The following is a 41,753-nucleotide window of genomic DNA, read 5'->3' as shown; positions in this document are numbered from 1 at the left end:
GTGTCAGCCAACATTGCAGTTGCCTGACACACCGCAATCGCGAGCAGGCTCGCTCCCACAGGAAACTCCTGATGAGGTGGCAGTTGCATGTATCAATACGATGATTACGACCGGGCGCTGGTGTTCGAGCGCGTTGCGCAGTTTCGCGATCAGGTCGAGCGCTTCATGGCCGGGGAGTTGAGCGAAGAGGAATTCCTGCCGCTGCGCCTGCAGAACGGCCTGTACATGCAAAAACACGCTTACATGCTGCGGGTGGCCATTCCTTACGGCACGCTGAGTGCCGAACAGATGCGCACCCTGGCGAGCATCGCCCGGGATTACGACCGTGGCTACGGCCACTTCACCACCCGGCAGAACATGCAGTTCAACTGGATCGAATTGCAAGAAGTGCCGGACATTCTCGAACGTCTGGCGCAGGTCAACATGCATGCGATCCAGACCTCGGGCAATTGCGTGCGCAACATCACCACCGAAGCCTTCGCCGGGGTCGCGGCGGACGAGCTGATCGACCCGCGTCCGCTGGCGGAAATCCTGCGGCAATGGTCGACGATCAACCCGGAATTCCTGTTCCTTCCGCGCAAGTTCAAGATCGCCATCTGCTCGGCGAAGCAGGATCGCGCGGCAATCATGATGCACGACATCGGCCTCTACCTTTACCCCGGCCGTGACGGCCAGATGCTGCTGCGAGTGATCGTCGGCGGTGGTCTGGGGCGCACGCCGATCCTTGGATTGCAGATCCGCGACGGCCTGCCGTGGCAGCACCTGCTGTCCTACGTCGAAGCCGTGCTGCGGGTCTACAATCGCCACGGCCGGCGCGACAACAAGTACAAGGCGCGGATCAAGATTCTGGTCAAGGCGCTGGGCATCGAGGCGTTCGCCAAGGAAGTCGAAGAGGAATGGCAACACCTCAAGGACGGCCCGGCGCAACTGACCGAGGATGAATACCAGCGGGTCGCCAGTGCCTTTGTGCCGCCGAGCTACCGCACGCTGGCGGGCACCGATCTGGATTTCGGCACGCACCTGGCCGACAACCCGGCGTTCGCCCGTTGGGTCGCGCGCAACGTGCAACCGCACAAAGTGCCGGGCTATACCAGCGTGGTGCTGTCGACCAAACCGGGCCTGGCCTCGCCGCCGGGGGACGTCACCGATGCGCAGATGTTGGCCGTGGCTGACTGGTCCGAGCGTTTCGGTTTCGGCGAAATCCGCATCGCCCACGAGCAGAACATCGTCCTGCCGGATGTGCCCAAGTCGCAGCTGTATGCGCTGTGGGAGCAGGCGAAAGAGCAGGGGCTGGGCGCCGCCAACGTCGGCCTGCTGACCGATATCATTGCCTGCCCCGGGGGCGATTTCTGTGCGCTGGCCAATGCCAAATCGATCCCGATTGCCCAAGCGATTCAGGCGCGTTTCGACAACCTCGATTACCTGCATGATCTGGGCGACATCAGCCTCAACATCTCCGGCTGCATGAACGCCTGCGGCCATCACCACATCGGCAGCATCGGGATTCTCGGCGTCGATAAAAACGGCAGCGAGTGGTATCAGATCACCCTTGGCGGCGCCCAAGGCAAGAACAGCGCACTGGGCAAGGTCATCGGCCCCTCGTTCAGCGCCGCCGAAGTGCCGCAGGTGATCGAGCGGATCATCGGCACCTTCGTCCGTTATCGCGAGGCTGAAGAACTGTTCGTCGATACCGTGGCGCGCATCGGACTGGAGCCGTTCAAGGAGCGGGTTTATCCGAAAGCGCAGGAGGTGTCGGCATGAACAATTTGTTGCGCATGGAGGAGAGCGGGGCGCGCATCGTGCTGGATGATCCGTGGACGCTGATCCGCTCGCCTGAAACGTCTGACAGCACTGAAATGCTGATTCTGCCGCTGGCCCACTGGCTCGAATCGCCCTCGACCCATGCGGTCTGGCTCGGCCCCGACGACGGCGTCGAAAGCCTGTTGCCATGGTTGACCTCGCTGCCGCTGATCGCCCTCGACTTCCCGAGCTTTCGCGACGGCCGCGCCTACAGCCAGGCCTATCTGCTGCGCAGACGTTTCGGCTGGAAAGGCGAGTTGCGCGCCATCGGCGATGTGCTGCGCGATCAACTGAGCCACATGCGCCAGTGCGGTTTCGACAGCTTCGCGGTGCGCGAGGACAAATCCGCCGAGGATGCGCTCAAGGGCCTGGCCGGGATGAGCGTGTTGTACGGGCGCTCGGTGATCGAGCCGCGACCGTTGTTCCGGCGCAGGTGATGCAGGGGAAACCCTTAGAACCCTGATGAATCGGGGATTTTTCCTTGGGTCGATGGTGGCCTTTTGGTAGAGTCCCCGTCGCCAGCGGGTTTTCGGCTGGACGACGGAACGAAGAAGGGAGTCTGATCAGTGAGTCCGGGCAAAAAAATTCTGGGCATCACCGCGTTGCTGCTGATGGTGACGCTGTGGGCCGGTTACATCTATGTGTTCAACGAAAACCGTGGCGGTCAGCTCGGCGGCGTCGGCGAAAGCACCGCCTGGTGCGGCACGCCGCCGAACACCGAAGCGGCGCTGCTGGGCAAGGATCAACTGACCCTGCGCATCACCAACAACCTGCGCGGCGAGTTCATGCTCAGCGGCGCGGTGGTGGTCTCCGAACGTACCTTCAACCGCTATGACCTGGGCCGCAACGAGCTGCGTCTGCGCCTGGAACCGTTGCAGTGGTCGTTTGGCGTCACGCCGATCTTCCTCGAACAGGTGAAAGTCCTGCCCCTGAGCCGCAACCTCGCCTCGACCGACAAGAGCGCCTTCGCCGAACTCGAATCGCGCCCGATCAGCGTTCAGGGCCGGGTCACCGAATTTCCCTTCGACACCTATCGCTACGGCTACAAACCGGTGCTGTATTACCTCAAGGGCAGCGAGCGCATCGACCTGCGCTTCAAGAACATCACCACGCTGATGGAGATGTCCAACACCTTCACGCCGATCCAGAAATACAACCGCGCCGACTACATCAACGAGAAAAACTCGATGATCCGCGACGAGGACTACAAGGCCTACGGCCCCCACGAATGCGCGTTCAGCGTCGAGCGCAAAGGCTCGTTCAAGGTTGTGGTGCTGTTGATGCTGCTGGTGCTGTGCCTGCCGTTGCTGCTGGTGTTCTACCGCGATGAGCCGGGAATCGACTTCCTTGCCACGCTGGTGGGGATTGGCGTGGTGCGCACGGTGCTGGTGGGGCCGGTGCAGGATTTCCAGCTGTACAACATTGATTTTCTGTTTGGCGCGGCGATTTTGCTGGTGGGCACGGTGTCGCTGATCAAGGCGATGCGGGCGAACAGTCGGCGGGAGATGGCGTTGAGAAGTGGTGAGACTTCGAGCTGGTAGAAGAAAGCCTTGAGCACCTGTGATGGTCCGGACCTTTCAAAGGTCCGGACCCGACGTTGTGCAATGTTGGGGTTTCTGATCGCAAACGGCGCGAATTTAGCTATACCTGTAACTCCCCCGACGCAATAAATTCGGCCTTCCGACAGGAGTTACAGCATGAAGCTAGCCGTAATGATGAGCACCCTGTGCATTGCCACGCTGGGCGTGGTGGGCTGCTCCAGCAAAACCGTCGCACCCGACGAGTACTCAGGCTTCCTCAAGGACTACAGCCAGCTGAGGGAGGCCAAATCCCCGTCGGGGGCCGAAGTGATGCGCTGGATCGACCCGAAAGTCGACATCGGCAAATTCACCAGCTTCTACGTCGAACCGACCCAGCTCTATCCCAAACCGCAACCCACCGTGAAGATTCCGCAGCAGACCCTCAACGGCATCACCAGCTACTACGATCAGGCGCTCAAGCGTGAACTGGGCAAATCCCTGCCGCTGGCCTCGGGCCCCGGGCCGGGCGTGATTGTGGTGCGCGCGGCCATTACCGCCGTCAGCAGCAAGACCGAAGGCCTGCATGCCTATGAAGTGATTCCGGTGGCGTTGGTGGCGGCAGCGGTCAGCACCGCCAGCGGTATTCGCGATCAGGAAACCACGCTGGCGACCGAAGCGGTGTTCCTCGATGGCGGCACCAACAAGGTGGCGGCGCAGGTGGTGCGCAAGGGCACTGGCAAACCGCTGGAAAACGATTCGCAGGTGATGAAGGCCGATGACGTGAAAAGCGTGATCGATGGCTGGGCGTCGGACCTGCATCAGTCCTACCTCAAGCTCAAGGCCAAGTAAGACCGGCACGCCGGGTCGTCCCTGAGGGCGATCCGGCGTGCGCACGGCGTCAGAAACTGGCGCGCGCCAGTCGGTTGTAATGGCTGAGCAAACCGTCGTAACGGCGGGTCACGGCGTAGTAGTCCTCGCTCAAACGTTCGGGCTTAGCGTGGTTGTGCCAGTCTGCTTGCAGGGTGTTCAACGCCTCGAGATAGCTTTGCCCCGGCTCGCCGATGCGCAGCCACAGATCCCGTGCGGCATCGGTCTTGTTCTGGAATCCACCCGTGCGCGGTGCGAGCCAGGGTTCGCGACGGTTCCACGCCTGTTGCAACTTCGCGGTGGTGTCGGCCAGCAATTTTGGGGTCAGAGTGCGGTTTTTCATCGCTTCGTCGAGCACGTCGACAGTCTCCCGCGCCTGAATCATGTACGCCAGCAAGTCCCAATGAATGTCCCTGCCCAGACGCGCCTCGATCAGCTTGAGCTGTTCAGGACGTTGCGCGGCGTCGAGCGGCAGCAGGCTTTGCCGCAGAGCCGCCGAGGCGCCGATGTATTCCTGTGAAACGCGCTCGATCGCGGCGAGTTCTCCAGGGGAAGGCTGTTGCGACCCGGAGGTGAAACTCGCCTCTCGGTAAAAACGCGTGGGGGCAATGGTGGTCGTGACGTGACTCAGCGCCCGGACGTACTCGTTCGCCTGTCGCGCCAGTTCAGGTTGCCACGCCAGAAGATCGAGTTTTTCCGTGAGGCCCTGACCGCAGACATCGCGCTGAATGTCGCGCACATTGAACGCGTCACTGTCGTCGAAATCCTTGAGGCTCTTCAGCCAGCGTTGGTCGCGGGGCAAGGGCGGTTGAGGGTTCTTGTAGCGGTCGTAGGCCACTCGCCATTGCACGTCGATCCGGTTGACGCAGGCGATCACCGGGCTCAGGGCATTGGCCTGGGCGGTGATCGGTGCATCGCGCCCATCCAGCCAGAGATCGAGTTGCAGGAAAGGGCGGGTCGCACTCGTCAGCGCCATCACCACCAGCGCGAAGAAAATACCGACGCAAAACATCACTCTCGTGGTCATGGGTGCGCCTCCTTGCCGTACCACTGTTCAACGGTGGCCGGTGCGCTGCATTCGGCGGTGGTGGCCGGCAAGCGGCTGCACAAACGTTCGGTCCAGGGTTGCAGACCCTGATTGCGATTGACCGTGCCTTGGCTGGCGACCACTTTGAATACGCCGAGCACGAGGGACAGCACCACAATCCCGAGGATCGTCACGCCGACTTTCACGGCTGTTCGGCTCTCTTCCCAGGACACCCGGGGCCTGGACTGCCAGCGGCGAACCAGTCCGAAGGTCGTCAGGGTCGCGGCGTACACCCCGCCGGCAATCGGGCCGAAAAACCAGCCGAGCCCGGCCACCATCAACGCGCCGGGCACCAGGTCACGCAGCACGCCGAACGGCGGCGAGTCTTTGAAAACTCCGGGGCAAAGAGCAGCGCTGAGCCGGTCATCCAGCCGCCATACGCGATGGGCGAGGTTGTGCACCAGCCAATTGAGCCCGGCCACGATCACGCCGAACACCACAGTCGAAATCATGACGATGTTGATCAACCCGCTGAGCCGCACGCCCAGCGGAATGTAATGAGTGAACGCGCCGATCAGGCAGGCCAATACCACGCCCACGTAGGTCGGCCAGTCGTTGAAGCTCAGCTCCCAGTCACGCCAGAAAAACGCCGTGCCGCCGGGCATCTGTGCGCAGACCTTGGGGTGATTGGCGTACAACTCGGAACTCAACTTGCGACACTGCGCCCAGTCGTCTTCGCTCAGGCGTCGGGCCAGTGCGCGGCGGGCGCTGAACGAGCCGGTGCCCAGCAGCAGGCGGGCGGCGCGGTGTCCGGGGGTGACGGCGGGCTCCGTGGCCAGTTGTTGCTGGTGAGCCAGGAAAAGCGGCGCATTCTGGCGAGCCAGCAGGCGTTGCCATTCGCCGTCAGGGCAGGGATTTCCGGTGCAGCCGTGCCAGCCCTGACCGGTGCGCACCCGTTCGAAAATCTCGGGAAACCAGACCGGGGCATCCAGCAGCAAATGGCTCAGGGCACGGTTGAACCATTCCTGATGTTGCTGAATCGCCAACCAGTTGAAATCCGCGCAGCGGGCATAGGCTTGGAGAAATCCGTCGACGTCTTCCCGTTCGAGCGCATCACGCATCGGTTGCGCAATGCGCGCGCGTTGTTGATCCAGCAACAGGTCAATCGATATTTCGTCCAGCTCCAGGCGTTGCCAGGCGCTGAACCAGAAGAAGGTCGGGATGGCCCAGTCCACCAACGTCTGCGAAGTCTCAGGGTGTTCAATGCAATGATGCAGCACCGTGTCTTCGAAGAAATGTGCGCAACCCTGTTCGAGGGTGACGGCATGGCGATGATTCAGCTCTTCAACGCTGAGCCCGTCCAGCGAGCGGGTCGCCAGTTGCAGGGCATCGACCTCGACCACGGTGAGGCCGCTCAGGTCCCAGGATTCTTCAATACCCTGTTCCTGCTCTTCATCCTGATTCTGCTCGTGATACTGCTGCCATTCCTTGTACGCCAGCGCCTGCTCATAGGCATCACGCAGCCGCTGGAAACCCTCGGGGTCGTCGTCGGGGCGGGTCTGTTTGAGCAGGACGGCATATTGGCGTTTGATAGTGCGCACATCGGCGTCGGCCGACAGGCCAAGGACGGTCCAGCAACTCATTGCGATGACAACTCCATAACAACCGCGACGCGATCCAGTGGTGGCATTGTGATGTTGCGCACCCTACCTGTTTCGCGTCGAAAAGTCCTCGTGTCTCGCTCAGTCGTCATCGGCCATGCAGAAAATGCTCACGCTCCCGATTCGGGGCCTCAGTGTTTTTTGGCTTGTTCGCGGATGCGTTCTTCCTGCTCGCGCAGTTCCGGGGTGAACTCGGCGCCGAAATCTTCCGGGCTGAAGACCTGGCGAATCTCGATTTCCGATTCAGTGCCCGGCATGGGATTCGGGCAACGCTTGACCCACTCGATGGCCTCCTCTTTCGACTTCACGTCCCAGATCCAGTAACCGGCGATCAGCTCCTTGGTTTCGGCGAACGGGCCGTCGATCACGCTGCGGTTTTCACCGCTGAAGCGCACACGGGCGCCCTTGCTGCTGGGGTGCAGGCCGTCGGCGGACACCAGAATGCCGGCCTTGGCCAGTTGTTCGTTGTAGTTGCCCATGTCGGTCAGCAATTGTTCGCTGGGCATCACGCCGGCTTCGGAGTCGTGGCTGGCTTTGACAATGATCATGAAGCGCATGGTGTTTCTCCGCAGGTGAGTGAGGGATTCATGGCTTAGTCGAACGGCCGGGGTCTGAATCGACAGGTCGTTAAAGAAAAGACGCAGACTTGCGTTTTAACAAGCATCACCCTCTTTGAGGGCGGGGATGTGGGGCTACTGGAGAATGTGTATCCAGTTTTGCGTGCCAGCACATGACAATTTCAGTCCAGGCATAGGTCGTCGGACAATTTCGTGGTTAACTTCTGCCTCTTGCATGCTTTCCCAACAACGTTAAGAAGGACTCCGTTCATGGCTCAAGTCACGCTCAAAGGCAACCCGGTTCAAGTCAACGGCCAACTGCCACAAGCCGGTTCCAAGGCGCCAGCCTTTTCCCTGGTAGCCGGCAATCTGTCCGACGTCACCCTGAAAGACTTCGCCGGCAAGCGCAAAGTGCTGAACATCTTCCCAAGCGTCGACACCCCGACCTGCGCCACCTCCGTGCGCAAGTTCAACGCTCAGGCCAACGACATCAGCAACACCGTAGTGCTGTGCATCTCGGCTGACCTGCCGTTCGCCCAGGCTCGCTTCTGCGGCGCCGAAGGCCTGGAAAACGTACAAAACCTGTCGACCCTGCGCGGCACCGAGTTCCTCGAGAACTACGGCGTGGCCATCGCTGACGGCCCGCTGAAAGGCCTGACCGCCCGTGCGGTGGTTGTACTGGACGAAAACGACAACGTCCTGCACAGCGAACTGGTCAAGGAAATTGCTGAAGAGCCTAACTACGAAGCGGCGCTGTCCGTTCTCAAGTAAGCGCTTTTACAATTGTTAACGGCCTGGCTCTGTCCAGGCCGTTTTCATTTGTGTATCAGTGTTTTGCCTCACACCTTGAAACGTAAGTGGAAGGTAAATTGCCGGTAAAGCTGCTTTGCTAAATCCCCACCAGTGCTTATCGTTCAGCCTCCCGTAAAAGAAGCCCACGCGCCCAATGGTTAATCACTCCATGCAATCGTCTTCCCGAAATTCCCGTCGCTGGCTGTTGAGCCTGCTTGTCCTGCTGGTCATTGCCGGTCTGTGCTGGAAATTCTGGCCCGCCGGCTCGACCCACAAGGAGGGCGGCGAGAAGGCGCAGGCCGGTCACACCGGCCGTTCGGGGATGATGCGTCCGGGCTTCGGCGGGGCGGCAGGGCCGATTCCAGTGCGCGTGGCGCCGGCGGTCACCGGGGACTTCCCGCTGTACTACAAGGCCCTGGGCACGGTGACGGCGCTCAACACCATCAATGTGCGCAGCCGGGTCGGTGGCGAACTGGTGAAGATCTATTTCGAGGAAGGGCAAATGGTCAAGGCCGGCGACCTGCTGGCAGAGATCGACCCGCGCCCCTACCAGAACGCCTTGCTTCAGGCCGAAGGCACCTTGCTGCAGAACCAGGCGCAGTTGAAGAACGCCCAGGTCGATGTCGAGCGTTATCGCGGTCTTTACAAGGAAGACAGCATCGCCAAGCAGACACTGGACACCGCTGAAGCGCTGGTCGGCCAGTACCTCGGCACCGTGAAGACCAATCAGGCGGCGGTCAACGACGCCAAGCTCAATCTCGAATTCACCAAGATCCGCGCACCGATTGCCGGTCGCGTCGGCCTGCGTCAGCTCGACGTCGGCAACCTCGTGGCGGCCAACGACACCACGTTCCTGGCGGTCATCACTCAGACCCAGCCGATCAGCGTCGCCTTCACCCTGCCGGAAAACAGCCTGGAAACCGTACTCGCCCGCTACCGCAGCGGCGCCAAACTGCCGGCCGAGGCCTGGGATCGTGGCGACACGAAACTGCAAGCCACCGGTGTACTGCAAAGTCTCGACAACCAGATCGACGTGACCACCGGCACCCTGAAATTCAAGGCGCGCTACGAGAACCGCGATCAGTCGCTGTTCCCCAACCAGTTCGTCAACGTTCACCTGCTGGCTGACACCTTGAAAGGTGTGGTGCTGGCTCCATCGGCCGCCATTCAGTTCGGCACCAACGGCACCTTCGTCTACGCGCTGGACGGCGACAAGAAAGTCACCATCCGCCAATTGAAGATCGGTGCCAGCGACGGCGAAAACACGGTGGTCACCGAAGGCCTGGCCGCCGGCGACCGGGTGGTGCTGGAAGGCACCGACCGTCTGAAGGAAGGCAGTGAAGTGGAAGTGGTCAACGACAGCAAGGATGTGCCGACCACTCCGACCGAACACCTGCAAGGCAAGTCCGCCGCCACCGCGCCTGACGCCGCCGTCACCGACAAGGCCAAGAAGGGCGCATGAACATTTCGCGTCTGTTCATCCTCCGCCCGGTCGCCACCACGCTGAGCATGCTGGCCATCGTGCTGGCCGGTCTGATCGCCTATCGCCTGCTGCCGGTTTCGGCCTTGCCGCAGGTCGATTACCCGACCATCCGGGTCATGACCCTGTATCCGGGCGCCAGTCCGGACGTGATGACCAGCGCCGTCACCGCGCCGCTTGAGCGCCAGTTCGGACAGATGCCGGGTCTCACGCAGATGGCGTCGACCAGTTCTGGCGGCGCGTCAGTGCTGACCCTGCGTTTCAGCCTCGACATCAACATGGACGTCGCCGAACAGCAGGTGCAGGCCGCGATCAACGCCGCGACCAACCTGTTGCCGACCGACTTGCCGGCGCCGCCGGTGTACAACAAGGTCAACCCGGCGGACACCCCGGTGCTGACCCTGGCCATCACCTCGAAAACCATGCTGCTACCCAAGCTCAATGACCTGGTCGATACGCGGATGGCGCAGAAGATCGCCCAGATCAGCGGCGTCGGCATGGTCAGCATTGCCGGCGGCCAGCGTCAGGCGGTGCGGATCAAGGTCAACCCGGAAGCTCTCGCGGCCAACGGCCTGAACCTGTCTGACGTGCGCACGCTGATCAGCGCGTCAAACGTCAACCAGCCCAAGGGCAACTTTGACGGCCCGACCCGGGTGTCGATGCTCGACGCCAATGACCAGCTGACCTCGCCCAAGGATTACGCCAACCTGATCCTGGCCTACGCCAACGGCGCGCCGCTGCGGCTCAAGGATGTCGCGCAGATCGTCGACGGCGCCGAAAACGAGCGTCTGGCGGCGTGGGCCAACCAGAATCAGGCTGTTCTGCTGAACATCCAGCGTCAGCCGGGCGCCAACGTGATCGAAGTGGTCGACCGGATCAAGGCGCTGCTGCCGAGCATCACCGACAACCTGCCGGCCGGTCTCGACGTGGTCGTACTGACCGACCGCACCCAGACCATCCGCGCCTCCGTCACCGACGTGCAACATGAACTGCTGATCGCCATCGCGCTGGTGGTGATGGTGACGTTCCTGTTCCTGCGGCGTGCCAGTGCCACGATCATTCCGTCGGTGGCCGTGCCGCTGTCGCTGATTGGTACGTTCGGCGTGATGTATCTGGCCGGGTTCTCGGTCAACAACCTGACCTTGATGGCCCTGACCATCGCCACCGGTTTTGTGGTCGACGATGCGATCGTGATGCTGGAAAACATCGCGCGTTTCATCGAGGAGGGCGACAGCCCGATGCAGGCGGCGCTCAAGGGCGCGAAGCAGATCGGCTTCACCCTGATTTCCCTGACCCTGTCGCTGATCGCGGTACTGATTCCGCTGCTGTTCATGGCCGACGTCGTGGGGCGGTTGTTCCGCGAATTCGCCATCACCCTGGCGGTGGCGATCCTGATTTCCCTGGTGGTCTCGCTGACCCTGACGCCGATGATGTGCGCGCGTCTGCTCAAGCGTGAGCCGGAAGCACATGAACAGGGCCGTTTCTACCGTGCCAGTGGTGCCTTCATCGACTGGATGATCGCCGCTTACGGGCGCAAGTTGCAGTGGGTGCTCAAGCACCAGCCGCTGACCCTGCTGGTGGCCATCGGCACGCTGGCCCTGACCGTGTTCCTTTATATGGTGGTGCCCAAGGGCTTCTTCCCGGTGCAGGACACCGGGGTGATCCAGGGCATTTCCGAAGCGCCGCAGTCGATTTCCTTCGCGGCGATGGGCGAGCGTCAGCAGGCGCTGGCCAAGGTGATTCTGGAAGATCCGGCGGTGGAAAGCCTGTCGTCCTACATCGGGGTCGACGGCGACAACGCCACGCTCAACAGCGGTCGGCTGCTGATCAATCTCAAACCCCATGGCCAGCGTGATCTGACGGCGACTGAAGTGATTGCCCGCCTGCAACCGCAGTTGGACAAGCTTGTCGGCATCCGTCTGTTCATGCAGCCGGTGCAGGACCTGACCATCGAAGACCGCGTCAGCCGTACCCAATACCAGTTCAGCATGTCCTCGCCGGATTCCGAATTGCTCAGCCTGTGGAGCGGCCGTCTGGTCGAGGCCCTGGCTCAGCGGCCGGAACTGACCGACGTTGCCAGTGACTTGCAGGACAAGGGTTTGCAGGTGTTCCTGGTGATCGACCGCGACGCTGCTTCACGGCTGGGCGTGTCGGTGTCGAACATCACCGATGCGCTGTACGACGCGTTCGGCCAACGGCAGATTTCGACCATTTACACCCAGGCCAGCCAGTACCGCGTGGTGCTGCAAGCACAGGCCGGGGAGAAGATCGGCCCGCAGGCGCTGGATCAGATTCACGTCAAGACCACCGATGGCGGTCAGGTGCGGTTGTCGAGTCTGGCCCACGTCGAGGAGCGGCAGGCGCAACTGGCGATCACCCACATCGGCCAGTTCCCGGCGGTAATGATGTCGTTCAACCTCGCGCCCGGCGTGGCGTTGGGGCATGCGGTGGACATCATCGAGCAGGTGCAGAAGGACATCGGCATGCCGATCGGCGTGCAGACCCAGTTCCAGGGCGCCGCCGAAGCGTTCCAGGCATCGCTGTCGAGCACCTTGCTGCTGATTCTGGCGGCGGTGGTGACGATGTACATCGTGCTGGGCGTGCTTTACGAGAGCTACATTCACCCGATCACCATCCTGTCGACCTTGCCGTCGGCGGCGGTCGGGGCCTTGTTGGCGTTGCTGCTCAGTGGCAATGACCTGGGGATGATCGCGATCATCGGCATCATCCTGCTGATCGGTATCGTGAAGAAGAACGCGATCATGATGATCGACTTCGCCCTCGACGCCGAACGCACTCAGGGTATGGCGCCGGAGCAGGCGATCTATCAGGCGGCGCTGTTGCGTTTCCGGCCGATTCTGATGACGACGCTGGCTGCGCTGTTCGGCGCTGTGCCGTTGATGCTGGCCACCGGTTCCGGCGCTGAATTGCGTCAACCGCTGGGTCTGGTGATGGTCGGCGGGTTGCTGGTGAGTCAGGTGCTGACGCTGTTCACCACGCCGGTGATCTACCTGTACTTCGATCGTCTCGGCCGGCGCTGGGGTCGTGCTCCTTCGGCCGTGGAGCCGGTGGAACAGCCATGAACCTGTCCGGTCCTTTCATCAAGCGTCCGGTGGCGACCATGCTCCTGAGCCTGGCGATCATGCTGCTGGGCGGTGTGAGCTTCGGCCTGCTGCCGGTGTCGCCGCTGCCGCAAATGGACTTCCCGGTGATCGTGGTGCAGGCCAGCCTGCCCGGCGCCAGTCCGGAAGTCATGGCGTCCACCGTGGCCACGCCGCTGGAGCGCTCGTTCGGCGCCATTGCCGGCGTCAATACCATGAGCAGTCGTTCCAGCCAGGGCTCGACCCGGGTCATCCTGCAATTTGATCTCGACCGCGACATCAACGGCGCGGCGCGGGAAGTGCAGGCGGCGATCAACGCCTCGCGCAACCTGCTGCCGAGCGGGATGCGCAGCATGCCGACCTACAAGAAGGTCAACCCGTCGCAGGCACCGATCATGGTGTTGTCGCTGACGTCGGACGTGCTGGAAAAAGGCCAGCTCTATGACCTGGCGTCGACGATTCTGTCCCAGAGCCTGTCCCAGGTGCAGGGCGTCGGCGAAGTGCAGATCGGCGGCAGTTCCCTGCCGGCGGTGCGCATCGAACTCGAACCCCAGGCGCTGAACCAGTACGGCGTGGCGCTGGACGATGTGCGCAAGACCATCGCCGAAGCCAACGTGCGCCGGCCCAAGGGTTCGGTCGAGGACGACCAGCGTCTGTGGCAGATCCAGGCCAACGACCAGTTGGAGAAAGCCAAGGATTACGAATCGCTGATCATCCACTACAACGGCGGCGCGGCCCTGCGTCTGAAAGACGTGGCCAAGGTCAGCGACGACGTGGAAGACCGCTACAACAGCGGTTTCTTCAACGATGACGCGGCGGTGCTGTTGGTGATCAACCGCCAGGCCGGTGCCAACATCATCGAGACGGTCAACGAGATCAAGGCCCAGTTGCCGGCGTTGCAGGCGGTGCTGCCGGCCAGCGTCAAACTGAACCTGGCGATGGATCGTTCGCCGGTGATCAAGGCCACCCTGCACGAAGCGGAAATGACCCTGCTGATCGCCGTGGCGCTGGTGATTCTGGTGGTGTTCCTGTTTCTCGGTAACTTCCGCGCGTCCCTGATTCCGACGTTGGCGGTGCCGGTGTCGCTGGTCGGCACCTTCGCGGTGATGTACCTCTACGGATTCTCGCTGAACAACCTGTCACTGATGGCGCTGATTCTCGCCACCGGGCTGGTGGTGGACGATGCCATTGTGGTGCTGGAGAACATTTCCCGGCACATCGACGAAGGTGTCAAACCGATAAAGGCCGCGTACCTCGGGGCCAAGGAAGTCGGTTTCACCTTGCTGTCGATGAACGTCTCGCTGGTGGCGGTGTTCCTGTCGATCCTGTTCATGGGCGGGATCATCGAAAGCCTGTTCCGCGAGTTTTCAATCACCCTGGCCGCAGCCATCGTGGTGTCGCTGGTGGTTTCCCTGACGCTGACCCCGATGCTCTGCGCCCGCTGGCTCAAACCCCATACTCCGGGTGAGGAAAACCGCCTGCAACGCTGGAGCCGCCGCACCAACGACTGGATGGTCGGCAAATACGCCACCAGCCTCGACTGGGTGTTGCGCCACCGTCGACTGACCTTGCTGAGCCTGATCATCACCGTCGGGGTCAACGTCGCTCTCTATGTGGTGGTGCCGAAAACCTTCATGCCGCAGCAGGACACCGGCCAGTTGATTGGTTTTGTGCGCGGTGACGACGGTCTGTCGTTCAGCGTGATGCAGCCGAAAATGGAAGTGTTCCGCCGCGCCGTGCTCAAGGACGCAGCGGTCGAGAGTGTGGCCGGGTTCATTGGTGGCACCAACGGCACCAACAACGCGTTCATGCTGGTGCGCCTGAAACCGATCAAGGAGCGCAATATCTCGGCGCAGAAGGTCATCGAGCGCCTGCGCAAGGAAATGCCCAAGGTGGCCGGTGCGCAGTTGATGCTGATGGCTGACCAGGACCTGCAATTCGGCGGCGGTCGCGAGCAGACCACTTCGCAGTACAGCTACATCCTGCAAAGTGGTGATCTGGGCGCCTTACGCGAGTGGTACCCGAAAGTGGTCACCGCGCTGCGCGCCTTGCCGGAACTGACTGCCATCGACGCCCGTGAAGGACGCGGTGCGCAGCAGGTGACGCTGATCGTCGACCGCGATCAGGCCAAGCGCCTGGGCGTGGATATGAACATGGTCACGGCCGTGCTCAACAACGCCTACAGTCAGCGGCAGATTTCCACGATCTACGACAGCCTCAACCAGTATCAGGTGGTGATGGAGGTCAATCCGAAATACGCTCAGGATCCGGTGACACTCAAGCAGGTTCAGGTAATCACCGCCGACGGTGCGCGGATTCCGCTGTCGACCTTCGCCCATTATGAAAACAGCCTGGAAGACGACCGGGTCAGCCACGAAGGCCAGTTCGCCTCCGAGAGCATTTCCTTCGACATGGCCGAAGGCGTGACAGTGGAGCAGGGCAGTGCGGCCATCGAGCGGGCGATTGCCAAGGTTGGCTTGCCCGAAGACGTGATCGCAAAAATGGCCGGTACAGCCGACGCTTTCGCCGCCACTCAGAAGAGCCAGCCGTTCATGATCCTCGGTGCGCTGCTGGCGGTGTATCTGGTGCTGGGTGTGCTGTATGAAAGCTACATTCATCCGTTGACGATTCTGTCGACATTGCCGTCGGCCGGGGTCGGTGCGTTGCTGTCGATCTATGTACTGGGCGGCGAATTCAGCCTGATCTCGCTGCTCGGGCTGTTCCTGCTGATCGGTGTGGTGAAGAAGAACGCGATCCTGATGATCGACCTGGCGCTGCAACTGGAGCGTCATCAAGGCATGGCGCCGCTGGAGTCGATCCGCAGCGCCTGTCTGCAACGCTTGCGGCCGATCCTGATGACCACGCTGGCAGCGATCCTCGGCGCCTTGCCGTTGCTGCTGAGCCGGGCCGAAGGCGCGGAAATGCGCCAGCCGCTGGGCCTGACCATCATCGGCGGGCTGGTTTTCAGCCAGGTGCTGACCCTTTACACCACGCCTGTGGTTTACCTCTATCTCGACAAGCTGCGCCATCGTTTCAACAAATGGCGTGGCGTGCGCACCGATGCCGCTCTGGAAACTCCGCTATGACTGACCGTTCGCTTATCAATCTGGCTACCGTTCGCGGCTCGCGTCTGCTGAGCCTGTCGCTGTGCGTGGCGATGCTCAGTGCGTGCGCCGTCGGCCCGGACTACCAGCGCCCGCAGACCGCCGAAATCGCCCAGTACAAGGAAGCCGAAGGCTGGCGTCAGGCCAACCCGAGCGATTCCCTGGCACGCGGTGCCTGGTGGGAGCTGTATGGCGACCGTCAGCTCAACGAGCTGATCGAGAAACTCAACAGCTCGAACCAGACCGTCGCCCAGTCCGAAGCCCAGTACCGTCAGGCCCAGGCCTTGGTGCGCAGCGCGCGCGGGGCGTTTTACCCGAGTGTCGATCTGAGCGCCGGCAAGACCCGTTCCAGCCAGGGCACCGGCAGCAGCAGTTCGAGCCTGAGCAGTTCCTCCAGCGGTATCCGTGACACTTACAACGCGCAACTGGGCGTGAGTTGGGAAGCGGATGTCTGGGGCAAGTTGCGTCGTGGCCTTGAAGCCAATGAAGCCAGCGCCCAGGCGAGCTACGCCGATCTGGCGGCGATGCGCTTGAGCCAGCAGTCGGAACTGGTGCAGAACTACCTGCAACTGCGGGTGATCGATCAGCAGAAACGCTTGCTCGAATCGACAGTGGCCGCCTATGAGCGCTCGCTTAAAATGACCATGAACCAGTACAACGCCGGGGTTTCCGGGCGTGACGCGGTGGCGCAGGCACAGACCCAGCTGAAAACCACTCAGGGCGATCTGGTCGACCTGATCTGGCAACGGGCGCAGTTCGAAAACGCCATCGCGGTACTGACCGGCCAGCCGCCCGCCGAATTCAACATTGCCGAAACCCAGGACATTCCCAAGCTGCCGCAGATCCCGCTGAGTCTGCCGTCGCAGTTGCTCGAGCGCCGTCCGGACATCGCCTCGGCCGAGCGCTCGGTGATTGCGGCCAACGCCAACATCGGCGTGGCCAAGGCCGCGTACTACCCGGACTTCAGCCTGAGCCTGAGCGGCGGCTACAGCAGCAGTACCTCGCAGAACCTGATCAGCCTGCCGAACCGCTTCTGGTCGGTGGGGCCGAAAATGACCCTGCCGCTGTTCGACGGCGGCATCCGCTCGGCCGAAGTCGACCGCACCGAAGCCGTGTACGACCAGACCGTGGCCAAATACCGCCAGACCGTGCTCGACGGTTTCCGCGAAGTGGAAAACTATCTGGTGCAATTGAAGGTGTACGAAGACGAAGCGGCCGTCCGCCAGGAAGCCCTCGATGCGGCGCGGGACTCGTTGCGTCTGACTGAAAACCAGTACAAGGCCGGGGTGATTGCTTATCTCGACGTGGTGACGGTGCAGGCGACGGCGTTGAGTAATGAACGCACTGTCCTGAATATCCTGCAGAGCCGTTTGATTGCCAGCGTGCAGTTGATCGCAGCGCTGGGCGGTGGTTGGGACGGGCAGCTGGAAACCACTGATAACCGCTGAAACCGAGCTGGTAACGATCTTCTCAAGACCCTGAATTAGAGCCCTGTCAGACGATCAAACAAGCGTTTCATCGGGTTGATGGCCATTTGATTACTTTGTCAGTGAATTCTTTTACGCAATCAGTACAATCGGCGCATTTGGCCCCGCCGAGAACGGACGCAGTACGGCGGGGTGGTCACGAGAATTCTCATGCTCATCGGTAGCTATTCCTTCACGCTGGTTTTCATTTCGCTGTGTGTGGCGATCCTCGCTTCCTACACCGCGCTCGATCTCACCGGGCGCATTGCCACTGCCAAGGGCCGCGCCGTGCATTTATGGACGGCCGGCGGGGCGTTTGCCATGGGCATCGGCGTCTGGTCGATGCACTTCATTGGCATGCTGGCGTTCAAGCTGCCGATCAGCCTCGGTTACGACATTTCGATCACGGCGCTCTCATTGTTGATCGCCGTGCTGTCCTGCGGTTTTGCGCTGTGGCTGGTCAGCCAGCCGAAACTGCCAGCCTGGCAACTGGCCTTTGGCGCGTTGATCATGGGCGCCGGCATCAGCGCCATGCACTACACCGGTATGGCCGCGATGCGCATGCAGCCAGGCATCGACTACGATCCGACACTGTTCGGCGCCTCGTTGTTGATCGCTGTCGGCGCGTCCGCGGCAGCGCTGTGGATCGCTTTCCGACTGCGTCAACACTCGCCTTACGTGCGGTTGTTCCGTGCCGGGGCGGCGATTGTCATGGGCGTGGCGATTGTCGGCATGCACTACACCGGGATGGCGGCGGCGCGGTTTCCCGACGGCAGTTTCTGTGGTGCGGCGCTCAGCGGCCTGAACGGCAATGGGCTCGACAATCTGGTGCTGATCACCACGCTGGCGGTGCTGGCCATCGCGCTGCTGACCTCGATTCTCGACGCGCGTCTGGAAGCCCGCACGGCTGATCTGGCCCATTCGTTGACCGTCGCCAACCGCGAACTCACCCAACTGGCCTTGCACGACACCCTGACCGGCCTGCCGAACCGCATGTTGCTGGACGACCGGATCAATCAGGCGATGAAAAAGGTCAACGAACAGGGCGGCTGTTTTGCGCTGATGTTCATCGATCTGGACGGCTTCAAACCGGTCAACGACGCTTTCGGTCACCACATGGGCGACCAGTTGCTGCGCGAAGTGGCGGTGCGACTGCGTGAGGACTTGCGCAGCCTCGACACGCTGGCGCGGATCGGCGGCGATGAATTTGTCTTGCTGGTGCGCCTGACCGAGCCCAACGATGCGTTGGGTCTGGCGGCGCGTCAGGTCGGCCTGATCGCGCAGTCGTTCCGGGTCGCCGAACATGAACTGCAGATTTCCGCCAGCGTCGGCATCGCCCTGTATCCGGGCAACGGCCAGAACGCGCAGGAACTGCTGATGAACGCCGACGCCGCGATGTATCACGCCAAGGGCGGCGGCAAGAACGGCTACAGCTTCTTCGACGCCTCGATGAACAGCAACGCCCGCAAGCAGCTGCAATTGCTGCAGGACTTGCGGGCGGCGCTTGAGCACGGCGAGTTCAGCCTGCATTACCAACCCAAATTCCATGCGGCCGATGGTCGTCCGGTCGGTGCCGAGGCGCTGGTGCGCTGGGAACATCCGACCCAAGGCATGCTGATGCCGGACAAGTTCATCGATCTGGCGGAGAAGACCGGACTGATCATTCCGATTGGCGAATGGGTGCTCAACGAAGCCTGCAGGCAGATGCGCGAATGGTACGTGCTGGGTTACACCGACTGGCGGATTGCGGTGAACCTGTCGGCATTGCAGTTCTGCCACTCAGGACTGGTGCGCAGCGTGGCCAAGGCCCTGGCCACCCACCATTTGCCGGCCAACAGCCTGACCCTGGAAATCACCGAAACCACCGCCATGAGCGACGCCGATGCGAGCATGACGGTGTTGCAGGAGCTGGCCGACATGGGCGTCGACCTGTCCATCGATGATTTCGGCACCGGCTATTCGAGCCTGATGTATCTCAAGCGTCTGCCGGCCAACGAGCTGAAAATCGACCGCGGTTTTGTCCGCGATCTGGAACACGACAGCGATGACGCGGCTATCGTCTCGGCGATCGTCGCCCTCGGTCAGGCACTGGGGCTGCGCATCGTGGCTGAAGGTGTGGAGACCGACTCGCAGCAGGATTTCCTGACGCAACTGGGCTGCGATTCACTGCAAGGTTATCTGCTCGGTCACCCGATGCCGGCGGATCGCTTTCTGCAGGACATCGCGCGCGGCAAACCATTGGCGGTGAGCTGAGCCGCTAATCGCAGGTCATGCAAAACCCTGCAATGACGGTTATTCTTGCCCCGACTGTCACGTGTGCATCGGGGGAAAGGCCAGCATGGATAAAGTCATTGTGATCACCGGCGGCGGTCGAGGAATCGGCGCCGCCACTGCATTGTTGGCTGCCGAGCAAGGCTACCGGATCTGCATCAATTACCAGACGGACGAACAGGCCGCTCACCACGTGCTCGATCAGGTGCGTGAGCGCGGCGCCACGGCCATCGCTGTGCGCGCCGATGTCAGTATCGAAGACGAAGTGATCGCGCTGTTCAACCGGGTCGACAGCGAACTGGGCCGCGTCACTGCCCTGGTGAACAACGCCGGCACCGTGGGGCAAAAATCCCGGGTCGACGAAATGTCCGAATTCCGCATCCTCAAAATCATGAAAACCAACGTCTTGGCGCCGATTCTCTGCGCCAAGCACGCGATCCTGCGCATGTCGCCCAAACATGGCGGGCAGGGCGGGAGCATCGTCAACGTTTCCTCGGTCGCCGCGCGGCTGGGATCGCCCAACGAATACGTCGATTACGCAGCGTCCAAAGGCGCGCTGGATACGTTCACCATCGGCCTGTCCAAGGAAGTGGCGGGCGAGGGGATTCGCGTGAATGCGGTGCGTCCGGGCTACATCTATACCGATTTCCACGCGTTGAGCGGCGACCCGGATCGGGTCAGCAAGCTGGAGTCGGCAATTCCGATGGCCCGGGGCGGCCGGCCGGATGAGGTGGCGGAGGCGATTGTGTGGTTGCTGTCGGACAAGGCTTCGTATGCCACCGGGACTTTTGTCGATCTCGGCGGCGGCCGTTAATGATCGTTCCCACGCTCCGCGTGGGAATGCAGCCCGGGACGCTCCGCGTCCCTTCCAGAGCTGGAACGAGGATCGTCCCTTGAGGCATTCCCACGCGGACGGTTCGACGCCTCGACGTGGGAACGATCATCGTCTAGGCGTTGAACTGGTTGCGTGGGAACGATCAGCGTTCTTTCAGAACGACCGCACAATCCGCCCCAACGTCTCCATTGCCTTCTCCGCATCCTCGGTCCACGGGCTGCCGTAGTTCAATCGAATGCAATTCCTGAATCTTTGGGTCGGCGAAAAAATCGGCCCCGGCGCGATGCTGATCCCCTGCGCCAACGCCATCTGAAACAACTTCAACGAATCCATCTGCGGTGGCAGTTCCAGCCACAGGAAGTAGCCGCCGGCCGGTTGGCTCACGCGCGTCTGCGCCGGGAAGTAGCGGGCGATGGCTGCGAGCATCGCGCTTTGCTGTTCTTCCAGGGCGTAGCGCAGTTTGCGCAGGTGACGGTCGTAGCCGCCGTGTTGCAGGTAGTCGGCGATGGCGGCTTGCGCGGGCATTGAGGCGCACAGCGAGGTCATCAGTTTCAGCCGTTCGATCTTTTGCGCGTAGCGGCCGGCGGCGACCCAGCCGATGCGGTAGCCGGGGGCCAGGCTTTTGGCGAACGAACCGCAATGCATCACCAAGCCTTCGGTGTCGAAGGCCTTGGCCGGTTTCGGTGCCTGCTGCCCGTAATAAAGTTCGGCGTAGACGTCGTCTTCGATCAGCGGCACTTGATGCTGTTTCAGCAGTTCCACCAGCTCCTGTTTCTTGGCCTCGGGCATGGTCGCGCCCATCGGGTTCTGGAAACTGGTCATGCACCAGCAGGCCTTGATCGGGTGCCGCTCGAGTGTCTGGGCGAGCACGCCGAGGTCGATGCCGTCGCGCGGGTGCACGGGGATTTCCACGGCTTTGAGCTTCAGGCGTTCGAGCACTTGCAGGCTGGCGTAAAACGCCGGGGCTTCGATGGCCACCAGATCGCCGGGTTCGGTCACCGCTTGCAGGCACAGGTTCAGCGCTTCGAGGGCGCCGTTGGTGATCAGCAGTTCTTCCATCGGCAGCATCAGCCCGCCGACCATGTAGCGCAGCGCAATCTGCCGACGCAGTTGCGGGTTGCCCGGCGACATGTCGGTGACCACCATGCGCGGGTCCATTTCCCGGGCGGCGCTGGCCAGTGAGCGGGACAAGCGTTGCAGCGGGAACAGGGTCGGGCTGGGGAATGCCGAGCCAAACGGCACGGTGCTCGGGTCTTTGATCGATTCGAGTACCGAGAACACCAGCTCGCTGACGTCGACCTTGGTGGACTCGTTGACCTGGCTGCTAATCACCGGCTCCGAGAACGGGCTCGGGGCGTGGGTGTTGACGAAGTAGCCGGAGCGCGGCCGGGCACGGATCAGGCCTCGTCGTTCCAGCAGGTAATAGGCCTGGAACACCGTGGACGGGCTGACGCCGTAAGTCTGGCTTGCGTAGCGTACCGACGGCACCCGCTGACCGGGGCCGAGGACGCCGGAGCGGATCAGTTCAGCGATGTCGTCGGCGAATTTTTCGTAGCGTTTCATCGGGGGCCTTGGTGCTGGTTGAATGTGTAGAGTGTCAGGGAAAAGCCCCCTCACCCTAGCCCTCTCCCGGAGGGAGAGGGGACTGATCGGGGGATGCTTCAGAGTTACATCGACCTGATCGTTCTGCTGTGAATCCATAATCGACTCGGTTTTTCAGGTCGATGTATAACGCCAGACATTGCGGTCGGTTCCCTCTCCCTCTGGGAGAGGGCTAGGGTGAGGGGCAGTTGTACTGACACACCACACCCCCCGAAACCGCCGCCATCTTAAAGCCTCACCGATTCATCGGCGCAACAAACCGGCTCTTCGCCACGCTATAAACCTCAGGCTCATCACTGTCGGCAATCTTGAAACTCAAGGTCTGCGAGCTGCTGGCCGCACGTTCCGTAGTCATCGCCACGGACACCGGCACATCGACAATTTCGCCCGGCGCCAGGCTCAGCTCAGTCTTGCCTTGCAGCTGGAAGCCGTTGCCATCCACCAGGCTCAGGTTGTAGTCCTGACGCTGCTGGGTCTTGTTGATGATCTTGAGGGTGTAGATGTTCTCGATCTGGCCCTGACCGTTCTCACGGAACAGACCACGATCCTTGGTCACGTCCAACGACACCATCGGTCGCTCGACCAGCGCCAGGGCGAGGGCGCCGATCATCACCACCAGCACCGCGACGTAGCCGATCAATCTCGGGCGCAACAAGTGCGTCTTGCCACCCTGCAACTCGCGCTCGGAGGTGTAGCGAATCAGGCCGCGAGCGTAATTCATCTTGTCCATGATCGAGTCGCAGGCATCAATGCACGCCGCGCAGCCGATGCATTCCATTTGCAGGCCGTCGCGGATGTCGATGCCGGTCGGGCAGACCTGCACGCACAACTGGCAGTCGATGCAATCGCCGAGGCCGGCTTCGGCCGGTTTCATGTCGCGTTTGCGCGGGCCTCGGTTTTCGCCACGGGCCACGTCGTAGGAAATCGCCAGGGTGTCCTTGTCGAACATCACGCTCTGGAACCGCGCATACGGGCACATGTGCATGCACACCGCCTCACGCAGCCAGCCGGCGTTGATGTAGGTGGCGGCGGTGAAGAACAGCACCCAGAACAGACTGACGCCGCCGATCTGCAAGGTCAGCAGTTCTTCGGCCAGCGGCCGGATCGGGGTGAAGTAGCCGACGAAGGTCAGACCGGTCAGCACACTGATCGCTAGCCACAGCGTGTGCTTGGCCGCACGCCGGGCCAGTTTGTTCAGGCTCCACGGTGCAGCCTGCAGCTTGATCCGCTGGTTGCGTTCACCTTCGGTGATCTTCTCGCACCACATGAAGATCCACGTCCACGAACTCTGCGGGCAGGTGTAACCACACCAGACCCGGCCGGCGAACACGGTAATCGCGAACAGGCCGAACGCGGCGATGATCAGCAGCGCCGAGAGCAGAATGAAATCCTGCGGCCAGAAGGTCGCGCCAAAGATGTGGAATTTGCTTTCGGAAAGGTCCCAGAGCACCGCCTGACGACCGCCCCAGTTCAGCCACACCGTGCCGAAAAACAACAGGAACAGAAACCCCGCGCCGCTCATGCGCAGGGTGCGGAAAAGGCCGGTGAAGCTGCGGGTGAAGATCTGGTTGTCGCTGGTGGCGTGTTTCGCCTTCATTGGGCGCGCCGGTACTTTTTTTATCCGGGGAGATGCTTCTACGGTTCGGACGGGGATTCGTTCGCTCATGGTCGTTCGCTCATCAGCCTCCATCAGGCCAGGGAACTATGAGCGTCGATCTGTTTGCATAACAGACTCAGGTATTTCAATAAAAAGCGTATCAGATGGGTTTCGCACAAACGCCTGCGACAACTTGAAGCAGCCCGTGGGCCGAGGCGCAGACGCCTATCCCAGACACCTGCGCCGGTTGTTGATCGAGGTCAGTCAAATCACCGAATCACTGTCGTCGGCCTTCAGGTGTTTGCGTCCATCCCTGGCGCCGGCGACGGTCAATGCATCTGCTTCGGCCTCGGTGACGTAGATGCGCCGTCCTTCCACTTCGACGAACGACATGGCTTTTTCGCTATCTGTCCTGACTTCCAGCGTGTCGCAGATCCGGATTTCCTCACCGTTTTCAACGGTGAAAAAACAGACTTTCGATTCCGGATTGCTTTCATCGATACGAAGGGGCATGGGGTTGTCCTTTTTTCACGGGAGTCTGAATCGTTAGGGTGCGCGGTTCTGCAGATCGTTCTACGCAACCGATTAATGGTCGGCGCTGTCCATCCTTTATCAACTCATAACAAGGACTGGCCGATGAACGCCTGGTGGCATGAAGTGTGGGAAACCCTGCAAGCGGAATTCGCCGACATCGGCGACGCCTCGCAGCTGACCCGGATCACCGTGCGCCTGCTGATGGCGGCGATATTGGGCGGGATTCTCGGGTTTGAGCGCGAGCACAAGGGCAAGGCTGCCGGGGTGCGAACGCACATGCTGGTAGCCCTTGGCGCGGCGTTGTTCGTGCTGGTACCGCAATTGTCCGGTTCCCAGGCCGACGCGATGAGCCGGGTGGTGCAGGGCGTGATTGCCGGGATCGGCTTTCTCGGGGCCGGCACCATCCTGAAAAATCATGAAGGCGACGAAGGCCACGTCAAGGGCCTGACCACCGCCGCCGGTTTGTGGATGACTGCCGCCATCGGCGTCGCGGCCGGTCTGGGCCGCGAGGCGACGGCGGTGCTCAGTACGTTGCTCGCGTTGGGAATATTCAGTGTCATGCCGCGGATCGTCAGGGTCTTCGAAAAGGATCACATCGAGAAGGACCGCATCGAGAAAGACCACAGCGACCTACGCTGATCAGACGATTACCGGCGGCATGGTCGTGGGTGGTTCTTCCTTCGGTGGTGGCGTGGTGCCAGGCGGTTCCTGTTCGGGAATCGGCTGCGGCTCGGTCTCGGGCAGCGTCGGTTTATCGATGTTCGGATCGGGTGTTTCAGCGGGAATCGGAATAGTCATCGGGTGAACCTCCGTGTGGCACTTGGCGTGGGACGTGCTTAAGTGGATTGACCACTTCACTGCGAAATCGATCCGATTTTGTAGCGCGGCAAATCCCTGTGAACTTTTCCCGGCGACGGCCGCTCGGAACCTGAGAGAGTTCATCATCGGGCGAAGGCCCGGCCGTGACCGCCAAACAGGCAAACGAGCGTCCTTGGGGCGTTAAGGAGAGATGCTCAATGACTGCTGAAAAACCCTCGGAACAGAGCTACAACCCGCATATACCGCTGTCGCAGGCCTTGCTGCTGCCGCGCATCGTCATTGAAAACACCGCGCCGACCCTCGACGGCGGACAGTTTGCCGTCAAGGCGATTGCCGGCCGGGAGATCGTGGTCACCAGCAAGGTGTTCGCCGACGGTCACGACAAACTGGCGGTGCGCATACGCTGGCGCGAAGAGGGCGATGAGTCGTGGCAGACCGAGGTCATGTCCGATCAGGGCAATAACGGCTGGAAAGGCGTTTTCCAGCCACAGCGCGTGGGCCGTTATCTGTTTCTGATCGAAGCCTGGATCGACCAGTTCGCCAGTTTTCAGTACGAACTGGAGAAAAAGCACACCGCCGCCGTCCCGGTCAGCCTCGAGCTGCAAGAGGGGCGCACCATGGTGCAACAGGCCGCCGAGCGCAGTGAAGGTCAGCTCAGCGAACAACTGGCCGGCCTGCACCACGAATTGTCCGGCCTGCTCGAAACCGAGCAGGTCGCGTTGTTTCTGCACTCGCGCAGTGCGCAACTGATGGCCGAGGCCGATCATCGCGCCTACCTGAGCCTCAGCCCGGAATTCCCGGTGGACGTCGAGCGCGAACTGGCGGAATTCGCCAGCTGGTACGAACTGTTTCCCCGCTCGATCACCGACGATCCCGCCCGCCACGGCACCTTCAATGACGTGCACGCGCGCCTGCCGATGATTCAGGACATGGGCTTCGACGTGTTGTACTTCACGCCGATCCACCCGATTGGCCGCAGCCACCGCAAGGGCCGCAACAACTCCCTGACCGCCGGCCCGGACGATCCCGGCAGTCCTTATGCGATCGGCAGCGAGGAGGGCGGCCACGAAGCGATTCACTCGCAGCTCGGCACCCGCGAGGACTTTCGCCGGCTGGTGGCTGCTGCCGCTGACCATGGTCTGGAAATCGCCCTCGATTTCGCCATTCAGTGTTCCCAGGATCACCCGTGGCTCAAGCAGCATCCGGGCTGGTTCAACTGGCGGCCGGACGGCACGATCAAATACGCAGAGAACCCGCCGAAGAAATACCAGGACATCGTCAACGTCGACTTCTACGCACCGGAAGCGATTCCAAGCCTGTGGGTCGAATTGCGCGACATCGTGGTCGGCTGGGTGCAGGAGGGCGTGAAGATCTTTCGGGTCGACAACCCGCACACCAAGCCGCTGCCGTTCTGGCAATGGTTGATCGCCGATGTCCGTACGTTGTACCCGGAAGTGATCTTCCTCGCTGAAGCCTTCACTACGCCGGCGATGATGGCGCGGCTGGGCAAGGTCGGTTACACCCAGAGCTACACCTATTTCACCTGGCGCAACACCAAGGCCGAACTGGCGACCTATTTCAGCGAACTCAATGAATCGCCGTGGCGCGAGTGCTACCGGCCGAATTTCTTCGTCAACACCCCGGACATCAACCCGGCGTTCCTGCATGAATCGGGACGTCCCGGATTTCTCATCCGCGCGGCGCTGGCGACCATGGGCTCGGGCTTGTGGGGTATGTATTCCGGGTTCGAACTGTGCGAATCGGCGCCGGTGCCGGGCAAGGAGGAGTACCTCGATTCCGAGAAGTACGAGATCCGCGTCCGCGACTTCAACCAGCCCGGCAACATCATTGCCGAGATCGCCCAGCTCAACCGCATCCGCCGCCAGAACCCGGCGCTGCACAGCCATCTGGGACTGAAGATCTACAACGCCTGGAACGACAACATTCTGTATTTCGGCAAACGCAGCGCGGACGGCAGCAATTTCATTCTGGTGGCCGTCAGCCTCGATCCGCATAACGTTCAGGAAGCGAATTTCGAGCTCCCGCTGTGGGAAATGGGCCTGCCGGACGATGCCACCACCCACGGCGAAGACCTGATGAATGGCCATCGCTGGGACTGGCACGGCAAGTACCAGTTCATGCGGATCGACCCGGCTTACCAGCCGTTCGGAATCTGGCGGATCACTTCTTCCTGATCGACTTGATCGGTTCCTGATCGTTCCCACGCTCCGCGTGGGAATGCCGCCATGGACGCTCTGCGTCCGCTTTGGGACGCGGAGCGTCCCGGTATGCATTCCCCACGCAGAGCGTGGGAACGATCAGCGATCAGCGATCTGCGCAGGGCGCCCTTATTGAATTCAACAGGAGTTTCACATGGCGAAGAAACCCAAGGCTGCCACCTTCATCAAAGACCCGCTCTGGTACAAGGACGCGGTCATCTATCAAGTTCACGTCAAATCCTTTTTCGATTCCAACAACGACGGGATCGGCGACTTTCCCGGCCTGATCGCCAAACTCGATTACATCGCCGAACTCGGCGTCAACACCATCTGGCTGTTGCCGTTCTACCCCTCGCCACGCCGCGACGACGGTTACGACATTGCCGAATACCGTGGCGTGCACAGCGATTACGGGACGATGGCCGACGCCAAGCGGTTCATTGCCGAAGCACACAAACGTGGCTTGCGGGTGATCACCGAGCTGGTCATCAACCACACCTCCGATCAGCACCCGTGGTTCCAGCGGGCGCGCAAGGCCAAGCCCGGTTCGGCGGCGCGGGATTTCTATGTGTGGTCGGATGACGACCAGAAATACGACGGCACCCGAATCATTTTTCTCGACACCGAAAAGTCCAACTGGACCTGGGATCCGGTAGCCGGCCAGTACTTCTGGCACCGCTTCTATTCGCACCAGCCGGACCTCAATTTCGACAACCCGCAAGTCATGAAAGCCGTGCTGTCGGTGATGCGCTACTGGCTGGACATGGGCATCGACGGCCTGCGCCTGGATGCGATTCCGTACCTGATCGAACGCGACGGCACCAACAACGAAAACCTTCCGGAAACCCACGACGTCCTCAAGCAGATCCGCGCCGAGATCGACGCCAACTACCCGGATCGCATGCTGCTCGCCGAAGCCAATCAATGGCCGGAAGATACTCAGCTGTATTTCGGCGACACAGACGCCGAGGGTGTGAATGGCGATGAATGCCACATGGCGTTCCACTTCCCGCTGATGCCCCGGATGTACATGGCGCTGGCCCAGGAAGACCGCTTCCCGATCACCGACATCCTGCGTCAGACCCCGGAGATCCCGGCCAATTGCCAATGGGCGATCTTCCTGCGCAACCACGATGAGCTGACGCTGGAGATGGTCACCGACAAAGAACGCGACTACCTCTGGAACTACTACGCCGCCGACCGTCGCGCTCGGATCAATCTCGGGATTCGCCGGCGTTTGGCGCCGCTGATGGAGCGTGATCGCCGCCGCATCGAACTGCTCAACAGTCTGCTGCTGTCGATGCCCGGCACGCCGACCCTGTATTACGGCGATGAAATCGGCATGGGCGACAACATCTATCTGGGCGACCGCGACGGCGTGCGTACACCGATGCAGTGGTCGATCGACCGCAACGGCGGATTCTCTCGCGCCGATCCGGCCAGTCTGGTGCTGCCGCCGATCATGGACCCGCAATACGGCTACCAGTCGGTCAACGTCGAAACTCAGGCCGGCGACCCGCATTCGCTGCTCAACTGGACCCGACGCCTGCTGACCGTGCGCAAGCAGTCCAAGGCGTTCGGTCGCGGCACGCTGAAAATGCTCTCGCCGGCCAATCGTCGCGTGCTGGCCTACACCCGTGAATACACCGGGCCGGACGGCAAGCACGAAACCATCCTGTGCGTGGCCAACGTGTCGCGCAGCGCACAAGCGGTGGAGCTCGACCTGTCGGCCTACGTCGGTATGGTGCCGGTGGAAATGCTCGGCGGTAACGCGTTCCCGCCCATTGGCCAGTTGAGTTTCCTGCTGACCCTGCCGCCTTACGGTTTCTACTGGTTCGGCCTGGCGGCGGAAAACCAGATGCCGAGCTGGCACGTCGAGCCGGCGCAGAGCCTGCCGGACTTCACCACGCTGGTGCTGAAAAAGCGCATGGAAGAACTGCTCGAAGCGCCGTCCCGCGCCACCCTCGAACAGGCGATCCTGCCGAGCTGGCTGCAAAACCGACGCTGGTTCGCCGGCAAGGACGCTGCGATTGACCAGGTGAAACTGGCCTACGGCGTGCGCTTCGGCGACGCGCAGCATCCGGTGCTGCTCAGTGAAATCGAAGTGCAGAGCGGCGGGCAGACCAGCCGTTATCAATTGCCGTTCGGCTTCATTGCCGAAGATCAGGTCGGGCCGGCGTTGCCGCAACAACTGGCTTTGGCCCGAGTGCGTCGGGTGCGTCAGGTCGGGTTGATCACCGATGCGTTCAGTCTCGAAGCGTTTATTCGCGCGGTGCTCGAAGGCATGCAGAGCGGAACGGTGCTGGAATCCAGTGAGGGCGAGATCCGTTTCGAGGCAACGTCGCAACTGGAAAAACTCGGCCTCGGTGCGGAATCCGAAGTGCGCTATCTGTCCGCCGAGCAGTCCAACAGTTCGGTGGTGATCGGCAACAGTCTGGTGCTCAAGCTGATCCGCAAAGTCGCTTCCGGCGTACACCCGGAACTGGAGATGAGCGCTTACCTGACGGCGGCCGGATTTGCCAATATCTCTCCGCTGCTCGGCTCGGTGATTCGCCGGGACGGGAAGGGCGAAGACAACCTGCTGATGATCGCCCAAGGCTACCTGAGCAATCAGGGCGATGCCTGGGAATGGACGCAGAACAACCTTGAACGGGCGCTGCGCGATGAATTGGCGGACGCCGTGTCCGAGCAGGCGCAACACTACAACGCCCTGGGTGAACTGAAGGATTTTGCCGGCATGCTCGGCCAGCGTCTTGGGGAAATGCATCAGGTGCTGGCAGCGCCAAGCGACAACCAGGACTTCGCGCCGCAAGTCAGTTCGGCCAAGGATGCGCAGGCGACCGGCAAGGATGTCGCGGCGCAGGTCGAGCATGCGTTGAAGTTGCTCAAGCAGCATCAGGGCGAACTCGACGCGGCGGATCAGAAGCTGGTCGGTCGGTTGCTCGACAACAAGAAAACCATCCTTGCCCACGTGCAGGAGTTGGCCAAACAGTCCGCTGGCGGCTTGCGGATCCGCGTGCACGGCGACCTGCATTTGGGGCAGGTGCTGGTGATCAAGGGCGACGCCTACCTGATCGACTTCGAGGGCGAACCGGCGCGGCCACTGGCCGAACGCCGGGGCAAGCACAGCCCGTACAAGGACGTCAGTGGTGTGCTGCGTTCCTTCGATTACGCCGCGGCCATGGCCCTGAATGTGCACAACGTCGACAACAGCCCCGAGGCCGAAGCCGCGCGTCGGCGGGTCACGGAGCGTTACCTGCGTGAAGCCCGGGAAGCATTTCTCCAGGCATATCGCCAAGCGGCAGCTAGTCTTGATCATGCCTGGCAAGATCCTGAAGGTGCCGACGCCGCACTGGCGTTGTTCGGTCTGGAGAAAGCGGCCTACGAAGTGGCCTATGAAGCCGAAAATCGCCCCACCTGGCTGCCCGTGCCGCTGCACGGTCTGTACGGGTTATTGACGGGGCTCAAACCCTTTTCCGATCTTGGTGGAGAGTAGTCATGAGTTTCTCGAACAGGGAACAGGGTCACGCTAAAGAAAGATTGCTGCCCACTGCAAAAGACATTGATGCTTTGGTGCGCGCAGAACATCACGACCCGTTTTCCATTCTTGGCCCCCACGGCGATGGTGCCGGCGGGCAATTTATCCGGGCGTATCTGCCCGGCGCGTTGAGTGTTTCTGTCGTCGATAAAAACAGTGGCGAAGAGCTCGGTCCGCTGGAGGCCACCGAAACACCGGGGCTGTTTGTCGGCCATTTCGAGGGCGCACGGCCGTACCTGTTGCGCACTCGCTGGGCCGGTGGCGAGCAGGTCGCGGAAGATCCTTACAGCTTTGGCCAGTTGCTCGGTGAAATGGACCTGTACCTGTTTGCCGAAGGCAATCACCGCGACCTCAGCAGTTGCCTCGGTGCGCAGCTGAAAACCGTCGATGGCGTTGATGGCGTGCGTTTCGCGGTGTGGGCACCGAATGCCCGACGTGTGTCGGTGGTCGGTGATTTCAACGTGTGGGATGGTCGGCGGCATCCGATGCGCCTGCGGCATCCGTCTGGCGTGTGGGAATTGTTCATTCCGCGCCTGCAAGCAGGGGAACTGTACAAGTACGAAATCCTCGGCGCCCACGGTATTCTGCCGCTGAAGGCCGACCCGATGGCACTGGCCACCAGTTTGCCGCCGGACACTGCGTCAAAAGTCGCCGCACCGTTGCAGATCGACTGGCAAGATCACGACTGGATGAGCGGCCGCCGCGAACATCAGCAACACAATGCGCCGCTGTCGATCTATGAGTTGCACGCCGGTTCCTGGCAATGCGAACTCGACGATCTCGGTGAAGTGGCGCGCCAGTACACGTGGCCGGAACTGGCCGAGCGGCTGATTCCCTATGTGAAGGAACTGGGCTTCACACATATCGAACTGATGCCGATCATGGAGCACCCGTTTGGCGGTTCATGGGGCTATCAGTTGCTGTCGCAGTTCGCTCCGAGTGCGCGATACGGCACGCCCGAGCAGTTCGGCGAGTTCGTCAATGCCTGCCACCAGGCCGGCATCGGTGTGATTCTCGACTGGGTGCCAGCGCATTTTCCCACCGACACCCATGGCCTCGCCCAATTCGACGGCACGGCACTGTACGAATACGGCAACCCGCTGGAAGGCTTCCATCAGGACTGGGACACGCTGATCTACAACCTGGGCCGCACTGAAGTGCATGGCTACATGCTGGCGTCGGCGCTGCACTGGTTGAAGCATTTCCACATTGACGGTCTGCGGGTCGATGCGGTGGCGTCGATGCTGTATCGCGACTATTCGCGCAAGGCCGGCGAGTGGGTGCCGAACCGTCATGGCGGTCGCGAGAACCTCGAAGCCATCGACTTCCTGCGGCATTTGAACGATGTGGTAGCGCTGGAGGCTCCGGGTGCGCTGGTGATCGCCGAGGAATCCACGGCGTGGCCTGGCGTCAGCCAGAGCACCCAACAAGGCGGCCTCGGTTTTGCCTACAAATGGAACATGGGCTGGATGCACGATTCGCTGCACTACATCCAGCAGGATCCGGTGTATCGCGCCCATCACCACAACGAGTTGAGTTTCGGCCTGGTGTACGCCTGGTCCGAGCGCTTCATCCTGCCGATTTCCCACGACGAAGTGGTGCACGGCAAGCATTCGCTGATCGACAAGATGCCCGGCGACCGCTGGCAGAAGTTCGCCAACCTGCGCGCCTATCTGAGTTTCATGTGGACCCATCCGGGCAAGAAGCTGCTGTTCATGGGCTGCGAGTTCGGCCAGTGGCGCGAATGGAGTCACGACCAGCAGCTCGACTGGTATCTGCTGCAATACTCGGAACACAAAGGCGTGCAGAAGCTGGTCGGCGACCTCAACCGGCTCTACCGCGAAGAGCCGGCGTTGCACGAGCAGGACGATGCGCCGCAAGGGTTTCAGTGGTTGATCGGCGACGATGCGATCAACAGCGTTTACGCATGGCTGCGCTGGAGCAAGGACGGAACGCCGGTGCTGGTGGTGGCCAACTTCACCCCGGTGCCGCGTCAGTCGTATCGCGTCGGTGTGCCGTTTGCCGGGCGCTGGAAGGAATTGCTCAACAGTGACGCCGACACGTATGCCGGTTCCAATTATGGCAACGGCGGCGGGGCGTTTACCGAAGAGGTGGCGAGTCATGGGCAGGCGTTGTCGCTGGAGCTGAATTTGCCGCCATTGGCAGTTTTGATCCTCAAGCCCGAGGGCTGACCCACGCGAGATCGTTCCCACGCAGAGCGTGGGAACGATCATGCAGAAGAAGTCACCAGCGCATCCGGACCCCCAGGCTGCCAATCAACCCGTTCAGGTCGTTGTCGTCGACATCACTGCTGTAGTCGGCACTGACGTACAGGCTCACTGTCGGCGTCATTCTGGCCACCAGTCCCAGTCCGACTTCCACCGTCGAGGACTTGCGGCTGCTGCTGATCTTGTCCACCTGATCCAGCGTCACCGTGTTGCCGGTATAAACCGTGTGCCACAGGTTCGTGCGCACGTAGGGTTCGACCGGCAGACCGTTCAGATCGTAACTGCCTTTCAAGCGTGCACCGACCCGGCCACTCCACGATGAAATGTCGCTGGAAGACGCATTGCCCGAGCCCGCATAGGGCGTGTCCAGGGTGATGCGCTGATTGATCAATTGCGCCTGCGGTTCAACCACCCAGTTTTCACCCAGACCGATCGGGAATCCGCCTTCCACCGACAGCGTCATCGCGCTGCCTTCGGTGGCCAGGCGTGCGCCTTGCTCGTTGCGGCTGAAACCGCTGACCCGACCGCCACTGGCCGACAGATCGACGTGCCAGCCCTGCGGGCCGATCAAGCTGTAGTAGGCACCCAGGCTCTGGCCTTGCAGGTTGAGGGTGTCGGTGTTCGGATCGGCGAGGGCGCGGCTGGTGATCAGTCCGCTGCCATTGGCCTTGATCTGATTGACCCCGCCGATCAGGCCGACCTGCTGGGTGTGGCCGCTGCTGCTTTTCAGGGTCAGCACGGCGGGACCTTTGAAGTCGCCAGTGCCGGGCGTGGCGAAGCCCGGGCTGAGGACGTCGGTTTGCGCCTGGCGGGACGTCTGTCCGTAGAGTTGATCCCAGGCCGAGGGCGCGAGGTCTTCGGTGATCAGGTTTGTGCCGCGCAGATCCGGCTGTGAGCTCAGCCGTTGCGGCCCCGGGGTCACGACCGTGGCGGGGAGGGTCATGACGGGAATGTCCTGGCGATACCAGGGCGTCGCCTCGTCCGCCACAGGACCCGCCTGCGCCTCCATGGACGAGCACAGCAAGATAGAACTTGAAACGGTGCAGAACGTGACTTTGATCTCTTGTGAGGTGAGTGAGGTTTTCATGGAGTTCTACCTTGCTAGCGCATGTGGTATCTCGCCTTGGCGTCTCTCCTACCCCGAACGAGGGGCGACCGAATGGAGCGTGGCGAGCCCGAGGCCGCCCGTTTTGACGAGTGGCCTGAGGTTCGCCCCGAGTAGTATTTCCGGGGGTAGTAAGGTAGAGCTAAGAAGACCGGGGCCCTTGCGTCAAGAAATTGGACGATGAGTGGTCGGGTCAAAACGGGTGATGCAAGCTTATGTTTTTGCGTATTTATCTAAGTGCTTGTTTGTAGAGCCAATGGCTGCGAAAGCCGCGAGGCAGAGACGTTTTATAGCCGACAGCCGGTCTGCGAAACCGAATGCGGCAACCGGTTTCGCATGGCTTTTAGGGTGAAGACAGCTGTCAGTATCGCGCTACAAATGCACTTCAACTGCCAGAGGCAAATGGTCCGAGAGATGCGTCCACGGTTTGTTGCCGAGGATCCGCGGGTCGTGGCTGCTGGCATTGCGCAGGTAGACCCGGTCCAGTCGCAGTAACGGGAAACGCGCAGGGTAAGTCTTGGCCGGGCGGCCGTGATGGCGTTCGAAGGCTTCGTGCAGGTAGTCGCGGCGGGCGAGGGCGACGTTGCCTTGCAACTGCCAGTCATTGAAGTCACCGGCGATGATCACCGGCGCATCGTCGGGCAGCGATTCGAGCAACTGGCAGAGCAGCTGCAACTGCAATTGCCGATGGCTTTCGAGCAGGCTCAGGTGCACGCAGATGGCATGCACTTCGGCATGCCCCGGCACATCCAGGACGCAGTGCAACAACCCGCGCCGTTCAGGGCCGGTAATGGAGACGTCGAGGTTGCGGTATTCGCGGATCGGGTATTTCGACAACAGGGCGTTGCCATGATGGCCGTCGGGATAGACCGCATTGCGGCCGTAGGCAAAATCGCTCCACATGCTGTCGGCGAGGAATTCGTACTGCGAAGTTTGCGGCCATTCGTTGTAGCGGCTGGAATGCCGCTCGTGCTCGCCCACCACTTCCTGCAGAAACACCAGATCGGCCGAGGTACTGCGCACCGCTTCGCGCAGTTCCGGAAGGATGAAACGTCGATTGAGCGCGGTGAAACCCTTGTGCGTATTGACCGTCAGCACCCGCAGGCGATGGATGGCGGACGGGGTCGAGGTCTGTGCGTCGACGGCATGACGCTTGGGATCGCTGGACACGTTCACTCCTCTGAATCATGACTGCCTGTTCATGCGACTGATCCGGGCGCGGGGAGTTCACTTTGAGTGGCTGCCCGCGCCCGACGGACCGTCAATCGACGAAAACGATCTCGTAGGGCAGGCGCATGCGTTCCAGAATCGACTTGGGCAGCAGCGGCGCGATCCCGATCGCCGGTTCGCCATTGAGTTGACTGGCGTAGGCATGGGTGGCGTGGCTCTTGCGCGCGACGGTCCAGGTATCGAGGCGCAGCTTGCGTGCGCGGTGCCAAGGAATCTGCGCCTGATCCCGTTCCGGCCAGTGCCAGGCCCAGACCGGCACATCGTGGTAGGTGGCGCCGAACTGTTGCGCGGCTTTGGCGCTGGCCCGGCCGACCACTTCATGATCGGCGGTGCCGTCGTTGCACCAGGTGCTGAAAACCACATCACCAGGACGCAGATAGCGGGCGATGAATTCGGTCAGTTGAGATTCCTGATCGTGCAGGGCGTTGTCGGTGAAACCGCCGCGCACCCATTTCAGGCTGTGCATTGGCAATCCCAGACGGCGCAGGGCTTCGACACTCTCCTGCGGGCGAAACACGCTCAGGCGTTTCTCCGACCACTGGCGAGAGCCCGGATGACTGGCGCTGCCATCGGTGATCGACAGCAGTTGCAAGGGATGGCCGAGGCTGGAAAGCAGTTGCAGCAGGCCGCCGCAGGTCACCACTTCATCGCCGGGGTGCGGGGCGATGACCACGGCGCGGGCACCGGGTGGAACCAATGTGTGGGTGTTGATGACGGGAATGTTGTCGAGCTGCGCGGCACTGTTCCAGATCTGCGCCGGCAGGCCGCTCTCGCTGAGGGATAACGGTTTCATGAGTGATACATCCTTGTTGTGTCTCGCCCTCAGTCGTGCGCGCCATGAGAGGCGTGCACGACCCGTGAAGGCTGGTGGATAGCCCTGCAGCGCTCCGAACCCTGGATTGCTGCGCTGCAGAGTATTGCTCAAGAAGGACAGTTCGTCGCGTCACAGATCAACCTGATCCGCTTTTTTTTATTCAGTCTGTGCCAACTGTCGCAGATAGTCGCCAAAACCGCCGCGTGCGCGACTGTCCAGACGGGCGCTGGTGATGACTTGCGGGCGATGGCTCCAGGCGATGCTGGCCCCGCAAAGCTCCAGTTGGCGCACCAGCTGCACATCTTCGTCACAGGACAACGGTTCGAAGCCGCCGGCGCGCACGTAGGCTTGCGCGCTGACACCCAGATTGGCGCCATGGATGTGCCGGTGACCTTCACAGGCCTGGTAATGACCGTGATAGCGAATCTGCGCGGCTTCATCGAACGTTTCATGCCAGCGCTCGACCGTCACCGTGCCGCATACCGCATCGGTGCCCAATCCCAGTTGTTCCACCAGCCAGTCTTCGGCGACGCGGCTGTCGGCGTCGGAGCAGGAAATCCAGCGAGCACCCCGATCAAGCAGTTGTTGCGCGCCGATGGCCCGGGCCTGGCCGACATTGCGGGCATCAATGCTCAAGGCCTGCACCGGATACTGGCTGACGATGTGCGCCGAACGGTCGGTACAACTGTCGAGTACCACCAGGACCTCCACCGGCTCACCGGCCAGCATCGGATGCCCGGCGGCGCGCAAGGCGGCGTGCAGGCAGTCATCGAGCCACTCTTCTTCGTTGTGTGCCGGGATCAGGATGCCAATCATCGCAACCCCTCCAGCGCGGCCACCGAACGAGGTTCGCGACTCCAGACTTCCAGCAGAAAATCCGCTTCCTGATGCAGGACCACTCGCGGCAGGTGCAACTGTTCGTGAATCAGGTCGTGAACCTGTCGGGCATTAAGCGGGCAGCCTTCGATAACCGGGCGCCAGTGACAGGCCAGTAATTGCCCGTCTGCCGTCAATGAATCACTGATGCGATGGATGACCTTCGTCAGATCCTGCCGGTCGAGGTAGTAGCCGATTTCGCTGAATACGATCAGGTCGAATTTTTCCGCCGGCCAGTCGCCAGGCAACCGACATTGACGGACTTCGGCGTGGTCGAACAGGCTAAGCCGGGTGCGCGCCAGATTGACCGCGGCGGCGCTTGTGTCGCAGCACAACAGCTGATCACAGCGTTCGGCCAGCGCGGCGCTCAGTTCGCCGTTGGCGCAACCGGGTTCGAAAATCGTCCGGTAATGCGGGCGGGGCAGGGCCGCCAGGGTCACGAGGCGTTTGCGCTGCTCGTACCAGCGCTGGCGAAATCCCCAGGGGTCGTTATTGCCGGCGAACAGGCCTTCGAAGTAGCGATCTTCGACACTCATAGAAAGACCACCTCGAATGGTTGCAGCAGTCGATCGATGACATAGGGTTTGAGCACCGGGGCCAGGCCTGCGTCGGGATCACCCTCCAGCTGGCTGGCGAAGGCGTGCACCGCATGGCGTTTGCGTGCGACCTGCTCCGGGCTGAGCAGGATTTTGCGCGCCCGTTCCCAAGGCACGATGGCGTCTTCAGGCGTTGCCCAGTGCCAGGTCCAGACCGGCAGCTCGTGGCAAATTGCACCCACCCGGCGCGCAGCCTCGACGCTGGCGCGACCGACGGCTTCGTGGTCGCTGTGGCCGTCTTCGCGCCAGGTGGTGAAGATCACGTCGTCGGGTTGCAGGTAGCGGGTCAGGTATTCACACAGCATCGATTCGCGCGCGGCGACCTGGGTGTCGGGGAAGCCGCCGCGCAGCCATTGCACCTGATGCATGGGCAGGCCAAGACGACGCAGGGCTTCGGCGGATTCCTGCGGGCGCACCACGCTCAAGCGCTCCACCGGCCAGCGCTCCGAACCTGGATGGCTGGCGCTGCCATCGGTGACCGAAATCAGTTGCAGCGTGCGCCCCGCGGCGGCGAGCTGTTGCAACAGCCCGCCGCAACCGAGCACTTCATCGTCGGGGTGCGGCGCAATCACCACCGCTCGCGATCCCGGCGGTACCAGATCAAGAATGTCGATACTGTCTACCGCTGCCAGATGACGTGAGCTCTGCCATTCCTGCAGGGAGGTGCCTTCGCCGACAATCGGATTGCGCTTCATAGGGCCCAACCCTCGCGTGGGTGCTGCGAAATCAATCGGCCCAGTGCTGCCAGATCGCGTTCAGCGTGGCTCTGGCGCAGGTAAACCGGCAAGTCGGCCGCCAGGCGGGCAAAGTGCGGATCCTTGCAGAACGGCCCGGCACCGAGCGCCCGACCTGTCTCGCGAATGACCTGTTCGGCGGCATCTTCGACCACGGCGCGTACACGGCGGGCCAGCAACTCGGCGTTGGCGTGGGGATTGCTGTCGATGTCCAGCGCACTGACGCGCAGCGCTTGAGCTGCGGCGTGCAAGGCGCTGTCGACGGCGCCGAGACTGGCCAGCGAATGGGGTTCTTCACGTCGGGCACATTGCTGGCGCAGCTGTTCACCGATTTCCCTCGCGGCGCCGTACCAGCACGCGGCAATCCCGATACCGCCGTGCCAGAACCCCGGACGTTGCAGGTAGTCGCCAGGATCGCCAATCGCCTGCGCCTCGACTTCGTCGAACAGCACCTCGACGCTGCCGGTGGCCGCCATGCCGACCGCTTGCCAGCCTTGATCGGTGACGGTCACGCCCGGTTGGTCGAGGGCCACGGCCACCAGTTGCTGGCGATCGTCCTCATCCCACGCCGTCAGCAGGGCATGACTGAGCACCGCCGCCCCGGAGCACCAGGCCTTGCGTCCGTTCAGCCGCACCAGTTGCCCCGAGCGGCCGACCCGCACCCGCGCCTGCGGTGGTTCGGCCGCCCACATGCCCCACGTGCTGCCGGGCGTCGGCGAGCCACCGAGTTGTTCGATGATTGCCAACGCATCGGTATGGCCTTCGTAGAGTTTGCACAGCCCCAGATCGTGCCCACCGACCTCGGACAGCCGTTGCCAGCGCTCCAGCGTACGACCGCTGCCGGGTAACGGCAGGCGATCGAGGCCGGCCTCGACCAGTTGCCGCAGACACAGGCCGAGGGCGGCAGTGTCGCGGTAGTCCGGCGCGTGCCGTGAGAGATAGACGGGCAAGTCCATGTCAGTCCTCTTCTTCGCGTTGCAGTTCAAACAGCAGCAGCGAGCGTCCGGTGACCGAGTACTCGTGACCGAACTCAAAACGCTCCTGGCCACGGATCGATGGCTGGTTGGTATCGATCATGCACGTCCAGAAACTGCCTTCAGGCACTTCCGGCAAGGTGAAGTTGACGATGTCGTGATGGGCGTTGACCACCAGCAGTAACGTGGCGTCGGCACCCTTGCGGCGGATCCCGGTTTCCTGGGCACGACCGTCAAGCAACATGCCCATGCAGCGGTTCTGCGCGTCATGCCAGTGCTCGGTGGTCATTTCCGTGGCGTCCGGCGCAAGCCAGGTCACGTCCTTGACGCCGATGTCCTCGTTGTATTCGCCGACCAGGAAACGCCCGCGTCGCAGGATCGGGTAGGCCAGGCGCAACTTGATCAGGCGTTTGACGAATTTCAGCAGCGCCTTGCCGTCTTCGCTCAGGTCCCAGTTGACCCAGCCGATCTCGCTGTCCTGGCAATAGGCGTTGTTGTTGCCGTCCTGGGTACGAGCAAATTCGTCACCGGCCACCAGCATTGGCGTGCCTTGGGACAAGAGCAGGGTGGCGAAGAAGTTGCGCATCTGCCGGTGGCGCAGCGCGTTGATTTCCGGGTCGTCGGTAGGGCCTTCGACGCCGTGGTTCCAGGACAGGTTGTTGTTGCTGCCGTCCTGATTGTTTTCGTCGTTGGCCTCGTTGTGCTTGTCGTTGTACGACACCAGATCGTTAAGGGTGAAACCGTCGTGAGCAGTGACGAAGTTGACCGAAGAATAAGGCCGGCGACCGCGCTGGTTGAACATTTCCCCGGAGGCCGTCATGCGGCTGGCGAAGTCGGCGAGCTGGCCGTCGTCGCCTTTCCAGAACGCGCGCACGGTGTCGCGGAACTTGTCGTTCCACTCGACCCAGCCCGGCGGGAAGTTGCCGACCTGATAGCCACCGGGGCCGCAGTCCCAAGGCTCGGCGATCATTTTCACCTGACGCAGTACCGGATCCTGGCGGCAAGCAACGAGGAAACTGTGACGTTCATCGAAACCGTCGTGATAGCGACCGAGAATGGTCGCCAGATCGAAACGGAAGCCGTCGACGTGCATTTCGCTGGCCCAGTAGCGCAGCGAGTCGGTGACCATCTGCAGCACGCACGGATGGCTCAGGTCGAGGGTGTTACCGGTACCGGAATCGTTGATGTAAAAGCGCTTGTCGTCCGGCATCAGGCGATAGTACGAGGCGTTATCGATCCCGCGCATCGACAGGGTCGGGCCTTGCTCGTTGCCTTCGGCGGTGTGGTTGTAGACCACGTCGAGAATCACTTCGAGGTTGGCGTCGTGCAGATGCGCGACCATCTCCTTGAATTCGGCGATCTTGCCGCTGGCCAGGTAGCGCGGATCCGGGGCGAAGAACGCGATGCTGTTGTAACCCCAGTAATTGGTCATGCCTTTGTGCAGCAGGTGCTGGTCGTTGACGAAGGCATGGATCGGCAGCAATTCAACAGTCGACACGCCGAGTTTGCGAATGTGCTCCAGCACGTCGTCGACCATCAGTCCGGCAAACGTGCCACGCACGTTCTCCGGCACCGAAGGGTGGCGCATGCTGATGCCGCGCACGTGGGTTTCGTAAATGATGGTCTTGTCCCACGGCACGCTGACGCGATGGTCGTGGCCCCAGGTGTGCGCCGGGTCGATGACCTTGCACTTGGGGACAAAGGGCGCACTGTCGCGCTCGTCGAAACTGAGGTCGGCGTCGGGGTGGCCGATGGTGTAGCCGAACAGCGCCTCGGACCATTTCAACTCGCCCACCAGTTGCTTGGCGTACGGGTCGATCAGCAATTTGTTGTGATTGAAGCGATGGCCGTTGGCCGGGTCGTACGGGCCGTAGACGCGATAGCCGTAGATCAGGCCCGGATGTGCATCGGGCAGGTAGCCGTGGTAGATCTCGTCGGTGTATTCCGGGAGCTCGATGCGTTCGAGTTCGACTTCGCCGGCATCGTCGAAAATGCACAACTCGACCCGGGTCGCGTTGGCGGAAAACAGCGCAAAGTTCACCCCCAGACCATCCCAGGTCGCGCCGAGCGGGAAGGGCAGGCCTTCACGGATGCGCGAGGGTTCGGCGTGCGCGGTGGGCTCGGCTTTCTTTGGACGGGTCATAGGTGCTCCTGCAAGTCAGTAAGTCGGGGTGAACATCAATCTTCTGTGGGAGCGAGCCTGCTCGCGATGGCTTTGTACCTGTTGACACCCGCGGTGGATGTCCAGCCGCAATCGCGAGCAGGCTCGCTCCCACAAGGGAATGGCGAGTTTTCGAGGACGAACGAGCCCTCGGTGGCGAGCGAACCCGCCACACGGTTATTCAAATCAATGGTTCGGGGGCGTCAGACCGCAGGCGGCTTGCGCGGCGCGCGGGGCTTTTTCTC

The 41,753-nt window shown here is 61.8% G+C and carries 31 protein-coding genes (1 of these 31 cut by a window edge); 15 read left to right on the top strand and 16 right to left on the bottom strand.

The window, feature by feature from the left end; translation table 11 throughout:
* The first annotated feature begins 87 nt into the window (after positions 1–87).
* From C1X29_RS18340 to C1X29_RS18325, 4 genes are all read left to right on the top strand, one after another.
* Positions 88–1,761: a nitrite/sulfite reductase gene (locus C1X29_RS18340; RefSeq protein ID WP_102718051.1), complete on the top strand. Its 1,674-nt coding sequence runs from the start codon at positions 88–90 to the stop codon at positions 1,759–1,761.
* Entirely contained in the window at positions 1,758–2,237 is a 480-nt protein-coding gene (locus tag C1X29_RS18335; RefSeq protein WP_085745841.1) for a DUF934 domain-containing protein, read from the top strand. The genes C1X29_RS18340 and C1X29_RS18335 overlap by 4 nt, the downstream gene beginning before the upstream one ends.
* 129 nt (positions 2,238–2,366) lie before the next feature.
* A complete protein-coding gene (locus tag C1X29_RS18330; protein WP_064381826.1) occupies positions 2,367–3,341 on the top strand; it encodes a hypothetical protein in 975 nt (324 codons plus the stop codon).
* 156 nt (positions 3,342–3,497) lie between these two features.
* Complete coding sequence (locus C1X29_RS18325) at positions 3,498–4,169, top strand: DUF3313 domain-containing protein (RefSeq protein ID WP_011333935.1); 672 nt, start codon at positions 3,498–3,500, stop codon at positions 4,167–4,169.
* Between the two features lie 49 nt (positions 4,170–4,218).
* Here the strand turns inward: C1X29_RS18325 and C1X29_RS18320 are convergent, their stop codons facing one another.
* The 3 genes from C1X29_RS18320 to C1X29_RS18310 form a co-directional block, all read right to left on the bottom strand.
* Positions 4,219–5,214 (bottom strand): DUF3829 domain-containing protein, encoded by a 996-nt coding sequence (locus C1X29_RS18320; RefSeq protein ID WP_102718050.1) that lies wholly within the window; start codon positions 5,212–5,214, stop codon positions 4,219–4,221.
* On the bottom strand, positions 5,211–6,857 hold the full coding sequence (locus C1X29_RS18315) for a J domain-containing protein (RefSeq protein ID WP_102718049.1): 1,647 nt from the start codon (positions 6,855–6,857) through the stop codon (positions 5,211–5,213). The genes C1X29_RS18320 and C1X29_RS18315 overlap by 4 nt, the downstream gene beginning before the upstream one ends.
* A 149-nt stretch (positions 6,858–7,006) precedes the next feature.
* Positions 7,007–7,432, bottom strand: coding sequence for a YciI family protein (locus C1X29_RS18310; RefSeq protein WP_085604104.1), 426 nt, complete (start codon positions 7,430–7,432; stop codon positions 7,007–7,009).
* A gap of 270 nt (positions 7,433–7,702) precedes the next feature.
* Here C1X29_RS18310 and tpx point away from each other — a divergent pair, with 270 nt between their 5' ends.
* The 7 genes from tpx to C1X29_RS18275 all read left to right on the top strand — a co-directional run bounded on the left by tpx (position 7,703) and on the right by C1X29_RS18275 (position 20,460).
* Entirely contained in the window at positions 7,703–8,203 is a 501-nt protein-coding gene (tpx, locus tag C1X29_RS18305) for a thiol peroxidase (RefSeq protein ID WP_011333939.1), read from the top strand.
* Between the two features lie 175 nt (positions 8,204–8,378).
* The gene (locus C1X29_RS18300; protein ID WP_102718048.1) at positions 8,379–9,686 is read left to right on the top strand and encodes an MdtA/MuxA family multidrug efflux RND transporter periplasmic adaptor subunit; all 1,308 of its coding nucleotides are present in this window, start codon (positions 8,379–8,381) and stop codon (positions 9,684–9,686) included.
* Positions 9,683–12,787, top strand: coding sequence for an MdtB/MuxB family multidrug efflux RND transporter permease subunit (locus C1X29_RS18295; protein ID WP_007955054.1), 3,105 nt, complete (start codon positions 9,683–9,685; stop codon positions 12,785–12,787). Before C1X29_RS18300 ends, C1X29_RS18295 begins: the two co-directional genes overlap by 4 nt.
* Entirely contained in the window at positions 12,784–15,891 is a 3,108-nt protein-coding gene (locus tag C1X29_RS18290; protein WP_102718047.1) for an efflux RND transporter permease subunit, read from the top strand. The genes C1X29_RS18295 and C1X29_RS18290 overlap by 4 nt, the downstream gene beginning before the upstream one ends.
* Positions 15,888–17,357, top strand: a complete 1,470-nt coding sequence (locus C1X29_RS18285) for an efflux transporter outer membrane subunit (RefSeq protein WP_102718046.1) — start codon at positions 15,888–15,890, stop codon at positions 17,355–17,357. Before C1X29_RS18290 ends, C1X29_RS18285 begins: the two co-directional genes overlap by 4 nt.
* A gap of 189 nt (positions 17,358–17,546) precedes the next feature.
* On the top strand, positions 17,547–19,628 hold the full coding sequence (locus C1X29_RS18280) for a bifunctional diguanylate cyclase/phosphodiesterase (RefSeq protein WP_102718045.1): 2,082 nt from the start codon (positions 17,547–17,549) through the stop codon (positions 19,626–19,628).
* Between the two features lie 85 nt (positions 19,629–19,713).
* The gene (locus C1X29_RS18275) at positions 19,714–20,460 is read left to right on the top strand and encodes an SDR family oxidoreductase (RefSeq protein ID WP_007955033.1); all 747 of its coding nucleotides are present in this window, start codon (positions 19,714–19,716) and stop codon (positions 20,458–20,460) included.
* 174 nt (positions 20,461–20,634) lie between these two features.
* On the opposite strand, the gene mapR is transcribed toward C1X29_RS18275, so the two are convergent.
* The 3 genes from mapR to C1X29_RS18260 all read right to left on the bottom strand — a co-directional run bounded on the left by mapR (position 20,635) and on the right by C1X29_RS18260 (position 24,193).
* The gene (gene mapR / locus C1X29_RS18270) at positions 20,635–22,044 is read right to left on the bottom strand and encodes a GntR family transcriptional regulator MpaR (protein WP_039772397.1); all 1,410 of its coding nucleotides are present in this window, start codon (positions 22,042–22,044) and stop codon (positions 20,635–20,637) included.
* Positions 22,045–22,318: 274 nt separating this feature from the next.
* Entirely contained in the window at positions 22,319–23,749 is a 1,431-nt protein-coding gene (gene ccoG, locus C1X29_RS18265) for a cytochrome c oxidase accessory protein CcoG (RefSeq protein ID WP_102718044.1), read from the bottom strand.
* 195 nt (positions 23,750–23,944) lie between these two features.
* Positions 23,945–24,193, bottom strand: coding sequence for a DUF3203 family protein (locus C1X29_RS18260; protein WP_007952135.1), 249 nt, complete (start codon positions 24,191–24,193; stop codon positions 23,945–23,947).
* 123 nt (positions 24,194–24,316) lie between these two features.
* Between C1X29_RS18260 and C1X29_RS18255 the strand changes: the two genes are divergently transcribed.
* Entirely contained in the window at positions 24,317–24,853 is a 537-nt protein-coding gene (locus C1X29_RS18255; RefSeq protein ID WP_085745831.1) for an MgtC/SapB family protein, read from the top strand.
* On the opposite strand, the gene C1X29_RS29445 is transcribed toward C1X29_RS18255, so the two are convergent.
* Positions 24,854–25,012 carry a hypothetical protein gene (locus tag C1X29_RS29445; protein ID WP_165369575.1) on the bottom strand — a complete coding sequence of 53 codons (159 nt, stop codon included), beginning with the start codon at positions 25,010–25,012 and terminating at the stop codon, positions 24,854–24,856.
* A gap of 218 nt (positions 25,013–25,230) precedes the next feature.
* Here C1X29_RS29445 and C1X29_RS18250 point away from each other — a divergent pair, with 218 nt between their 5' ends.
* The 3 genes from C1X29_RS18250 (at position 25,231) to glgB (ending at position 32,982) form a co-directional block, all read left to right on the top strand.
* Positions 25,231–27,228 (top strand): alpha-1,4-glucan--maltose-1-phosphate maltosyltransferase, encoded by a 1,998-nt coding sequence (locus tag C1X29_RS18250; protein WP_102718043.1) that lies wholly within the window; start codon positions 25,231–25,233, stop codon positions 27,226–27,228.
* Positions 27,229–27,406: 178 nt separating this feature from the next.
* Positions 27,407–30,748 carry a maltose alpha-D-glucosyltransferase gene (gene treS / locus C1X29_RS18245; protein WP_102718042.1) on the top strand — a complete coding sequence of 1,114 codons (3,342 nt, stop codon included), beginning with the start codon at positions 27,407–27,409 and terminating at the stop codon, positions 30,746–30,748.
* 2 nt (positions 30,749–30,750) lie between these two features.
* On the top strand, positions 30,751–32,982 hold the full coding sequence (glgB, locus tag C1X29_RS18240; RefSeq protein WP_102718041.1) for a 1,4-alpha-glucan branching protein GlgB: 2,232 nt from the start codon (positions 30,751–30,753) through the stop codon (positions 32,980–32,982).
* A gap of 52 nt (positions 32,983–33,034) precedes the next feature.
* Here the strand turns inward: glgB and C1X29_RS18235 are convergent, their stop codons facing one another.
* From C1X29_RS18235 to C1X29_RS18195, 9 genes are all read right to left on the bottom strand, one after another.
* Positions 33,035–34,105, bottom strand: coding sequence for an autotransporter outer membrane beta-barrel domain-containing protein (locus C1X29_RS18235; protein WP_102718040.1), 1,071 nt, complete (start codon positions 34,103–34,105; stop codon positions 33,035–33,037).
* A gap of 390 nt (positions 34,106–34,495) precedes the next feature.
* Complete coding sequence (locus C1X29_RS18230) at positions 34,496–35,293, bottom strand: endonuclease/exonuclease/phosphatase family protein (RefSeq protein ID WP_085605158.1); 798 nt, start codon at positions 35,291–35,293, stop codon at positions 34,496–34,498.
* A 91-nt stretch (positions 35,294–35,384) separates the two neighbouring features.
* Complete coding sequence (locus C1X29_RS18225; RefSeq protein ID WP_102718039.1) at positions 35,385–36,146, bottom strand: PIG-L deacetylase family protein; 762 nt, start codon at positions 36,144–36,146, stop codon at positions 35,385–35,387.
* A gap of 177 nt (positions 36,147–36,323) precedes the next feature.
* Positions 36,324–36,983 (bottom strand): glycosyltransferase family 2 protein, encoded by a 660-nt coding sequence (locus C1X29_RS18220; protein ID WP_085745825.1) that lies wholly within the window; start codon positions 36,981–36,983, stop codon positions 36,324–36,326.
* Positions 36,980–37,579, bottom strand: coding sequence for an SAM-dependent methyltransferase (locus tag C1X29_RS18215; protein WP_102718038.1), 600 nt, complete (start codon positions 37,577–37,579; stop codon positions 36,980–36,982). The genes C1X29_RS18220 and C1X29_RS18215 overlap by 4 nt, the downstream gene beginning before the upstream one ends.
* A complete protein-coding gene (locus tag C1X29_RS18210; RefSeq protein WP_085745823.1) occupies positions 37,576–38,334 on the bottom strand; it encodes a PIG-L deacetylase family protein in 759 nt (252 codons plus the stop codon). Before C1X29_RS18210 ends, C1X29_RS18215 begins: the two co-directional genes overlap by 4 nt.
* Positions 38,331–39,329 (bottom strand): acyl-CoA dehydrogenase, encoded by a 999-nt coding sequence (locus C1X29_RS18205; protein WP_102718037.1) that lies wholly within the window; start codon positions 39,327–39,329, stop codon positions 38,331–38,333. Before C1X29_RS18205 ends, C1X29_RS18210 begins: the two co-directional genes overlap by 4 nt.
* Before the next feature lies 1 nt (position 39,330).
* Complete coding sequence (gene glgX / locus C1X29_RS18200) at positions 39,331–41,490, bottom strand: glycogen debranching protein GlgX (protein ID WP_085745821.1); 2,160 nt, start codon at positions 41,488–41,490, stop codon at positions 39,331–39,333.
* A 221-nt stretch (positions 41,491–41,711) separates the two neighbouring features.
* A protein-coding gene (locus tag C1X29_RS18195; protein WP_102686266.1) for a DUF2934 domain-containing protein crosses the window boundary here: on the bottom strand, positions 41,712–41,753 show its end. It continues 291 nt past the right edge of the window; only the last 42 of its 333 coding nucleotides appear in the window; the start codon falls outside the window, past its right edge — the gene reads right to left on this strand; it ends in the stop codon at positions 41,712–41,714.

The organism is Pseudomonas sp. GW456-12-10-14-LB2 (genome assembly GCF_002884345.1).
Classification (GTDB): domain Bacteria; phylum Pseudomonadota; class Gammaproteobacteria; order Pseudomonadales; family Pseudomonadaceae; genus Aquipseudomonas; species Aquipseudomonas paraglycinae.
Note: the sequence above shows the minus strand (reverse complement) of the source record. Positions and strands in the feature narration are given on the sequence as shown.

What these genes read in the sequence shown, in the direction of transcription:
- C1X29_RS18340 (WP_102718051.1), top strand. Translation starts at nt 88, where the DNA reads ATGTATCAATACGATGATTACGACCGGGCGCTGGTGTTCGAGCGCGTT.
- C1X29_RS18335 (WP_085745841.1), top strand. Translation starts at nt 1,758, where the DNA reads ATGAACAATTTGTTGCGCATGGAGGAGAGCGGGGCGCGCATCGTGCTG.
- C1X29_RS18325 (WP_011333935.1), top strand. Translation starts at nt 3,498, where the DNA reads ATGAAGCTAGCCGTAATGATGAGCACCCTGTGCATTGCCACGCTGGGC.
- C1X29_RS18320 (WP_102718050.1), bottom strand. Translation starts at nt 5,214, where the DNA reads ATGACCACGAGAGTGATGTTTTGCGTCGGTATTTTCTTCGCGCTGGTG.
- C1X29_RS18315 (WP_102718049.1), bottom strand. Translation starts at nt 6,857, where the DNA reads ATGAGTTGCTGGACCGTCCTTGGCCTGTCGGCCGACGCCGATGTGCGC.
- C1X29_RS18310 (WP_085604104.1), bottom strand. Translation starts at nt 7,432, where the DNA reads ATGCGCTTCATGATCATTGTCAAAGCCAGCCACGACTCCGAAGCCGGC.
- tpx (WP_011333939.1), top strand. Translation starts at nt 7,703, where the DNA reads ATGGCTCAAGTCACGCTCAAAGGCAACCCGGTTCAAGTCAACGGCCAA.
- C1X29_RS18300 (WP_102718048.1), top strand. Translation starts at nt 8,379, where the DNA reads ATGGTTAATCACTCCATGCAATCGTCTTCCCGAAATTCCCGTCGCTGG.
- C1X29_RS18295 (WP_007955054.1), top strand. Translation starts at nt 9,683, where the DNA reads ATGAACATTTCGCGTCTGTTCATCCTCCGCCCGGTCGCCACCACGCTG.
- C1X29_RS18290 (WP_102718047.1), top strand. Translation starts at nt 12,784, where the DNA reads ATGAACCTGTCCGGTCCTTTCATCAAGCGTCCGGTGGCGACCATGCTC.
- C1X29_RS18285 (WP_102718046.1), top strand. Translation starts at nt 15,888, where the DNA reads ATGACTGACCGTTCGCTTATCAATCTGGCTACCGTTCGCGGCTCGCGT.
- C1X29_RS18280 (WP_102718045.1), top strand. Translation starts at nt 17,547, where the DNA reads ATGCTCATCGGTAGCTATTCCTTCACGCTGGTTTTCATTTCGCTGTGT.
- C1X29_RS18275 (WP_007955033.1), top strand. Translation starts at nt 19,714, where the DNA reads ATGGATAAAGTCATTGTGATCACCGGCGGCGGTCGAGGAATCGGCGCC.
- mapR (WP_039772397.1), bottom strand. Translation starts at nt 22,044, where the DNA reads ATGAAACGCTACGAAAAATTCGCCGACGACATCGCTGAACTGATCCGC.
- ccoG (WP_102718044.1), bottom strand. Translation starts at nt 23,749, where the DNA reads ATGAGCGAACGAATCCCCGTCCGAACCGTAGAAGCATCTCCCCGGATA.
- C1X29_RS18260 (WP_007952135.1), bottom strand. Translation starts at nt 24,193, where the DNA reads ATGCCCCTTCGTATCGATGAAAGCAATCCGGAATCGAAAGTCTGTTTT.
- C1X29_RS18255 (WP_085745831.1), top strand. Translation starts at nt 24,317, where the DNA reads ATGAACGCCTGGTGGCATGAAGTGTGGGAAACCCTGCAAGCGGAATTC.
- C1X29_RS29445 (WP_165369575.1), bottom strand. Translation starts at nt 25,012, where the DNA reads ATGACTATTCCGATTCCCGCTGAAACACCCGATCCGAACATCGATAAA.
- C1X29_RS18250 (WP_102718043.1), top strand. Translation starts at nt 25,231, where the DNA reads ATGACTGCTGAAAAACCCTCGGAACAGAGCTACAACCCGCATATACCG.
- treS (WP_102718042.1), top strand. Translation starts at nt 27,407, where the DNA reads ATGGCGAAGAAACCCAAGGCTGCCACCTTCATCAAAGACCCGCTCTGG.
- glgB (WP_102718041.1), top strand. Translation starts at nt 30,751, where the DNA reads ATGAGTTTCTCGAACAGGGAACAGGGTCACGCTAAAGAAAGATTGCTG.
- C1X29_RS18235 (WP_102718040.1), bottom strand. Translation starts at nt 34,105, where the DNA reads ATGAAAACCTCACTCACCTCACAAGAGATCAAAGTCACGTTCTGCACC.
- C1X29_RS18225 (WP_102718039.1), bottom strand. Translation starts at nt 36,146, where the DNA reads ATGAAACCGTTATCCCTCAGCGAGAGCGGCCTGCCGGCGCAGATCTGG.
- C1X29_RS18220 (WP_085745825.1), bottom strand. Translation starts at nt 36,983, where the DNA reads ATGATTGGCATCCTGATCCCGGCACACAACGAAGAAGAGTGGCTCGAT.
- C1X29_RS18215 (WP_102718038.1), bottom strand. Translation starts at nt 37,579, where the DNA reads ATGAGTGTCGAAGATCGCTACTTCGAAGGCCTGTTCGCCGGCAATAAC.
- C1X29_RS18210 (WP_085745823.1), bottom strand. Translation starts at nt 38,334, where the DNA reads ATGAAGCGCAATCCGATTGTCGGCGAAGGCACCTCCCTGCAGGAATGG.
- C1X29_RS18205 (WP_102718037.1), bottom strand. Translation starts at nt 39,329, where the DNA reads ATGGACTTGCCCGTCTATCTCTCACGGCACGCGCCGGACTACCGCGAC.
- glgX (WP_085745821.1), bottom strand. Translation starts at nt 41,490, where the DNA reads ATGACCCGTCCAAAGAAAGCCGAGCCCACCGCGCACGCCGAACCCTCG.